We start from the raw sequence: 51,928 nt of genomic DNA, 5'->3' as shown, positions 1-51,928 counted from the left end.
CCCCGCCATTGACGTGGTTACCATGGGAGCCGTCACTGTCGCCAGTGGCTACGCTAACATCAAGCAGTCCGGGACCGATTTGCTAACCTCCCTCACCTTTACCCCTCTTGGCGAAGAGAAATATGGAGACTTCTCTTTCCGGGGCCAGCTTGTGTCAGCCGGGACAATCCAAGTCAACGTCACCGACCAAAACGGTGTTAACACCGGCCTCGAACAAGTCAAACAAATCGATTTTTCCCCGCAGGCTGCCCCCATTCCAGAACCTTCCACCTTCATCCTGCTCGCTTTCGGGTTGGCAGGAGTTGGCTTGTTGAGAAAAAGAAGCAATGCCTGATCAACAGCTGACCGACCGACACCTCACCTAGGCCTCCGCAAGGAGGCCTTTTTTTGCCCTCGCTTGGAATTTCCTCAAAAAAAAGGCGGTCCAGGACCGCCTCATGACACTGCCGCCAAAGCCGGTTACTGCTATTTCATCACGAAAGTACCCTCCACGCTGTTGCTGCTACTGCCGTCGGCATAGGTGACGAAGTAGGTAACAATGAACGAGGTGGAGGTGCTCGAGATGAGCGTCAGGGTTTCCGTTATTCCTCCGGGGTACACGCAGGTCAACACGCCATCCTTGATGACCCACTGCCCGGTTAAAGGCATTCCTACGCTCAAGTTCTGGCCGGTGAAGGTCCCGTCGGCGTTGAAGCTGACGGTTCCCGCTGCGCCTGTGGAGAAGGTGTAGTCGAAGCTTTTCCCGCTTACCATCTCTGCAACGAAAAACACCGCCGGAGCGGCGCTCATTTCAGCCGAGCCCCTGGATTCTCCATATTGATTGGCCGCAGTGACAACGAAGTAATAAGTCGTACCGTTCTGCAATCCAGTGACCAGGCAAGGAGAGACGGCGCCGGTTTTTCGCGCGCCCTGGCTCAGCGCCGCGCCACTGGCGGTAGACCAGTAGACGTTATACGAGGTGGCATCGGCGACGGGGTTCCAGGACAGAGTGACTTGACCATTCCCCGGCTGTAGCATGACCTCGGCCGGTGCCCCCGGAATGGCCGCCGCCGGGGGCTGGACTGGGGTGGCGCCGGTGTCTCCCGCGCCTCCACCATTCACGCCTGCAGCGCTGTCACCGGTTCCGCCGACGGGGTTTGCGGTACCGCCGGTGCTACCTCCTGTTCCGCTGTCGGCGCTGTTACTGGCGGTATCGCTATTATTACTGCTGCTGCCGCTGCCGCCGCCTCCTCCGCCACAGCCGAACAGAAGTGACGTGACAAGGAGCGTTACAATCACCATTAATTTTTTCATCTCGTACCTCCATAGTTAAACCCGGTGATGCTTTCACATCAGTCGAAAGCGTCCCAGTCGGGCGCCCCAAAGCTTCAGCACCAGGCGGAAGGCGGCGCGCGGTTGCGATACATCTCCCCAGGCATAGGACCTTCAAATTTAATATTTTTAATCAATTAAATCTAAGCATTATGCATGCCAGTTGGAAAAGACCTATTTACAACAAGTTGCACGCCGGAGCACAGCGGGTGCTGTTCAAGATTTGAGCTTTTCCTGGCGTTTTTCGAACGGGCCTGATAGTGGGAGCAAGGGGATAGGCCGCCGAGAGGCCCGGCGTCTGCCGAGACAGAGAACTGCACCTATATGCTTTAATTATAAAATTTTGTTCTATGGATAAAACCGTGAAAAATCATGAAAAGAAGGGATATTATTTTCAGAATTCCTCTTGCGCTAAAACCATTTTTTATTATCATTGATTTGTCTGTAAGCCGCAGGTTGGTACGAGTGGAGTAACGATGGATAGCTATACGCGGTGCAGCCGGCAGCGAGATGTATCCTGTAAACGAGGCTGGAACAGCGATTGGAGAGGGTTCGACAGGGGGGCAAGATGACTTTACGCCAAAATTCATCGCCGAGAATTCTAGTTCTCGGCATCGGCAATACCATAATGAGCGACGACGGGGTGGGCGCAAAGGTCGTTCGGGAACTGCAGCGGGAGTTCCATTTCCCCAGTGGCGTCGACGTCGTCGACGGGGGGACCATGGGCCTCGACTTGCTGCCGCTTTTGGAAGGGAGAAGCCATGTCATCATGGTAGACGCGGTCGAAACCGGCAAGCGGCCAGGTTCCTGCGTGAGGTTGACCGGCGAGGAACTCCCTTCCGCTTTGGAAGCGAAGCTCTCGCCGCACCAGATCGGGCTGAAGGACCTGCTGGGCGTCGCCCAACTGACCGGGCACGCCCTCCCGGAACTCGTCCTCATCGGCGTACAGCCCAAGTCCATTGCTGTGGGTTCTGAGCTTACCGCAGAGGTCAACCTGCAGGTGGAGACGATGAAAGGGGCGGTCCTAAAAGAGTTGGAGAGGATCGGCGCCCACGTCAAGCCTCTGGCGAAATCCTCTCCCTTCCGATGGGACCAGTAAACGCCAACGCCTCCGGCAAGTCGACTGTTCGCCGGGGCCTTCCCACCTTACCCCCCGCCGTTCCACAAGCCTCCCGCCCGCCAGGGCGAGGGGCTTTTTCTCGCCCAAGGCCCGCGCAATTCCCGCCGATAGCTACCTGAGCCGTGAAGCCCGCAGCATCCTTACCCGGCATGGCTTCGACCCGGGCCGGTTCATTAGCAGCATCTATTCATAATTGCCTATGGCGGCCATGGCAATTTGCTTATAATGTCGCCCAGCTAAGTAACTCCTGCAGTACCCATTTTTTTTTGCGACCATAGCGTACGCCGTTTCCTAGGAGAGCAGCGAATATGGACGAAGGCCGTGACCACCATAGCTTCGCCTTTTTGGAGCAGAAGGTCGAGGAGCGAACCCGTGAGTTGAAACAGGAGATCCAGGAGCGCCTGCGCGCCGAAGGGCAACTGGCAGAGGCGCGGGACCACTACCTGAACATCCTGGCCGAGGCCCCCGCACTGATCTGGCGTGCGGACACGCAGGCCAAGTGCGACTGGTTCAACAACACCTGGCTTTCTTTCACCGGCCGCACCATGGAAGAGGAATACGGCGACGGCTGGGCACAGGGGGTCCACCCCGACGACCTGGAGCGCTGCGTTGCCATCTGGCTTGGGGCGTTTCATCAGAAGGCCCCGTTTGAAATGGAGTACCGGCTGCGACGCCACGACGGCGTATTCCGCTGGATCCTGGACATCGGCCGCCCCTTCTCCGGGCTCGACGGCAGCTTCGCCGGGTATATCGGTTACTGCTTCGACATCACCGACCGCAAGGGTGCGGAGATGGAGCTGGTATTGGCAAGGGAGGCCGCCGAGGCTGCCAGTAAAGCGAAGACCGAGTTCCTGGCCAACATGAGCCACGAGATCCGCACCCCGATGAACAGCATCATCGGGATGACGCAGCTTCTGGCCTACACTGAGCTTTCAGCCGAGCAGAAGGAGTACGTCGACGGAATCCTCACCTCTTCGGAGGGTCTCCTTGCCATCATCAACGACATCCTCGATCTTTCGAAAGTGGAGGCGGGGAAGATCGAACTGGAGTCGCGGAATTTCAGCCTCAGACAGAGCATCAACGAAATCATCAGGACCCAGACGGCGGCGGCCCACGAAAAGGGGCTCCAGCTGAAAGTCAGTATCCCGGAAGAGATCCCCGATGCGGTGGTCGGCGACCGGCTAAGGCTAAAGCAGGTGCTACTCAACATCATCGGCAACTCGATCAAGTTCACCGCAAAGGGCAGCATTGCGGTAACGGTAGCGCTGGCGGGAAAAAAAGAGGAAGCGGCCCGCATCACATTCAGCGTCACCGATACCGGCATCGGGATAGCGCCGGAGTCCCTGGACCGCATCTTCGCACCGTTCGCGCAGGAAGACACCTCCACCACCCGGAGGTACGGCGGCACCGGTCTTGGGCTTTCCATCAGCACGAAGCTGGTCCGGCTCATGGGGGGACGGATCTGGGCGGAAAGCCGCAAGAACGCCGGCAGCACCTTCCACTTTGAGATTCCCTTCCGGCTCTGCGCCAAGAAGCCCCCCCATAAGGCGTTCCTCAATACCGCCACGAAAGCCGTCTGGGACGGGGCCAAGCTCCGCATCCTGCTGGCCGACGACCAGGAGATGAACCGCAACATTATGGAGAAACTCCTGGGGCGACTGGGGCACGATCTGGAAAGTGCGGCGGATGGCGGCGAGGCGCTGGAAAAATGGGAAAAGGGGAACTTCGACCTCATCCTCATGGATGTCGAGATGCCCGGTATCGACGGCACGGAAGCGACCCGCGTGATCCGGGAGACCGAGACCCCGCTGGGAAAGCGGACCCCCATCATCGCCCTCACCGCCCATGTGCTTACGAGCCACCAGGAGATGCTTCTCGGACTAGGCTACGACGGGTACGTACCCAAGCCTGTGGAGATTCCCACGCTGTTGCGGGAGATGAAGCGCTGTCTGCACCTGCCCGACCTTGACACAGCAGGCAACGGCGACGCCGCCGACGGAGTTCCCACGACTCCCGCGGCACACCAGCTTGGCACAGTGGACAGGCAGCAGCTTGCAGATATACTCACTGCAGTCAGCTCGCTGTTGCGGCAAAGAAACATGAAGGTCTTGGACAAGGTAAATGACCTCTCCGTACTGATTCCAGGTTCACCTCTTCTAGAACAGCTGAACCAGCAGATACGGCACTTCGATTGCCAAAGCGCACTTAATACAGTCGGAGAAATCCTCCTGGATTACGACATCCACTCCTGATGCAGTTTCTGTGCATTGCCACAGAGAAATGAGGATACCGTGGTCAAGAAAAAGCTGCTGGTTGTCGACGACACGCCGGAAAACCTGATCATTCTCTACAAGATCTTGCGCAAGGAGTACGAGGTCCTCGGTGCCAACAGCGGCAAGGAAGCGCTGCTGGCCCTGGCCGAGAATCGTCCCGACCTGATCCTGCTCGACGTCATGATGCCCGAAATGGACGGACTGGAGGTCTGCCGTATCCTGAAGGACGATTCCAGATACCGGGACATCCCGGTCATCTTCATAACCGCGCTGAGCGATGAAGTGGACGAATCACGGGGATTCGAAGCCGGCGCGGTAGACTTTCTCTCCAAGCCGGTCAATCCCGTCATCCTGAGCCATCGTGTCGCAGTGCATCTCGAACTGCAGTCGCAAAAAGAAGCCCTCACCCGGAAAAACCAGGAACTGCAGGAAGCGCTCTCCAGGGTCAAGGAGCTCTCCGGGCTGCTCCCCATCTGCATGACCTGCAAAAAGATCCGTGACGACCAGGGATATTGGAACCAGTTGGAGAGCTATATCTCGCTCCACTCGGAGGCCCTTTTCAGCCACGGCTACTGTCCGGAATGCGCCGCTGCCGCGATGAAAAAGATCCTGCCGGTGCCGCACTTGCGATAGCAGCACCCTCCCCCCACACCGCCCGGCGCAGGCCTACCTCGCCAACACGAAGTCGGCTATGGCGTTTGCTATGCGGTCGGCGGGGCAGCGGTCGTTGTTGAAAAGGAGGTCGTAAAGGCCGGGATCGTGGTCGTCCTGGTTCAGGAAATCACGGGTGAAGTGGTCGCGGGCTTTCTGCTGCTTGTGCATCAGCTTTTCCGCCGGCTCGCTTTCCAGCCCGAGCCGGCTAGCGAGGGTCGCCGTTTTGAAGGAGGCTGACCCGAAGAGCCTGAAGTGGTAGGAATTCTCGATGTGCCTGGTGATGATGGCGCCTCCAAGCTCCAGGATGATGACGTTACCCTGCTAGGCCAAGGCGACCACATGCCGGGATAGCGGCAGGAAGTAGTCGTAGCTGCTTTTCCAGCGCGGCGAGAAGGTGGCCAGTATCTCGTCCAGGATGCGGTTCTCGGCCCCCAGCGTCTGCAGGATCTCCTCCGAAAGGTTATGGCGCTTTGCCACCTCTTCAAGCACGGCCTTGTCTATCAGTACCCACTCATCCCCGGTCCTTTGCATCAGCCGCTCCCGGAGCAGTTCCGCCGTGGGGTACCCGGTGCAACCGTATTCACGCGAGATGGTGATACAGGGACGCGGCTTCGCCTTCGCCTGCCGCATGGAGGCCTTCTCCTTCTGCCTGCGGTTGTACTCCTCGAGCGAGCCGATCCTCAAATCGACGGACGGGATAAAGAGATTGTCGGGCACGGTCTACTCCTTTGGCACCAAGGCTCGCTTGCCGCCGCGGCTTCAGCTCTGCTCCTTCAGTTCCCGGATCAGGTCCACTTGCCGCTGAAAGATGAAGCGCGAGATGACCCCCTCCACATGCGGGTCCAATTCGATGGCAAACCGGCACACCTCCCCCTCCTCTTCGCTGCCGACCGCAACCACGGTTGACCTTACCTCTAACGAGGTCCCTCCGCTTTGCAGCAGGTTCGGCACCATGAGCTTCAGTTTTACCTCGTCGCTTTCGCGCAGGTTTGAGGGACATGAGGTCCTGATGGAAACGCCACCCAGGGAGATGTCGAGCACCTTTCCGTCGACGGGGCCGCCATCGCCGACGATCTGGGCGTCGCATGGCGGCTCCAATTTAAGCCTCAAAGACACGCGCTGTTCCGCCAGGATCTCTACGAACCGAAAATTGGAAAGCGACGCCATCATCCTGCGCACGTCGGCGTCCTTGACGTCGGCCAGCATGGGGCGGTCGAAGTAGCTGCACTTTATGAAAGTGGAACCGGTTTGCTCCAACGCCACCGCCTGCTGGGGATGGACGTCCAGTTCCAGGACACAACCGGCCATCTCGACGGGGGTGGCTGGATAGCTGATCGGGAGCCCTTTGAAATAGTTCACCAGCTTGAGCTGAACCCGGAGGTTTCCCTTGATGATGTCGATGAACCCCGCGGCTATCTCGGCACTGTCTTCCTCGAGCGTTTTCCTGATGTTTTCCCGGTAGTAATAAGGTTCCATGCCCATGTCCTTGCCACGCGCGAGGCGCGCGGTTATCAAACCAGCAAACGGTACCTGCGCAATAGCGCCAGCAGGTCGGCACGCACTATAGGCTTTACCAGGTAGTCGGTGCAGTCGCCATCCCACAGGGCCTGCTGCATCTGCTCTGCCGAGGTGAGCGCCGTGGTCATGATGATGACGGCCTTCTGCTTTTCCGTTACCGCATAATCCTTTTCCGCCTGGCGCATCAACTTCAAGGCCTGCTGGCCGTCCAGCTTGGGCATGACCACGTCAAGCAGCACCAAATCGAACCGGTTGCCGCGGGCAAGGGCATTTTGGAAAAGTTCCACTCCCTCCTGCCCGTCCGCCGCCAGTTCTATCTCGGCGTGAGGCGCCAGGAAAAGCCTCAGGGCTTCGCGGGAGAACTCGTTATCCTCGACGATAAGACAGTTCATGCTGCTCCCTCGCCACCTCGCCGGTTGCGCACCGCGGGGGTCACAATACCTTGATCCGCCGGAAACCAAAGCTCCGGCAACAGTAGTCTCTTCGGACGCAGTTAATTAATCTTGAGCTTTTGATCTTTGATTTATGCAGGGGCAATGCAGGGGGGGCGTGGCGATTTTCAGGACGGCTCTTTGGGTGGAGCGCTCTCCTCCTCGAGTGCAATTCTCACCGCGTCGTCGTAACCCGTCAGCTTCAAGGGAATAATTTCTCGAATCTTGTCGTCGTGGCAGACGACCTCGACGCCAAGCCCTTCGATGAGAGGGGCCGAGATGGAGGGTTTTATCGGCGTGACCAGCCAGAGCCAGTAGGAAGAGAGCTTCGGGGTAAGAAAGGGAACCGGCAGGATCTTGATGAACTTCTTCTCTATCTCGGCGAAGCGCTCCATCATCTCCCGGTAGGAGAGGATTTCCGGCCCGCCGATGTCGTAGGTCTTACCCGCGGTCTGCTCGTGCAGCAGGCACCCCACCAGGTAAGCGATTACGTCCCCGACCGCTATGAACTGGCAGCAGGTGGAGACCCAGCGCGGGGTGATCATGACCGGGAGTCTCTCCACCAGGGCACGTATCATCTCGAAGGAGGCCCCGCCGGCGCCGATGATGACGGCGGCGCGCAGGTAGGTGGTCTTGAAGGGACCCCCCTGCAGGATCCGCGCGACCTCCAGCCGGCTGGCCAGGTGCTCGGAAAGGTCGTCCTTCTCATCGCCCAGCCCGCCCAGGTAGATGACCCGCCTGAGCCCCTGCCTCGCGGCGGCGGCGGCGAAATTCTCGGCAGCTTCCCGGTCTCGGCGTTCGAAGCCCGCGCGATCCCCGGACATCGCGTGCACCAGATAGTAGGCGGTCTCGATCCCCTCCAGCGCCCGGTCCAGGGTCTCTCTCTGCAGCAGGTCCCCCTGGACCACCTCCCCGCAGGCGGGAACCGGCGACTGGACGTTGCGCACCAGGCAGCGCACCGGTATCCCCTCTTCGGCTAGGGCGGCTACCAACCTCCTGCCGATGAACCCGGTAGCCCCTGTCACTAGGACCATCGCTTTTTTGCTGTTGGAAGTGCTCATCCCCCCCCCGACTCACATAAAACTCCGTCGTCGACAGGGTTTAGTTTAGGTACCGCGCAGGGTATGTCAACCAGGGCGGGCGCAATAAGGCAGGATGATAAAGGGTTACTGTCTGGATCGCGACAGTAACAGCTTTAACTTTATTTGATACTGCCTTTGGTCTATGATTGCCGCGGAGTTGTCATCCTAAATATGTCGTGACAGGAGAAAAAGAGATGAAAGTTCTGGTAGATCTTTGCGTCGTTCCTCTTGGTGTCGGCGTCTCTGTATCGAGTTACATCGCCGCATGCGAGAAGGTACTTACCGAGGCGGGGCTGAAGATCGCTTTGCATAGCTACGGGACCAACATCGAGGGGGAATGGGACGAGGTGTTCGCGGCTATCAAGCGGTGTCACGAGGTGGTGCACGGCATGGGGGCTCCCCGCATCACCACCACCATCAAGCTCGGGACCCGGACCGACCGGAACCAGAGCATGGAGGACAAGATCAGGAGTGTCCGGGAGAAGCTGTGACTTCGTCCTTGACCGAAAGCATCTCCACCTCGAACAGGATGTCGGCGCCTGCGGGAAGCGGCTCCCGGTAGTCCCGGTTCCCAGGGATGGAGTGGGATACGTCCCCTCCCGCCCCGGGGCCGAAATCGTAGGCGATTCCCGGTGCCCCTCCGGTGCTGAAGGCAAAATGCGATCCCTTGGGGAAGGGGAAGAGCTCCGCCTCCGCGGCCGGGACGCGTACCACGCGATGGTCCCCCTGCTGCATTCCTAAAAGCCCCGCCTCGAGCGACTGCGGAACGCGCCCGGAGCCGACCAGGAACTCCAGGGTGTTCCGCTCGCCGACGAGGTAGACCCTGCCGTCATCCAGTTTGCATTTGTACCTGATGTTGACCCTTTTGCCTGGTTGCGTTTCCATGGGGCACCGCCTGTGTGAGAGCTGGTGGCTTGGTGGGCCCGGCTGTCGGGAGCGGGCTGCGCTGTTTCCGGCTGCCGGGGGCCGGCACGAAGACAAACTATAGCAGCAATTATAAATTCAAACCAATGAGACAGCAGCCGTCGCTCAGGGAGCCGAACCGGTGCCGATCCAGGCCGCGCCGAAAACCCCGGCCGAATCCCCCAGCATGTGCTTCAGGATCGGGGTGCGCAGGTCGTTGTGGAAGGCGTAGTGCCTCACCCGCTCGACGCCTGCGAGGTAAAGTTCGTCGATGTTGGAAAGTCCCCCGCCCAGTACCACCGCATCGGGGTCAAGAATGGAGATGACGCCGCCCAGGCTGCGCCCGAAGTCGTCCAGGAAGGCGTTGAAGGCAGTCGCGCAGCGCGGATCTCCGAGCCTTGCCCCCGTCACTATCTCCTTCATGCTGAGGCTCTCGCCGTAGCGCGCGGCAAATGCGGCCTCTACCCCGGAGCCGCTGATCTTGGTCTCGATGCACCCCCGGTTGCCGCAGTAACAAGGGGGGCCGGAAGGGTCGAGAGAGAAATGCCCCCACTCCCCGCAGATCCGGTGCGGTCCCTCGCGCACCACGCCGTCGACGCAGATCCCCCCGCCGCAACCGGTTCCCATGATGACGCCGAAGACAAGGCCGTAACCCGCTCCCGCCCCCTTGCGGCATTCGGCCAGGGCGAAGCAGTCGGCGTCGTTTCTCACCCCGATCCTCCTCCCCAAAAGCCGCTCCAGATCGGCCTGCAGCGGGCGCCCTATGAGGCAGACCGAGTTGGCGTTGCGCACCATTCCGCTGACGGCATCGACGGAGCCCGGGATGCCGATGCCGACCGTGCAGCTATTAGCCGCCGGCACCCGGCAGGCGCCATCCCGCACCAGGTCGGCCACGCAGTTCAGCACGGCATGGTATCCCTCAACCAGCGGGGTCTTCCTCCTTTCCCTGAAGACAACCCCGTCCTGCGGATCGAGCACCACGACCTCCGTCTTGGTCCCGCCCAGATCCACTCCTATGCGGTACGGCTCCGATGCCGGCATCGCTGCTCCTGTTGCTGCGGGAAAGAGGGCGCTACCTTTCTTCCGGTTCCGGCGCCTTCTTTTCCTTGAGAAAGACCACTACCGCGCCGCTCCCCCCCATGTCGTTGGGGGCCTGGATGAATTCGGAAACCATCCCCTTCCCCTTCCCCTTCTCCCTGAGCCAGCCGGCGACTGCGGACTTGAGAACAGGTTCGCCAGCGGAATTGTTCCCCTTGCCGGTGATCACCAGCACACCTTTCTGCCCTCGGTTATAGGCACCCTTGACGAAGCGGTCCAGGTTCTCCAGGGCCTCGTCCCGGGTCAGGCCGTGCAGGTCGAGCTGCAGGTCGATCCTGATCCCGCCGCGCCTTATCTGCCGCAGCCGATTCACCGGGGCCGGTCGGTCTGGGGATTCCTGCTCCGCGAGCTCGTCCTGAAAACGGACATCGAGCTTCAATTGCTCCAGGGCCTGCAGGAACGCCCGCTGCTCTTCCTCTTCGCGCTCCTTCCTTGCGACGCCATGTGCCTTGGCCTTGGCCGGGGTGACCGCAGCGGCACGCAGGGGGCGCACATCGGCTACGGCGTCGAGGAAAAGGAGCTCGTCGCTCAGGTTCGGAGCGCTTCCCTGCGGCTTATGGGGCGCCCGCGCTTGGGGCCGGGCCTCAGCACTCAAATCCAGTGCGGCGCCCTTCAACGCCTTAAATGGGGAGGCGCTGAAATCCTTCTGCTTTTGTTTCGGCTTCTCTTTCTTCTTCATGCTACGGCCTCTCTATCTATTCACCCCGGCTGCTGTCCTGTCCCCTTTTGGAACGGAGTGCGCCCTGAATCTAATGAACATGGCGATCCAATCGCTCCAACCCTGCGCCGATCGTCTTGCCAAGGGAACTAAGGCGGCAGGCGCCACATTTTTTGCAGCGGCGGCCACCGCCCTTCCGTCGGATAACTATTCAATATACCTGGGTAAAATTCAGCGAACAAACGGCGACTTCTTCAGAGGAGTTAAATTAGCCCACTCCAATCGGCATGGTATACTACCAAGGAATCGGGACCCATGTCAATGAAGAGTGGCTGCGATCGGAACCAATGTAAAGAGAGGGCGATCAGCACGGGCGCAGGAGATGGTGTATGGATAGTCACGGCAACTATAAAAAAGAGGCGGATCGCAAGGAAGGGGTGGATGACTCCGGTCTCGAGATCGCGGCCCTGCTGATGAAGTCGGGTTACCTCGCGGACACCCAGCTCAGTTACGCGCAGCGGGTCAAGGCGAAACTCCTCTCCCCGAGAACCCTGGTCGGGGTGCTGCTGGAGCTCGGCTTCTTCACCCGGGAGCAGCTCAGGGAGACGCTCCGGAGCAACATGGTATCGGTGAAGCTCGGAGCCCTGCTGGTGGAACTCGGCTACCTGAAACCGGGAGAGTTGCAGGCCGCCCTCGGGATACAGCGGGACGGGGAAAACTGCAAGATGCTGGGTGAGATCCTGGTGGAACAGCGCTTTATCGAGGAGTACACCCTGGCGGAGGTGCTCGCCTTCCAGTTGGGGTTTCCCTTCATCGACCTGGACGCCTCCAGCATCGACCGGGCGCTTTTGGGCCGGGTCCCCCAGCACTGGCTTGCGCAGCACAGCTTCGTTCCCGTCAAGGAGGAGGAGGGGAGGGTCCTGGTGGCGATCGCGGACCCCCTGAACCTGGAGGGGAAAAAGACGGCGGAGAAGCTGTTCGGCCAGAACACCACCTCCTTCGCCATCTGCACCATGAAGGCGATCCGCGACGCGCTCAGCCTTTTGAAGCGGGGGATGGTGCAGGGGGACGGCACGGCGACCGACGAGCACACGGTGACCGGCATCGTTAATTCCATCTTCGAGGAGGCCCTGAAGGAGGGGGCGAGCGACATCCATATCGAGCCGATGCGCAGCGCGCTCAGGGTGCGCTTCAGGCGGGACGGGATGCTGGTCCTATACAAGGACTTCGCCAGGGAACTGGCGCTTCCCATCAGCAGCAGGATCAAGGTGATGGCCGAGGCGGACATCGCCGAGAGGAGAAGGCACCAGGACGGCCGGATCTGCTACGAAAGCGCGAAGAGCGGCAACACCCTGGACATGAGGGTCTCCTTCTACATCACCATCCACGGCGAGAAGATCGTGCTCCGCCTTCTAAGCATGAAAGCGGAACTGCTCGATCTCAAGGAGATCGGCATGCCCGGGCGCATGCTGGAGCGCTTCATCGACGACGCGCTGGATACGCCAAGCGGCGTCCTGATCGTCACCGGCCCTACCGGCAGCGGCAAGACCTCCACTCTGTACAGCTGCGTGCACCACCTAAACGACCTCAACACCTCCATCGTCACAGCCGAGGAACCGGTTGAATACGTGATAGAGGGGATCGCCCAGTGCTCCATCAACCAGAAGATCGGGGTGACCTTCGAGGAAACCCTCAGGCACATCGTGCGCCAGGACCCCGACGTGATCGTCCTGGGGGAAATCCGGGACAGCTTCTCCGCCGAAACCGCGATCCAGGCGGCGCTCACCGGGCACAAGGTCCTCACCACCTTTCACACCGAGGACAGCGTCGGGGGGCTTCTGCGCCTGATGAACATGAACATCGAGGCGTTCCTGATCGCCTCCACCGTGGTTTGCGTCCTGGCGCAGCGGCTTTTGCGCCGCATCTGTCCGGAGTGCAGCGAGAGCTACCTTCCCACCCCGACCGAGCTCCGGAGGATAGGCTACAGCAACGCCGACCTGCGGGGGGCCGAGTTCAGGATCGGGCGGGGCTGCGCCAAGTGCAGGTACAGCGGGTACCGCGGCAGGGTCGGCGTATTCGAGATGCTGATACTGAACGAACTGGTGAAGGACGCCATCCTCAGCAAGAAGACCTCCTACGAGATCAGGAAGATCTCCACGGAGAGCACCGGAATGGTTACGCTCCTGGAATCGGGGCTTTGCAAGGCAGCCGCGGGGCTGGTATCGCTGCACGACACGGTGCGGCTCCTCCCCAGGATCGGCAAACCGCGCCCGATTTCGGAGATCAGGCGCCTTTTGGGGGATTGACATGCACAGCAGACCCTTTGTCGAGATAGTAAAGGAACAGCTCGAATCGGAATCGCTCAACCTGCCGGTGTTCCACCCCATCGCCCTCAAGCTGCAGGGGATCCTGGCGGCCACGGACTTCAGCATCGACCAGGTTGTGGCGCTGATCATCAAGGACCAGGCGCTCACCAGCCAGATCCTGAGGCTCGCCAACTCCGCCTTTTTCAGCGGTCTCGCCAAGGTCACCACCATCACCGATGCGGTAATACGGCTGGGGGCGCGGGAGATAGCCAGCGTCGCCATGCTCGCCTCGCAGCAAAGCAGCTACAACAGCTTCACCATCCCCGAGTTGAAGAGCCACTCCCAGCTTTTGTGGAAGCACGCCCTCGGCTGCGCCATCGGGACCAGGTGGCTGTGCGAGAAAAGCGGCTACAAGCAGCTGGCACAAGAGGGGTTCATCGCCGGGCTCCTGCACGACATCGGCTGCCTGTTGATTCTCAGGGTGCTGGAGGGGATCATGCTCGCGGACAGCGGGCAGAAAGGGGTGTCACGGGAGTTGACCAAGGAGATCATGACGGCGATGCACGCCGAAACCGGGTACCAACTGATGCAGAAGTGGAACCTCCCGGAGATTTACTGCACCATCGTCAGGGACCACCACAAGGAGCAAAGTGACACGAGCGACGTGCTCCTCACCCTGGTGCGCCTGGTGGATCACGCCTGCCGCAAACTCGGGCTCGGCTCGCCGCCGGAGCCGAACCTGATGCTCGCCGCGACCTTCGAGGCCCAGGGGATGGGTATCAAGGAGATCATGCTGGCCGAGCTGGAGATCACCATCGAGGACGCCATGGAGATGGTCACCGTCACCTCTGCCGCCTAAGGAATTCCATGAACCCCTCGTCGAAGACCCGCTGCACCTCCCACTTCTCGCCCCGCTGTTTCGCCACCAGGATGGCCCGCGCCTGGCAGCCGAGGAATCCAGCCAGAAGTGCCAGCACGAAGGCCACCTGCAGGCGGCGGCGCCAAACTGAAGGCCCCTCCGGCGGGGGGAGCAGCACCCGCGGTCCATGCTGCGACATCTGGTGCAACTGCTCGGTGGAGATGTAGCCGATCAGCCGGTCCCGATCGGCCTCGTCGATGAAGCGGTACCTGAGCGCCGTGCTGAAACGGACCCGGTCCGGAAGCGCCGTCACCTGGACCACCTCCCCAATCATCTCTATCATTCTGGAGTGCTGCGGCAGGTAGATGCTCAACTCCACCAACTCCCCCTCGGCAAAGCGCTCGGCGATGTTGAGCCTCACCCCCCCGCCGCTTAGGTTGGCGGCCAAAGGGGGCGCCGTCTTGCGCTTTTCCAACCTCGCCCTGATCTCCTCCCTTGCGTCCGCCACTTCCTCGGGCTCGTCCGGATCCGGGTCCTGCGCGGCCAGCTCGATCTCCCGGCGCGAGTGCTCCCAGCGCAGCCGGACCTCCTCGGCAACCTGGCTCAAGGTGCGCCGGTAGATAAGGGGAAGGTAGACGTCCTGACGGAAGTATTCCCTCGGCTCATACGGGACCACGTCCTCCACCAGCCGCAGCACCAGCCGGTGCTCCGCTGCATGGTCGGCGACCAGCACGCCGCGGCAGGCAAGGGGTCCCTGCTTTCCGTCGAGCGCCAGATCCAGGGTCCGCCCCAGCTCCAGGCGCGCCTGCTCGGGAAGCGAGTCCCTGGAGAGGTAGAGCTGCAGGAGGTCGTCGTCCAGCGAGGCCACTATCCCCCATTCAGAGAAGGCACCCCCCCCTTTTAGCGGCACCCCTATCCTGACCCGCCCACCTTCCTGGAAATGCGCTTGGTACTGCTCCAACTGCTCGGTCATGATCGCCTCTCCGGAAACGCCTTAGGTTATCGGGAACCTGCCCAGCCTAATCGCTGGCCACTCCGCTCCCTTATCTAGTGCGCCTCGCTCCAATTAAGCCCGAAATTGAGGTCCACCTTGAGCGGCACCGACAGTGGCAGGGCTCCCTCCATCTCGGTCCGCACCAGCTCCTCCATGAGATCGCGCTCCGCTTCCGGAACCTCGAAGACCAGTTCGTCGTGGACCTGCATGATGAGCCGGCTCGCCACCCGCTCCTGCTGCATGCGGCGGATCACCCTCAGCATGGCTGCCTTGATGATGTCGGCGGCCGATCCCTGGATCGGGTAGTTGACCGCATTTCTCTGGGCGAAGGCGCGCACGTTGCCGTTTTTGCTGGCTATCTCGGGGATGCAGAGCCGTCTCCCCATGATGGTGGTGACGAAGCCGCAGACCTCCGCCTCCCTGATGCAGCTGTCCAGAAAGCTCCGCGCGCCGCTGTGGCGCTCGAAGTAGCTGTCGATGAAAGCCTTTGCCTGCTTAGGGGTCACCCCCAGCTCCTTGGCGAGGCTGAAGGCCCCCTGGCCGTAGATCACGCCGAAGTTGATCACCTTGGCCTGGCGCCTCATCTCGGAGGTCACCAGCTCCGGGAACATGCCGAACACCTCGCTCGCGGTGCGGCGATGGATGTCCTCGCCGGCGGCGAAGGCCTCGCAGAGGACACGGTCGCCGGAGAGGTGCGCCAGCACCCTGAGCTCGATCTGGGAGTAGTCGGCGGAAAGCATGAGGCTCCCCGGCTCCGCGATGAAGGCGCGCCTGATGCCGCGCCCCTCTTCGCCCCGGATCGGTATGTTCTGGAGGTTGGGGTCGCTGGAGGAGAGCCTGCCGGTGCTGGTCACCGCCTGGTTATAGGAGGTGTGCACCCGGCCGGTGGCAGGATCGACCAGTTTGGGGAGCGCGTCGGTGTAGGTCGACTTCAGCTTCGAGATGCTTCGGTACTGCAAAAGGAGCCGCGCCACCTCGTGCTCCTCGGCCAGCCGCTCCAGCTCCTCCACGTTGGTGGACCAGCCGGTCTTCCCCTTGGTTTTCTTCCCGACGGCAAGCCCCATGCGCTCGAAGAGCATCTCCCCCAGCTGTTTCGGGGAGTTGATGTTGAAGGGGCCGCCGCAGTGCTCGTGGATCTGCGCCTCCAGCTCGATCAGCTGCTTGCCGAAGCCGGTGGAAAGCTCCTTCATGAGGTCAACGTCCAGCTTCACCCCGTGGAGCTCCATGTCGGCCAGAATCCGCATCAGCGGCATCTCCAGGTCGAAGAGGAGCTCTTCCATCCCCTGCTCCCGCACCTTGGGGAGCAGGATCTCGTGCAAGAGGTAAGTGGCGTCGGCGTCCTCGCAGGAGTAGGGGCCGGCGCGGTCCAGATCCACCTCGGAAAAGTTCAGCTCGCATTTGCCGCTACCCGCCACCTCCGCGTAGGAGATCATGCGGTGGTCCAGGTACTCCAAGGCCAGGGCATCGAGTCCCTGGCTGTTGCGTGCCGGGTTGACGAGATAGGCGGCCAGCATGGTGTCGCACCAGATCCCCTCAATTTCGCCCCCCGATATCCGGAGCACCTGGTAGTCGTACTTCAGGTTCTGGCCGATCTTGCGGCGCGCCGGGTCCTTCAGAAGCGGTCCGAGCACCTCCAGCACCAGGGCCTCGGGAAGCTGCTCCGGCGCCCCGAGATAGCGGTGCCCGACCGGGATGTACCAGGCCTCGTGCGGACGGCAGCTGACGGCGTATCCCACGACGCGCGCCTCCCTTGGGTTGAGGCTCGTGGTCTCCAGGTCGATGGCGAAGGCGGGGGCCGCTTCCAGTTCGGCTGCCACACGGCGCAGTTCCTCCTCGGTAAGGACCAGCGAGTAACGGTCGCAGGAGAGGGTGGGAGAGCTGGTCAGGTCCTTCAACAGGGTCGCGAAGCCGTACTCCCGGAACAGGGCCGCGAGGCGGCGGTTGTCCGGCGGGGTCACGGCGAAATCGTCGATGCTGTACTCGATGGGGACGTTGCAGTCGATGGTGGCAAGGGTGCGGCAAAGGCGCGCCTGGTCGGCGAACTCCACGAGCCTCTCGCCGTTTTTCCCCTTCACCTCGCCGGCGCGGGCCAGAAGCTCGTCCAGAGAGCCGAATTCCTGCAGGAGCTTCTTGGCCGTCACCTCGCCGATGCCGGGGACGCCGGGGATGTTGTCGGAAGCGTCCCCCCAAAGCGCCAGCACGTCCACCACACGCTCCGGCGCCACCCCGAACTTCTCGTACACGTCCGCGATGCCGAAGCTCTTCTCCTTCATGGTGTCGAGCAGGGTGACCCGGTCGGAGACGATCTGCATCAGGTCCTTGTCGCCGGTCACGACGACGCAGGCCATCCCCTGGGCCTCGCACTTCCTGGCGATGGTCCCGATGATGTCGTCCGCCTCGAACCCCGGCAGCTCCAGCGCCGGAATGTTGAAGGCGCGCACCATCTGCTTGATCGGCTCGATCTGCTGGGCGAGATCCTCCGGCATGGCGCTCCTGGTCGCCTTGTAGGCGGGGAAGAGCTCGTTTCTGAAGGTGATCTTGCCGGCGTCGAAGATGACGGCGACGTGGGCCGGAGCCCGGTCCTTCATCACCTTGAGGAGCATCTGGGTGAAGCCGTAGAGCGCGTTGGTGGGAAAACCGTTGGGGGAGGAGAGGTGCCTGATGGCGAAATAGGCGCGGTATATATAGGAAGAGCCGTCCAGAAGGTACAGCGTCTCTGTTTCAGTCGTCACTAGGGCTCCTCGCGTGTGAATACTACAAAGGCCATGGCGGGGCGGCGGCTTGCGTCGCGCATGGCGAACTGCAGGGCGTCGAATTTCCATCCCTTGTGGGTCCATTCGTTCAACGCTTCTTCGATAGTTTCATCGGAAACGTGATTCAGTTCGACCACCTTGTACTGCAGCATAATCACTCCTCTTTGGGGGCAAATTCCCGCCCATATTATCCGATAACCCCTTGTGGTTCAAGGCGAAATGTTCTATTGCAAAAAAGTGTCAAACTGCTATGATTTGGAAAACTAAAAAGGGGGTGCAGCAGGTTCAAGACATTTGGTAATCGACGCCAACACAACCAGGATCAAGGGGAGCCAGCATGGCACGAAACGAAGAGAGAACCATCGACGAATTGGCACAGGAGATGGAAATCAACCTGGCAGTGGATTACGACAGAAAAGACCTCAAAGCACAACGAGAACTGACAAAGCAACACCTCTATGACGGCTCCAAGAAATTGAAACACACAGTTCCCAAAGGTAAGAGAGTCTGAGAGAGAGCGGAATAGGAACAACGGGGAGGGGGCTTGAGGAGACGGCCCCCTCCTCTTAATTTGATATCTACATTTTGGGGCGCCCAGGCGCCGGACGGAGGAACGCGATGGCGATCGTCAGGTACAACCCGTTGAGCGAGCTTAGAAGCATGCAGGACAAGATGAACCGGCTCTTGGACATGGCGTGGACCAGGGAGGTCGGCGAAGAGATCAGGGAGGGTGTCTGGCATCCCCCGGCCGACGTCTATGAAGACGCCTCGGCGGTCACCATCAAGGTCGAAGTTCCGGACATGGAGCAAAAGGACATCGAGATCAAGGTCGAGGAACAGACCCTCACCGTGAAGGGGGAGCGCAGGCACTCCGAGGAGATCAGGAAGGAGAATTTCCACAGGATCGAGCGCTACTTCGGCCCCTTTCAGAGGAGCTTCGCGCTTCCCGCGGATCTGAACACCGATGCCGTCAGCGCCAGCTGCGACTACGGCGTCCTCACCATAGTCATACCCAAAACCGGCGTCATGCAGGCCACAGTCGAAGTGAAATAGGGCGCCGGGCGCCCTACCCCTCGTTCATGCTCCCGGTACGATACCCCTGCAGGTCCAGCGACACGTAAGTGAATCCGGCGGTGCGGAAAAACTCCAGGGTCCTCCCCCTCAGGGAGGGCTCCAGCATGCGCGGCAGTTCAGCCTCGCTCAATTCGATACGCGCACTCTCCAAGTGAAACCTCACCCGGTACACGGTGAACCCCTCCCCCTTCAAGAACTCCTCGCAGCGCTCCACCTGGTTCAGCCTCTGCTCGGTTATCTCGGTGCCATAGGGGAAACGGCTGGCCAGGCAGGCATAGGCCTGCTTGTCCCAGGTGGGGAGCCCGAGCGCGCGGCTCAACTCGCGGATTTCTCCCTTGGAGAGGCCGGCCTCCAGAAGCGGCGAACTCACCTTCAGTTCACAGGCAGCGGTGCGGCCGGGGCGGTAGTCACCCAGATCGTCGGTGTTGCTCCCGTCGGCGACGAAGGCAAACCCCTTTTCGCGCGCCTTCTCCGTACAGATCCGGAACAACTCGCTTTTGCAGTGGTAGCAGCGGTCCTTGGGGTTGTGGCTGAAGCCGGGGATCTCCAGTTCGTTGGATACTACGAGCTCCTGGCGGGCCCCGATCCGGGTTGCCAGCAGCTTCGCCTCGGCGAGTTCCGATTCGGGATAGGTCGGGGAGGTGGCGGTAACCGCCAGCACCCGTTCGCCACCTAAGGTGTCGAAGGCGGCCTTGAGAAGGAAGGTAGAGTCGACGCCGCCCGAGAAGGCGACCAAGAGCGACCCCATTTCGCGCAAAATTTCCTGCAGCTTCAAGTACTTGTCCTGGGCAGTTTGCATAGTTCTTTGCGGGCAGGGCCGGCGGCGCCGCGGCAGCATCTCTTTTGCCGACAGTTCCCCTTTCCGCCCAGCCCCTAGATGAAGTACATGAAGCGGTGGTCCTGCTCCCGCTTGATGCCGAGCGTCTCGCCGCGGTCGCACAAGGTCTTCAGCGTGACCGACTCGAAGAACTCGTTCAACCTGTTGTTGGACTCTTCCCACACGGTCTGGGTGACGCAGCTGCCGTCGAAGTTGCACTCCCCTTTTTTCCGGCCGGCACAGTCGACGATGAGGGTATCCCCTTCGGTCGCCTCGATGACGGCGCGCACCGTGATTTCCTCAGGGCTCTTGGCGAGGCAGTACCCCCCTTGCGGTCCGCGCTTGCTCTTCAAAATCCCGTGTTTCTTCAGTCCCTGAAAAATTTGCTCCAGGTAGCGCGGCGAGATGTCCTGCCGGCGGGATATATCCTGGATCTGCGCCGGCTGGCTCCCGGCGTTATAGGCGATGTCAAAAAGAGCTCGCAGCCCGTAACGGCTCTTGGTCGATAATCTCATGGTAGTATCTCCCCTGGATTTGTGGATAAGAGAAGATACAATACCACATTTGCCATGTCAACAATTTAAACCGGGACAGACCTGACATTGCCGACCGGCGCAAAGGGGCATAACTACCAGTATCTCTGTGGGGGCTCGACCCTTCCCACGTGGACGATAGCCGAGTCGATGATCTCGAAAACGTCGCCATAGGCGTTAGTCCATTTGTCCCCTTCCTCCATCGGGATGGGGACCTCGCGGCTCCCCAGGAAGACCTCGGCGTCGCCTATGTAGGCGTACCATTCGAGATTGCCGTTCATCCATATCCTGTTTTTCAGCTCCATGAAGCCTCCGAGTTAATTTTTCACCGATCTTACTTAAAAGGTGCCCCAACGGTCAAGCTACTCCGGTTTTTTCTTGTTGGACCCAGCCGATTTTGCTATTAGAGAATGATATTTTTCCGGGCGGGGGGTCTATCCTTATGAAATTCACAAAGATGCAGGGTGCAGGCAACGACTACGTGTATGTCAACTGTTTCGAAGAGGCGGTGCACGACCCTGCCGCGGTGGCGATAAAGGTCTCCAACCGCAACTTCGGCATCGGATCGGACGGGCTGATCCTGATCATGCCGAGCGAGGTGGCCGACGTAAGGATGCGGATGTTCAACTCGGATGGGTCGGAAAGCGAGATGTGCGGCAACGGCATCCGCTGCGTGGCGAAGTATGCCTACGACCACGGCATCATGTCGAAAAAGGAGATAACTGCGGAAACCGGCGCCGGGATCCTGACCCTGCAGCTTTTCACCGGCGCCGGCGGGAAGGTGGAAAAGGTGCGGGTGAACATGGGGCCGCCGAGGCTGACCAGGAAGGAAATCCCCATGCTGGGGGAACCGGAGGAGCGGGTGGTCAACGTGCCGCTCAACGTGCTCCACTCCAGCTTCAACATCACCTGCGCCTCCATGGGGAACCCCCACTGCGTCATCTTCGTGGATGACGTGGACACGTTCCAGGTCGAGAAGTACGGTCCGCTGATCGAGAATCACGAGCTGTTCCCGCGCCGCACCAACGTGGAATTCGTTCAAATCGTCTCCCGCACCGAGGTGCGCCAGCGCACCTGGGAACGCGGCGCCGGCGAAACCCTTGCCTGCGGCACCGGTTCCAGCGCCGTCACCGCCGCCTGCGTCCTGAACGGGCTGACCGAGAAGCGCATCCTGAACCACTTGACCGGCGGCGATCTCGAGATGGAGTGGGGTGAGGACGGCAACATATACATGACCGGCCCGGCGGTTGAAGTGTTCACCGGAGAAATCGACGTGTAAACGTAACCCCAATTGACAATCTTAAACCAATTGACAATTGCCTTCGTCTTTAGTTGTCAATTGTCAATTATCAATTGTCAATTGCTTTTAAGAGGTTTTATGAACTGCCCAATCTGCAGCAAATGGCAGGACGATCCGGACCAGAGGGTGGTCGAACTGAAGCACACCCTGGTCTCCTTGAACCGGGACCAGTTCTTTGCCGGATACTGCTTCGTCTATACCAGGAACCACGTCACCGAATTGTTCCACCTGAGCGAGCAGGTCAGAAACGGGGTGATGGCCGAGGTAACCGCCGTGGCCCAGGCGTTGCACAGCGTCTTCAACCCGGACAAGATCAACTACGAGCTGCTGGGTAACATGGCGCCGCACATGCACTGGCATATCGTGCCGCGCCGCTCCAAGGACCCGCTTTGGCCCCGTCCGCAGTGGAGCGAGCCGCACCAGGAAGTGGTGCTCAAACCCGAGGAGTACCGGGAGCGGGCCGCGCTGATCAAGGCACAGTTGAAGAACATCCTGGGCTAGCGCCCGCAACACGTCTCTCCCCCTTCACCGAAGGGGCCACAAGCCAAAAGGAAAACCATGGACCTGCTGGGCGCACACGTCTCCATCGCCGGAGGCATCCATAACGCCGTGGACCGCGGGGTAAGCTCCGGCTGCGGCGTGATCCAGATCTTCACCCAGAACTCGAACCAGTGGAAGGGAAAGGCGGTCTCCGCAGCCGACGCCCAGCTCTTCCGGGACAAACTGGCCGCCTCCGGGCTCTCTCACGTCGTCAGCCACGACATCTACCTGATCAACCTGGCGGCCGCCCCCGGCGAGGTGAAGGACAAAAGCCTCATCGCCTTCAAGGAGGAGATGCAGCGCTGCGCAGCACTCGGCATCGACAAGATCGTCATGCATCCCGGTTCCCACACAGGCGACGGCGAGGAGACCGGCATCCGGCGCATCTGCGAGGCGTTCGACCAGCTCTTCGCCGAGGTGCCGGAGTTCACCGGGAAGGTGCTGCTGGAAAACACCGCCGGCCAGGGGACGAACCTCGGCTACCGCTTCGATCACCTGAAGTCGATCATGGAGGGTAGTTCCTATCCCACCCGCTTCGGCGTCTGCTTCGACACCTGCCACGCCTTCGCCTCGGGGTACCCGATCGCCGAGCGGGACGGCTATCGCCGGACCTTCGACGAGTTCGACGGCGCCCTGGGAATCGACAAGCTGATGGCCTTCCACCTGAACGACTCCAAGAAGGGGCTCGGCTGCAAGGTAGACCGCCACGAGCACATAGGCGCGGGGGCGCTCGGGCTGGAGCCGTTCCGCTTCATCCTGAACGACCCGCACTTCAAGCTGGTGCCGAAGTTCATCGAGACGCCCAAGGGGGATGCCGACGAGATGGACGCGGTGAACCTGAAACTCTTGAGGAGCCTGGTCGAAGGGTGACCGGGCCGGGGGTGCCTTCATGAGCGCTGTGAAGCTAAGTGAAAGGGTCGAGATTGTCCGCGGGGACATAACGAAGCTCGCTGTCGACGCCATCGTCAACGCCGCCAACGGCACACTTCTGGGGGGAGGAGGCGTGGACGGCGCCATCCACCGCGCCGCAGGCCCCGAGCTTCTGGCCGAGTGCAGAACATTGTCGGGGTGCGCCACCGGCGAGGCCAAGATCACCGCCGGCTACAGGCTCCCCGCGCGCCAGGTGATACACACGGTGGGCCCGGTCTGGCACGGCGGGAGCCGCGGCGAGCCTGAACTCCTTCGCTCCTGCTACCGCAACGCCTGCCGCCTGGCCCACGAAAATGGGCTCTCCAGCATCGCCTTCCCGGCCATAAGCACCGGGGTCTACGGCTACCCGATGCGCCCCGCCTGCAGGATCGCGCTGGAAGAGGCAAAGGCCGCGCTGGAGCGCTATCCGGACCTGAAAAAGGTGGTCGTCGTCCCCTTTTCGCCCGAGGCGGAACAGATTTATCGAGAGCTTTTGCAGGAGGTTTTTTCGTGAAGGCAGTAATCCAGCGGGTGAAAGAGGCGAAGGTCTCGGTTGAGGGGAGGGTGGTCGGCGAGATCGGACAAGGCGTCCTGGTGCTCTTGGGGGTCGAGATCGGCGACGGCTGCGCCCAGGCGGACTGGATGGCGGAAAAGATCGTCAATCTGAGGATTTTCGCGGACAACGAAGGGAAGATGAACCTGGCGCTGCCCGAGGTGAAGGGGGAGATGCTCGCCGTTTCCCAGTTCACCCTGGCCGGCAACTGCTCCAAGGGGCGCCGCCCTTCCTTCGACACCGCCGCAGCCCCCGAGGAGGCGAATCGCCTTTACAGCTACTTCATGGGACAGGTATGGGAGCGGGGGGTGCCGGTGCAAAGCGGGATCTTCCAGGCCGATATGGAGGTTTCCCTGGTGAACGACGGCCCGGTGACCTTCATCCTGGAGACCCCGCCCAAGCGTTAGTCACATCAGGGGGCGCACCTCTTCCACCTTGAAGTAGGCCACCCGGGTCACTGCCGCGCTCGCCTGAGGGCTCGCCACCTGCGCCGTCTTCTCCTTGATGCTCTCCAGCATCTCCCCCTCGCCGGCTTCCTCCTTCATGGTCAAGGTCAGCCTCCAGCCGTTGTATCCCCTGGAGGGTGCGAGGTAAAGGTAGCTTGCGTGCGGGTTCTCCCTCAAGTTGGCGATCGTGCGCCCCTCGCTGAAGCCCCAGGCCAGCGTCTGCTCGTCCACTACATGAGGTATGGCGAAGACCGCCTGGTTGACCACGCCTGCCGCGTCGGCGGTGGCGATGATGCCTCGTCCCCCCTCCGGAAAGAGTTCTGCAAGTCTCATGTGTTGCGCCCCCTTTTTCCTTTAAGCTGATTTAGCACTATGATAACTTAGCAGGTTCAAAAGGATTGTCCATAACAGGTGGGAGCGCTGTGCCAATGAGAAGCTCGCTGGATCTTAAAACCGTACTCGATTCACTTTACGCCGCGCGTTCGCAGGAGCACCTCGCCAACGACCCCCTCTCGTTCTGCCACCGCTACACAGACCCGCGGGACCAGGAGATAGCCGGCCTCATCGCCTCCTCGTTCGCCTACGGCAACGTGAAGATCATCAAGAAGAACCTCGCCTGGATCTTCGACCGGATGGGGGATTCCCCGCGCCGCTTCGTCGAGGGGTTCGAGCCGGAGCAAGGCTTTCGCCTCTTCGCCGGTTTCAAGCACCGCTTCAACGACGCCCGTGACCTCTGCGCGCTCCTTTTCGCCTGCCGCACCATGCTGGAGCAGGCGGGGTCCGTGGAGGGGTGGCTGCTCCAGTTCCACGGCCAGGGGGAGGAGGACCTGACCGGAACCCTCTCCGGGTTCAGCGAGGCGGTGAAGTCCCTCGATTTCGCCCCCGTCTTCGGCGCCGCCTCCCCCCCGGACGACTCCTACTTCCCCTTCTTCTTCCCCTCCCCCGCCTCGGGGAGCGCCTGCAAGAGGCTCTGCATGTATCTCAGGTGGATGGTGCGCCCAGCCGACGGCATCGACCTCGGGATCTGGAAGGGGATCAGGCCGGACCAGTTGGTCATCCCCGTGGACGCGCACATCCAGCGCATCTGCAGGCTTCTGGGGTTCACCGCCCGCAAGCAGGCGGACTGGCGCATGGCGCGCGAGATCACCGCGGCGCTGCGCGAGCTCGACCCGGCTGACCCGGTGAAATACGACTTCTCCATCTGCCACCTGGGGATCTCCGAGGGTTGCGACGGCAAGGACCACTTGAAGTGCGTCGCCTGCCCCATCGCCGGGCTCTGCCCGGTTGGATCGCCTTGACCGCCGTTTCCCCCGCATACCTGCATGGCTACAGCTTCTGCGCGCCGGCGGGCGAGATCTGCGCCGTCACGCTCGAGCAGGTCGTCCCCGCGCTTAAGTCCCTGGAACGCCAGGTGGCCTCGGGGCTGCACGCGGCAGGGTTTGTGAGTTACGAGGCAGCCGGCGCCTTTAACGGCGACCTCACCACCTGTGCGCCGGGAAAGCTGCCGCTACTTTGGTTCGGCCTCTACCAAAACCGCTCCCAGGCCCCCTTCCCGCCCCATGAAAGCCCTTTCTACTGCGGCGACTGGCGCCCATCGCTGGACGCGGCGGCGTTCGACCGGGGGGGTGCGGCCATGCCGAGGCGCTCTTTCTGATAAACTCGGTGCGCAAGTGGCGCCCGGCGGCGCTGATTTCGAAGAGATAGCAGTCGATAAATCTATTTCCCAAGGAGAAGAAGATGGAACAATACGGATTTTTAGGATTGGGGATCATGGGAAGCGCGATGGCCAAAAACCTGCTCAAGGCGGGTTTCAAGGTGACGGTCTGGAACCGTTCGCAGGAAAAGTGCGCCGAGTTCGCGGCGCTAGGCGCCTCGGTCGCCGCCACCCCCGCCGAGGTCACCGCCTCCTGCAGCGTCACCATCGCCATGCTGGCCGACCCGGCGGCGGCACATGCGGTCTGCTTCGGCCCTAAAGGCGCCCTGGAAGGGATCGGCGCCGGGAGGGGGTACGTCGACATGTCCACGGTCGATGCCGCGACGGCACAGGAGATCGGCGCGGCCGTCACCGGCAAGGGGGGGAGGTTCCTGGAAGCTCCTGTTTCCGGCAGCAAGAAGCCGGCCGAGGACGGCACCCTCATCATCCTCGCCGCAGGCGACCGGGGGCTCTTCGACCAGGCGCTCCCGCTCTTCGAGAAGATGGGGAAGAAAAGCCTTTACCTGGGCGAGGTGGGGCGCGGCGCGCAGATGAAGCTCATCGTCAACATGGTCATGGGAGGGATGATGACCATCTTCTGCGAGGGGCTCGCGCTCGCTGACAAGGCGGGGCTCGAAGGCCCCGACCTGTTGGAGGTCATCGACGCCGGCGCCATGGCGAACCCGATGTTCAAGCTGAAGGGGGCGCAGATCTGCCAGGAAAACTTCGCCGCCGCCTTTCCCCTCAAGCACATGCAAAAGGACATGCGCCTCGCCGTGGCGCTCGGGGATCAGCTGGGGCAGCCGCTTTTTTCCGCCTCCGCCGCCAATGAAAGCTTCAAGAGGGCGAGGTCGCAAGGGTTCTCGGAAGAGGACTTCAGCGCCGTCTTCAAGGCGATCGCCTCGTGAAAAAGCTCCTCTCCCTGGCCGCCGTAACGCTCCTCACCAGCGCGTTCCTCGATCCCCTGATCTACTCCGGGCTGGACAAGCCCATACCGTGGGGGCGCGACGCGCTGATGCTTGTGGCGGGGGTGGTCTGCCTTTACCTGCTGGTGAAATACCGCCACGACTTGTAAACCGCCGGAGAAGTTTGCCGTTGACAAATATAAACGGCTCCCTTATCCTGCAGCGACAATTGAATAAAAAGACCTGCTTATCTAGAGTGGTGGAGGGAAAGGCCCTGCGAAGCCACAGCAACCGGCCCGGAAACGGGCGACAGGTGCTAAATCCTGCCGAAAGGCGAAGATGAGAAAGGCGCTTTAGCTCCATCACCACAAAAGCCCCTTCTCTCATACCGAGACGGGGCTTTTTTTAATGCCTGCTGCATGCGGCGCATCATTTAAGAGAGAAACATGTCCTACGGCATAGTGACAGAACAGATCGCCCCCTTCGATACGGAACTGCGGCTGGAAAGCGGGCGTATCCTGGGGCCGATCGACATAGCCTACGAGACCTACGGCACCCTCAACGAGTCGCGCTCGAACGCCATCCTGGTGACCCATGCCTGGACCGGCAGCGCGCACCTGGCCGGGCGCTACAGCGAAGACGAGAAGCGCGCGGGCTGGTGGGACGAAATCGTCGGCCCCGGCGCCCTTTTGGACACCGACCGCTACTTCGTGATCTGCTCCAACGTGATCGGCTCCTGCTTCGGCTCCACCGGCCCCACCTCCGTCAACCCGAAGACCGGCAAGCGCTACAACCTGGCCTTCCCGGTGATCACGGTGCGCGACATGGTGAAGGCCCAGGCCCTGCTCATGGACCGGCTGGGGATCGAGAAGCTTTTCTGCGTGCTGGGGGGGAGCATGGGGGGAATGCAGGCCCTGGAGTGGGCGACCCAGTTCCCGGATCGGGTCGGCTCGGCCGTGGTGCTCGCCACGACGCCGCGCCCTTCGGCGCAGGCCATCTCGCTGAACGCGGTGGCGCGCTGGGCCATCTTCAACGACCCTAACTGGAAAAAAGGGGAATACCGGAAGAACCCCAAGGACGGCCTGGCTTTAGCCCGCGGCATCGGGCACATCACCTTCCTCTCGGACGAATCGATGACGGCCAAGTTCGACCGCCGCTTCTCCGCCCGCGACGGGCAGTTCGACTTCTTCGGGCAGTTCGAGGTGGAACGCTACTTGACCTACAACGGCTACAACTTCGTGGACCGCTTCGACGCCAACTCCTTCCTCTACCTCGCCAAGGCGCTCGACCTCTACGATGTCGCCTCGGGGTGCGAATCGCTGGAGGAAGCCTTCGCGCCGGTTACCGCCCCGATCCAGTTCTTCGCCTTCACCTCCGACTGGCTCTACCCGCCGGCCCAGACCGAGGAGATGGTCACGTCGCTCAAGACGCTGGGGAAACAGGTCGAGTACCACCTGATCACTTCGGCCTACGGCCACGACGCCTTCCTTTTGGAGCACCAGACCTTCACCCCGCTGGTCGAGTCGTTCCTGGACCGGGTCAAGGTCTAGGCGGCACCCGCCTCGCGCACCGGCCACCCCATGATGGCGGCCACGTCTTCGTTGAGCATCATCTCCTCGCCGCTGGGGAGGGCGAACACCTTGACCTTGGAGCTGTCGGCGCTGATCAGCATCTCCCGCTCGCCCCGCAGGGCCTCCTCGTCCCGCTTCAGGTCCACCTCGATGCCGAAATGCTCCATTCCCTTTAGCGCCATACCCCGGACCGGCCAGTCCTCCCACCCTTCTCCGTAGGTGAATACGATGGCGTCGGGCTTGCCGATCACGGCGATGTAGGCCCCTATGTACTTGCGCAGGCGGTAGGACTCCATGTCGAGAGCCAGCTGGCAGCGGGGGTCTCCCACCACCGCCTCGTCCACCACCGTCCTGCGGCTCACCCGGCGCCCCACGATCCCCGCGAGCCCGCTCTTCTGGTTCAGGAAAAGATCCATCTCCGCCGCCGAAATGCCCGCCTCGTTGATCATGAACGGGACGATCCCCGCGTCTATGTCGCCGCAGCGGGTCCCCATCATCACCCCTTCGAGCGGGGTGAGCCCCATGCTGGTATCCACCGAGACCCCGTTTTTCAGCGCGCAGAGCGACACGCCGTTGCCGGTGTGCACCGTCACCAGGTTGCAGCGCTCCAGGGGAACGCCGGCGAGCGCCGCCCCCCTCCTGGCGGCATGGAGGTGGGACTGCCCGTGGAAGCCGTAGCGCCTGATGCCGTGCTGCTTGTACCAGTCGTAGGGAAGGGGGTAGATGTAGGCTTTTTCCGGCATGGTCTGGTGGAAGGCGGTGTCGAAGATGGCGACCTGCGGCACGCTGGGCAAGAGCTCCTGCGCCGCCCGGATGCCCGCCAAATTCGGGGTGTTATGCAGCGGGGCGAGGTTTGCGGTCTCCTTGATGGCCGCGACGACGTCGTCATCGATCAGCACCGACCTGGTGAACCTCTCTCCCCCATGCACCACGCGGTGCCCGATGGCGCGGATGCTTGCTACATCAGGGAGCACCCCGTCCTTCGCGTCGGTCAGCGTGTCCAACACGAATTGCAGCGCCTGGGTGTGATCGGCGCAATCGGCGTCGACCTGTCTGGGCTCCTTGCCGGGGACCTTGTGGATGAGGAAGGTATCCCCGATGACGATCCGCTCGACGTTCCCGCTGGCCAGGGTGCGGTTTTGCCCCCAGTCGAAAAGTTGATACTGCAGGGAAAAGGTCCGGCAGTTGAGGGTGAGGATGAGCATGCTGAAAGACTCCAGTCCGGGCGCTCGTGCTTGGCCCGATCGCTTGTTCGTTAGACCGACCATAACTAGCATGCTCGGTTGAAAAGTGCAATTACAAGTGGGGGAACTCCACGGCAACTACGGGGAATTCTTTAGTAAAAAATCGGCTATCACGGGCCGGTGGTCCGACGCCCTGCCGGTCCCGACCCGGCAGCGGGAAGCGGTGAGCCAGGAGTTGGTCATGACGTGGTCGATGCGCATCCAGGAAACACGCAGCCACGGGATCCTGTTTTTCAAAAGGAAATGCCCGTAGGTGTAGCCGTACCCCTTTCCGGCCGCGGCGAAGGCGTCCGCGAGCCCCGCTTCCCTGAGCGTGCGGCAGACAAGGGAAGGGTCGGGTGAATTCAGGTCCCCCGCCACCAGCACCGGCCCCGTCTCGCGAGAGAGGTATCCGGCGACCGTCCTGGCCTGGATGAGCCGCAGCGTCACGTTGTCCTCGAACCTTTCCACCGCCCCCGGTATATACCAGGGACCGTGCTTCGCTTTCCTGAAAGCGTTCAGGCTTCGGCGCGGGGTCTTGAAGTGGACGTCGTAGAGGGATATCTCCGAGGAACCGACCCGCATTTTGCAGCGCAGGAAGTACTCCTTCCTCCGCCCCGAATAGGGGAGCTCGAAAACCTCGGCCGCCGAGAGTGGATACCTGCTGGCAATCAGGTACTGCCCCTGGCTGAGCAGGTGCCAGTCCCTGAAGTACCACGCCAATGGACCAGCCCCGGCGCGCACCGCGTCCTGGAAAAGGACGACGTCCGGGCGGCTGCGCTCCAGTTCCTCCACCAGCGGCATGAGGTCATGCTTTCCGTACTTGATGTTCCAGGTCATCACCCTGAGCGGGGTCCCCGACACGTCCCCCTTCTCCCGGTTCAGGGGCCAGTTGTACCCCATCGCCGGGCCGATGACCCACAAAAGCGCACAAAGGGGGAGCCAAACCCAGGGACGTTCCGCTTTCCAGGTAACCGGCAGCAGGATGATGCCGGGCAGAGCCCACATAACCTGAGGGAGGTAGAGGTTCAAGGCGCCGGGCCAGAAGCGGTCGGCGCCTATCCGGTGGGAAAGGGCGATGGCTGCGATGACAGCCGCGTAGAGGAGGTTCAACCACAAAACGGGCCTCATGCGCCACCTCCGGGGACCGGGTCAGGTCCGCCCCTGTCGCCCACAGGCGCTGGCGCAAAAGGGGCGCCCACGTTACCGGAAGGCGACACGTTCGGTCCAGAATGAGGCGATTTCATGAGGGAGGAGATGACAGTACTCACCTTGGTACTCGCTCCTTATGTGCTCCAAAAGCTCCCGGTAGAGTTCGCAGCGATACTCGTCGAACTGCCGGCTGCCGCCGAAGCTCATGTAATCGGGGTGAGTGATCAAGAGGGCCATGCCGCCGTGCTCCGCGATCCAGCGCAGCTTCTCTTTCCAGATCCCGATCCCCTTTTCCCTGAACAGGATGAACATGGTGAAGTCCTGCGGCAGGGTATAGGGGAGCACGACGTATTCCCGCCCCGGGACCGCGGTCTGGTGCACCGGGAAGATGGTCCTCAGGCCGTCGGACTGCGGCTCGAACGGATCCGTGTCGAAGGCGGACGCCTCGTAGCTGATGTCCAGCTGGTGCAGCCATTCGAAGTTATGGTAGACACAGGGCGAGCGGAAGCCGACTGCGCCCCACTCCTTCAGGTACCCGTTGATCAGCGCCGCCTGCCGGGCGAAGGTGTCCGACGACTCGTACAGCTTTCTGTTGTGCTCCAGGCCGTGCACCCCCACCTCGAACCCCTGCTCCACCAGCTTCCTGCGCAGCTCCGGAGGGAGCACGTAATCGTGGGCCACGAAGTTGAACGAGGAGCGAAATCCCATCTCCTTTTCCAGTTCCATCAGCTCCTCGCAGCGCTTGAGGCCTCGCGCTGTATCGACGTCGTGGGTGAGGACCACGGAGAAGCGGTTCCCATTGGGCCAGCCCGGAAAGCCCGCGGGTTTGCCGCCTGCACTGGGATCGATGGGCCAGGTGGAGCGGTGCAGCGTCCTTTTGCGCCTTGCCACCACGCCGCGCAGGAGAATCTGCAGCCTGCGTGACATCAGAGGCTTCACCCAGTAGTACGCGCGTGCCAGCATCTCTTCCGTGATCAGCTTCATGCGGCTCTCCTTTTACCTCTCTCACACTCTCCCATTAGAAAGAGGAGTCGCCCGAGCCGGCCCCGAAGCCCGCCAGCCAAGGCCGCAGGGTTGACGGAACCGCTCCTTAACAGCGCTCGCCAAGTCATTAATTAGCAAACACAAAGACAAAATATAGCCAAACAAAATGACAACGCAAGCCGCATCAGAAAAGGGGACAGGCTACTTTATTTTTTGAAAAAGTAGCCTGTCCCCTTTTTAGAGACAGCCAAGTGACGATGTGCTATCTTTCCGTCTTCCTTTGCAGCCGCCCGGGGGCTGGAAAGGGGCGCTGAATCGCAGAGACGAGGGAGTGGGAAATGCCGCTGAAGATATATACCAGCAACCGCATGGAACGCCTGGTGGACGAGCTGGAAAGGGTGGCCCGCGCCCCCCGTCCCGCCCCCTGCACCACCTTCGACAAGGAACTGGTCGTGGTGCAGAACAAGGGGATGCAGCGTTGGCTCTCCATGGAGCTTGCCTCCCGCATCGGTGTCTGGGCCAACGGCGACTTCCTCTTTCCCAACAAGTTCGTGGAGGAGGTCTTCGCCCATGTGCTCCCGGAAAGCCCCACCGACGCTCCGCTTTTCGCCCCGGAGGTGATGACCTGGAGGATCCTGGGGCTGCTGCAGCAGTCCGCCGGAAGAGCCGGCTTCGAGGAGGTCGCCGGGTACCTTGCCGACGACGGCGACGGCCTCAAGCGGATGCAGCTGGCCCGGCGCATTTCCGACACCTTCGACCGGTACACAATCTACCGTCCCAAAGAACTGCTCCGCTGGGAGCAGGGGGAAGAGGAGCACTGGCAGGCGCAGCTCTGGCGGGCTCTTAACGACGGCGCCGGCCAGAAGCACCGCGCCCGGCTGCTGCACGACTTCCTCGCTTCCCGCAAAAACGACCGTTCCTGGCGGCGCCGCGTCTCGGTGATCGGCATTCCCTCGCTTCCCCCCTTCCACCTCGACGTCCTCGCCAAGGTGGCGGAGCACGCCGAGGTCAACCTGTTCCTCTTGAACCCCTGCCGCCAGTACTGGGGCGAGATCGTCTCCGAGCGGGAGCTGGCCCGGCTGGAGAAGCACGGCCAGGGGGAGGAGCAGTGGTACGAGACCGGGAACCCGCTCCTTGCCTCGTGGGGGAAGCTCGGCCGCGACTTCTTCAAGGCGATCATCGACGACTGCGGCGACCATGAAAGGGAGGACAGCTTCTACGAGCTTCCGCAGGGGGTGCTGCTGCACGAGGTCCAGGCGGACATCGTGGAACTGCGGGGAGCCGAGGCGGGGCCGCGCCAGGTGCAGGCGGGCGACCTCTCCCTCAAGGTCCATTCCTGCCACTCCCCGATGCGCGAGGTGGAGGTCCTCTACGACACGCTTCTCTCCCTCTTCGACGCCGAGCCCCTGCTGTCCCCCCGCGACGTGCTGGTGATGACGCCCGATATCGAAGCTTACGCCCCCTACATCTCCGCCGTCTTCGACAACCCGGAAGAAGATCGCAAACGCATCCCCTATTCCATCGCGGACAGAAGCCTGAAGAACGAGGGGGAAGCGGCCCGTGCCCTTGTCGCCATCCTCGGCCTTTGCGGCGGCCGCTACGGCGTGGCGACCGTGCTGGACATCCTGGAGTCCCCCCCGGTGGCGCGCCGGTTCGGGCTCTCCGGCGACGACCTGGAAAACGTGCGGGACTGGCTCAGGGGAGCCAACATCAGGTGGGGCATCGACGCCTCCCAGCGCGCGGAACACGGCGTCCCCCCCTTCAGCGAAAACTCCTGGTCCGCCGGGCTCGACCGGCTGCTTTTGGGCTACGCCATGAACGGCGACGGGCGCTCGTTTTATGACGGCATACTCCCCTACGACGACATGGAGGGTGGCGTGGCGCTCTCCTTCGGGCGCTTCCTCACCTTCTGCGAAAAGCTTTTCGCCCAGACCGGTGCGCTTTCCCGCCCGCGCGTGCCGTCCGAGTGGGTGCCGGCGCTGCGCCAGATCCTGGACGACTTCATCCTCCCGGACCAGGAAGGGGAGCGCGAGTTCCTCCTCCTGATAGAGATGGCGAAGAAGCTGGGGGAGTCTCCCGCTGCGGCCGGTTTCGAGGAAGAGATCGGCATCGAGGTGGTGCGCTACTGGGTCGAGCAGCAGTTGGGGGCCTCGAAAAGGGACCTCGGCTTTCTCACCGGCGACGTCACCTTCTGCGCCATGCTCCCGATGCGGAGCATCCCCTTTCCGGTGGTCGCCTTGTTGGGGATGAACGAGGGGGAATTCCCGCGCCGCAACCCGCCCCAGGGGTTCGACCTGATGACCAGGGAGCCCCGCTCCGGCGACTCGTCCCCGCGGGACGAGGACCGCTACCTCTTCCTGGAGGCCCTCCTCTCCGCCCGCAAGAGGCTGCATATAAGCTACGTGGGGCAGAGCATCAAGGACAACGCCGAACTCCCCCCGAGCGTGCTGGTGAGCGAACTTCTGGACTACCTGGAACGCGCTTTCATCACGCCTGAGGGTAAGCCCGCAGCAGAAGTAGCGCGCCACCCGCTGCAGCCTTTCAGTCCCAAATACTTCAACCGGGACTCCGCCCTTTTCAGCTACTCGGAGCAAAACTGCGAGGGGGCGAAAGCCAAGCTCTCCCCCCCCGCTCCACGGGAGCCGTTTCTGGATGCGCCCCTTCCCGCCTGGGAGGAAGAAGGGACCGTCACGCTCAAGGCGCTCATCGATTTCCTCTGCAACCCCGCCAAGGAACTGTTGCGGCGCCGGCTCGGCATCCGCATAGAACAGGGGGTGGAACCGCTAGAGGAATCGGAGCCCTTCGCGCTGGATACCCTCGCCAAGTACCAGCTGGAGCAGGAGATGGTCACGGCCCTCCTGCGCGGAGAGGAGCTCGACACCCCTTACGCCGTCGCCTGCGCGCGCGGCGACCTCCCTCCCGGAGTCTGCGGCTCGGCCCTTTTCCGCAAGCTCGGCGAACCCGCTCAGGAGTTCGCCGCCAAGGTGGTCGAGGCGTCGGACGGTGAGCCGCTCCCTCCCCTGGACATCGACCTGGTACTTCCCGGCGGGAGGATCATCGGGCGCATCGAAAACCTACGCACCGACCGGATGGTGCGCTACCGCTACACCAAGCTGAAGGCGAAAGATCAGCTGCGGCTCTGGGTCGAGCACCTGGCGCTCAACTGCGCGAAGGCCGAAGGGTATCCGCAGGAGAGCAGCTTCGTCGCCTCGGACAGCACCATCCACCTCCCCCCCGTCGAGGCATGCACGGAGCACCTGGACCGGCTCCTGGAGCTGTACCGACTGGGTATGACCTGCCCGCTCAAGTTCTTCCCGGAGAGCTCCCTGGAGTACGCCAAAAAGTCGCGCGACCCGAAGAAGGCGGCGAAGGCGCTCGCCGATGCCATGGGCAAGTGGCACGGCAGCGAATTTTACGAGGGCGAGGGAAAGGACGAGCACTGCCGCCGCTGCTTCGGCGACGACGCGCCGCTGGACGAGGAGTTCGCGGCCCTGGCGCTCCAGGTCTGGGAGCCGCTCCTGGATCACCAGGGGGCCAAGGGTAAAGGCAAATGAAACGATTCGACCTCATCCATACCCCGCTTGCCGGGCGCAATCTGATCGAGGCGAGCGCCGGCACTGGCAAGACCTTCACCATCGCCGGGGTCTACCTGCGCCTGGTGCTGGAACAGAAATTCGACGTCTCGCGCATCCTGGTGGTCACCTTCACCGAGGCAGCGACGAAGGAGCTCAAGGAGCGGATCAGGAACAAACTGAAGGAAGCGGAAAACGGCTTCCTGACCGGCACCACGAACGACTTCCTGATCGAGGGGCTGCTCAAGTCGACGCCGGACCACTCCGAGGCGCGGCGGCTTCTGTCGAGCGCCATACGGAGCTTCGACGAGGCCGCCATCTTCACCATCCACGGTTTCTGCCAGAGGATGCTGCAGGACAACCCCTTCGAAAGCGGCTCCCTGTGCGACACCGAGCTTGTCACCGACCAGGGGAAGATCCTGATGGAGATCGCCCAGGACTACTGGCGCATAAACTGCTACGGCCAGCCTGAGGAGAGGATCGCCGCGGCCGGCGCCGCCAAGGTTTCCCCGGAGTCCCTGCTGAAGCTGGTGCAAAGGGTCTGCGGAGACCCGAACGCCGCAGTGATCCCGGACCCGCCCGCCGACGCCAACGAGCTGGATGATTGGCTCCAGGGGCTCAAGCGCGGCTTCTTCGACTACCTGCGCGCCGAGCTCCCGAAACGGAAGCGGCTGAAGAACCTGCGTTCCTTCGACGATCTCCTCCTCGACCTGCACGCGGCGCTGCTGCGCCCCGCATCGACGCTGCCGCGGCTGATCCGCGAGCGCTACCAGGCGGCCCTCATCGACGAATTCCAGGACACGGATCCCCTGCAGTTCGCCATCTTCGACGCCATCTACCCGGTGGGACACGAGGCCCCCTTCTTCCTGATCGGCGACCCGAAGCAGGCCATCTACAGCTTCCGCGGCGCCGACATCTTCGCCTACATGGGGGCGGCCCAGGCGACCAAAGAGCGCCACACCCTGCTGCAGAACTTCCGCTCCGAAGCGGGGCTTATCGACGCCGTCAACGCCCTCTTCGCGTCGCGCGAGCTCCCCTTCCTCTACCCGCAGATAGGCTTCAACAAGGTGGAAGCGGCTCCGAAGGAAAAGAGCAGGCTCGTGGAAGCGGGACAGAGGACGGCGCCGCTGAAGCTCTGGCTCGCCCCGCGCAAGGACCTCGGCAAGCCGATCAACAAGGGGGACGCCTGGGAGCAGCTTCCGGAAACGGTGGCAGCGGAAATCTCCCGGCTTCTGCGCGACGGCGCGGCGGGGAAGCTGACGATTGAAGAGCTCCGCAAGGACGCGGAGGATGGGTCCGAGAAGTGGGTGCAGCGCGCGGTCGAGCCTAGGGATATCGCCGTCCTTGTGCGCGCGAACCGGCAGGCGAAGCTGATGCAGCGGGCGCTCACCCGCAGGGGGATACCGAGCGTCCTTTGTAGCGCGGGTAACCTCTTCGAGTCCGACGAGGCGGCGGAACTGCTCCGACTCCTCTCGGCGGTGGCGCAACCGGGGCACGAGTCGCTTCTGCGCGGGGCGCTGGCCACCGACCTGGTCGGGGTGAGCGGGACGGAACTGGCCCGGCTCATGGACGACGAGAAGGGTTGGGAGGAGATCCTGGAGGAATTCCGGGGCTACCATGACACCTGGAACAGCGGCAGCTGCATGTCCATGGCGCTGCAGTTCATGGAAAAACGCGAGGTGAGGAAACGGCTGCTCGCTGAACCGATGGGGGAGCGGCGCCTCACCAACCTCCTGCACGCCATCGAGACCATTCATCAGGCGCAGGTCAACGAACGGCTGGGGATGGAAGCGGTCATCTCCTGGCTCGCCTGCCGCATCACTGAAGAGCCCAAGAAGGATGAGTACGAGATCCGGCTGGAGACCGACGAAGCCGCGGTGCAACTGGTCACCATCCACAAGAGCAAGGGGCTCGAGTACCCCATCGTGTTCCTCCCTTTCTGCTGGGCCGAGTACGCCGGCAAGGACGAGGGGGCGCTCTTCCACGACGAGGACGGCCGGGTGGTGCTGGACATAGGCTCCGAGCAGATGGGAGAGCACAAGGCGCAGGCCGCGCGGGAGGCCCTGGCCGAAAGCCTGCGGCTTCTCTACGTAGCCCTCACCCGCGGCAAGCACCGGACCTACCTCACCTGGGGCGCCTTCAAGGATGCCGGCGACAGCGCGCTGCACTACCTGCTGCACCCAGGCGAGACGCCGGTCAAGGGGCAGGTGAGCTTAAGCGATGCCGACATCCGCAAAAGACTCGACACGCTGGCGGCCTCCTCCGCCGGGAGAATCGAGGTCCTGGATCTCCCTGCGGCTGACCTGGCGCCGTACCGGGCGCACGACAAGAAGGCGCCCGACTTGGCTCCGCTTCCCTTTACCGGTGCCATCTCCCGGGACTGGCGTGTGGCGAGTTTCACCTCGCTCTCAAGCCACAAGCACCACACAGCCGAGCTTCCCGACCGCGACGAGGGTGGGGCGGTCGAGGAGCGCCCCGTGCAGGATGTCGAGCCGACCGGGATTTTCGCCTTTCCCAAGGGGGCCAAGGCCGGCATCTTCCTGCACAAGATCTTCGAGGACCTCGATTTCACAAGGATGGGCGAGCAGCTTTCGCCCCTGGTGAAGGAGCAGTTGGACAAGCACGGCTTCGCCCCCGACTGGAGCCAGGCCGTGCGCGACATGGTGCAAAACGTGTTGCAGGCACCGCTGGGGGATGGGGCAATCGCGCTGGCGCAGGTTGGGCTGGAGCGGCGTCTCACCGAAATGGAATTCTTCTTCCCGCTTTCGCACGTTACCTCCGACCGCCTGAAGGAAGCCGCCGCCCGCTTCACGGCCGGACACGGCGCAGCGGGAGCCCCGCAGTTCCCGGTCGATCTGGCCGATCTTTTCAGCCGCCTGTCCTTCGCGCCGGTGCAGGGGATGCTGCTCGGCTTCATCGACCTTGTCTTCGAGCACGGTGGGCGCTACTACATCGTGGACTGGAAGTCCAATCACCTGGGTAACACCCCCGGCGACTACGGACAGGCGACGCTGAAAAAAGAGATGGAAGAAAACTTCTATCCGCTGCAGTACCTCCTCTACACGGTGGCGCTCGACAACTACCTGAGGCTCAGGGTCCCCGGGTACGATTACGACCGGCACTTCGGCGGCGTCTTCTACCTTTTCCTGCGCGGCGTCGACGGCACGGGGAACGGGGTCTACGCCGACCGGCCGCCCAGGGAACTCATCGCCCATCTGGCAGAGGTGCTGCTCCCGGAGAGCGCGAGACCTTCCCGGATTGATGAACCAATCCCCTCACCCCTGCCCTCTCCCGCCGGGCGAGGGGGAGTTGGGAAGAAGCCGAGAAAGACGGAGATAGAAGGGCAGCTCAGCCTGGATCTCTTCGATTAAAGTCATCAGGAAACCAAATGGCCGCTGAAACATTCCAGTTCAACGACATAGACCGGCAGTTCGCCTCATTCATCTGCCGGCAGGCGGCAAGCCGTGACGCACACCTTGAGGCTGCGGCGGCGCTCTTGAGCCGCGGGGTGACGGCGGGGGACGTCTGCCTCGACCTGGAGAGCGCTCTGGAAGACGCGCGCGCTACGGGGTACCGCATCGAATCGATAGCCGCCTGGCGCAAAAAGCTCGCCACCCACCAGGTAGTCGGCGAGCCCGGCGAGTTCAAGCCGCTCATCCTGGACCACGCCGACCGCCTCTACCTGCAGCGCTACTGGCGCTATGAGTATGAGCTCGCCGAGGCGATCATGAAGCGCGGCGAGACGGTGCAGTTCGACCGGGAGCTGCTGCAAAAGGGGCTCGCGCGACTTTTCCCTCCCACGCCGGGAGAAACGGACTGGCAGCGGGTCGCGGCGCTCGCCGCCGTCACCAGGCGCTTTTGCGTCATCTCCGGAGGGCCCGGAACCGGCAAGACCTCGACCGTGGTTAAGGTGCTCTCGCTCCTCCTGGAGCAGGCGGAGGAGGCTGGAACCGGCGCCGGCCTCAGGATCGCGCTGGCTGCCCCCACCGGCAAGGCGGCCGCGAGGCTTAAGGAATCGATCAGCGACGGAGCCCGCTTTGCGGAAGAGGGGGTACGCGGACTAATCCCGGAAGACGTCTTCACCCTGCACCGCCTGCTCGGTTACCTGAAGGGGTCCAGCGGCTTCCGCCACAACGCCGACAACCCGCTCCCCTACGGCGTAGTCATCGTGGACGAGGCCTCCATGGTCTCGCTTCCCCTCATGGCCAAGCTGGTCTGCGCCCTGCGGCAGGACACCCGCCTCATCCTTTTGGGCGACCGGGACCAGCTCGCCTCGGTGGAAGCCGGCGCTGTCCTGGGCGACATCTGCGACACCGGCGGCGTGCACGGCTTCTCCCCCGCTTTCGCCGCCCTGGCAGCCGACGTCGCCGGCGACGCAGTTACCTCCAGCTCCGGCATGTCCCCGCTCGGCGACGCCGTCGTGCAGTTGCAGAAGAGCTACCGTTTCTCCTCCGCCGGAGGCATCGGCAAGGTAGGCTCGCTGGTCAACGCGGGGGACGCTCCCGGCGCTTTGTCGGCCTGCCTCGACTCCGCCGTAGCCGGCGTCACGCTGGCGCCGCTCCCCACCGCAGCCGCCCTGGCCGACGCACTCGCCAAAAGGATTACCGAAGGCTACGGCGCCTATCTGCGGGAGGAGAGCCCGGAAGCAGCCTTCGCTGAGTTCAGCCGGTTCCGTATCCTTTGCGCCATGCGCAGCGGCCCGTTCGGAGTCGAGGCGATCAACCTGCTGGTGCGTCAGCGGCTGGCCCAGGCGGGAATGATCCACCCCCGCGGCCGCTGGTACGCCGGCGAGCCGGTCATGATCACCAGGAACGACTACAACCTGGGGCTCTTCAACGGCGATGTGGGGCTGATATTGCCCGACGCCGAAACGGGAGGAGAGCTGCGCGCCTTCTTCCCCTCCGGCACCGGCGGCATGAGGAAAGTCTTGCCGCTCAGGCTTCCGGAATACGAGTGCGCCTTCGCCATGACCGTGCACAAGAGTCAGGGTTCCGAGTTCGACCGCGTGCTGCTGGTTCTGCCCGACCGCGACGCGCCGGTCCTGACACGGGAGCTTTTGTACACCGCCATAACCCGGGCGAAAACGTCGGTCGACATCCTGGCGAACCAGGAACTCTTCCTGGCCACGGTGCAGCGCAGAGTTGTCAGACGGTCGGGACTGAGAGACAAAACGTGGAAACCCAATTGACAATTGACAATTGACGATTGACAACGAAAAACGTGGAGAGGCAATTAAGGCTAAAACCCAATTGATAATTGACAATTGATAATTGACAATTGATAATTGACGATTACAACCTTTCGGATGGAAACCAATGCGGTCAAAGATAAGTCTTTCGCATTCGCATTGAGAATTATCAAGTTGTACCAGTATCTCTGCGAGCGAAAGGAGTTCGTGATCAGCAAGCAGTTGCTGAGGTCCGGCACCGCTGTCGGTGCACTGGTGCGCGAAGCCGAACAGGCGGAAAGTAGAGCCGACTTTGTCCACAAATTGGCAATAGCCCTGAAAGAAGCCAACGAAACAGAGTACTGGCTAGAACTCCTCCACCAGTCCAATTATCTTGAAGAAAAGTATTATCAATCTATATCTGCGGACTCAAAATGCCTACTAAGATTGCTAACATCCATAATTAAAACAACGAAGATGCACAACAAAAAATAAACCATTGTCAATTGTCAATCGTCAATTGGTTCAAAGGGTTTTTATGCTACTCCAAATCAACAACACAAAGATCGCCTACGACGACCAGGGAAACGGCCCGGCCGTCTTGCTCATCCACGGCTTCCCGCTGAACCGCCAGATGTGGCAGCCGCAATTAAAACCGTTGGCTGACGCCGGCTATCGCGCCATCGCGCCGGACCTGCGCGGCTTCGGCGCCAGCGACGCTCCCGCCACCGGCTACAGCATGGACCGCTTCGCCGACGACCTGGTGGCGCTGCTCGATGCGCTGCAGATCGACAAGGCGGTGGTGGGCGGGATGTCCATGGGGGGATACATCCTCATGAACCTCCTGGAGCGCCACCCCGACCGGGTCCGCGCCGCAGCCTTCATCGCCACCAGGAGCAACGCCGACGACGAAGCTGCACGCCAGCGCAGAAGTGAAATGGCCGCCCAAGCCGAAAGACTGGGGGCAAACCCGATTACAAAGATCTTCGCCGAACTTCTTTTCGCCGCCGACACCACCGTGTCACGCCCGGAACTTATCGCTCAGGTCACCTCCTGGATGCGCGCCACCACGCCCAATGGACTCGCCGGGGGACTCCTCGCCATGAAGGACAGGAAGGAATACACCCAACTTCTCGCCTCCTTCGGCAAGCCCTCGCTCGTCATCGCCGGAACCGAGGATCGGGCCGCGCCGCTTGAAGTCGCCCGGGTGCTCATCGACGCTCTCCCCGGCTGCCGGAGCAAAATCATCGAGAAGGCGGGGCACATGGTGAACATGGAACAGCCGGAACTCTTCAACAAGACGCTGGTCGAGTTCCTCGATTCGCTTCCTGATTAGCGGGATTACACATGACGCCTGACCTCTTTCAATTGATCATCCTGCTGCTTAGCGCCGCCACCTTCTTGGTCGCGTTCCTTTGCTACCTGCATCTCAAACGTGCGCACGTTGCCGAAGCGCGCTTCGACCAACTGGAAAAGGGGCTGGAGCGGCTGGAGCGCACCCTGCAGGCGGAACTGGGGCGAAACCGCGAGGAGCTGGGGGGGAACCTCAGGCAGTTCGGGGAAGCGGTGCAAAAGCGGATGGTGGATATCGCCTCGCTGCAAAAGGGACAGCTTGAAGGGTTCACTCAGCAGCTTGGCAGCCTCACCGCCAGCAACGAGCAGCGCCTGGACAAGCTGCGCGAAACGGTGGAGCTGCGCCTCAAGTGGCTGCAGGACGACAACTCGAAGAAGCTGGAGCAGATGCGCGCCACGGTCGACGAAAAGCTGCACGAGACCCTGGAAAAGCGGCTGGGGGAGTCGTTCAAGCAGGTAAGCGGCCAACTGGAGCAGGTCCACAAGGGGCTCGGGGAGATGCAGTCGCTCGCCTCCGGGGTCGGCGACCTGAAGAAGGTCCTCTCCAACATCAAGACCCGCGGGACGCTCGGCGAGGTGCAGCTGCACAACCTGCTTGAACAGATACTCACCCCCGACCAGTACGGCGCCAACGTGGCCACGAAGCCCGGGAGCGACGCGCGGGTCGAGTTCGCCATACGCCTTCCCGGCAAGGACGACAAGCCGCTCTGGCTCCCGGTCGACGCCAAGTTCCCGCAGGAGGACTACCTGCGGCTGGTCGAGGCCCAGGAGCAGGGGAACCAGGCCGCGGTACAGGAGGCGACCAGGCAGTTCGACAAGACCGTCGCCGCCATGGCGAAGCTCATCTGCGAGAAGTACTTAGCCCCTCCCGACACCACCGATTTCGCCGTCATGTTCCTGGCCAACGAGGCGAGCTACGCCCAGGTGTTAAGCCGCCCCGGGCTCTTCGACGCCATCTTGCGCGAGCACAAGGTCATCGTCGCAGGCCCCACCACCATCGCCGCCCTCCTTTCGTCGCTCAGCCTCGGCTTCAAGACGCTCACCATCGAGAAAAGGAGCAGCGACGTCTGGCGGTTATTGGGCGCGATAAAGACCGAGTTCATGACCTTCGGGACCCTGCTGGAAAAAACCAGGAAGAAGCTGGACGAGGCCTCCTCCAGCATCGACACCGCCGCGACCCGCACCCGCCGCATCCAGCGGAAGATGCAAGGGATCGAGCAGTTGCCGGAGCATGAAGCGAAGGGATTGCTGGGCGGGGAGTTTGGCGCCGCGACGGAGCCGGAGAGCGAAGTTATTTTGCTCGATGAAGCGTAAGGCAGGATCGCTTCCTTCATCTTCCTCCATCTTCCCCCCTCCCAACCTCCCCCCTCCGGGGGGAGAGGCTAGAGGCAAAACAAAACCGCCGGCGATCGATCCATGGAACCGATGCCGGCGGTTATATGTAAGCAATCAAAAGACTGCTTATTTGATCTGTCCGCGGATCTCGCCGTCCGGGTACTTGTCGGTGTGGACGTTAACGTAGGTATCGCCAGACCTCATGAGTTTAACGAGCTCGTCGAATTTCCCTTTGTAGTCGCCCATAAGGTCGTTGCCGCTAACCTTGCCCTCGGAAAGAACGCCGCTGAATTTCCCTTTTTTGCCGCCGCTGAAAAGTCCTACGATCGGAGGACCGTTTTCACCCTTTTTGCCGACGTGAATGTGGGCGGCGCTTGCATCTACGACATTCTTAACGTGGAGCTTATAGGTCAGTTCCTTGCCGTCTTTGCTGAGTTTGAACTCAGCCTTGCCGGAGGACTTCGCGTCAGGCTTGCCGACTTCCTCCTTCGGGCTCAATTTTGCTTTAAAGCTGTGCTCAGCGGCATAGCCAGTAGATACGGCAAAGAATGCGGCCAGCACTACCAACAGTAACAGCCTTACCCTTTTCATCTCCTGCCTCCTTTACTGCCTTCGTAGTACCACTGCCCCGATTATACCCTTTACATTCAAAAAGCACTATATTTTTGAAGGGTAAGGTTCATTAGGCAAATTCGGCAATTGCCTGTCCAGGCTGCACCGCTTCGCCCACGGAAACCAGAATCTTTTCCACCTTCCCGGACATGTGCGCCGTGATGTTGGTCTCCATCTTCATGGCCTCGAGAACGACCAGCAGGTCGTTCACCTCCAGATGTTGACCCACCTGTGCCACGATCTTGAAAACCACCCCCGCGATGGGACTGCGGCAGATCTTTTCCGAACCGGAGGCCGGGGTCGGCGCGGCCAGCGGCGGGGTCGCGGTTGGATGCGCCAAATACACCGGGTACGCCTGCATGGTCGCGGTGGGAGGGAAGGCCCCTTCCGTACGCACCTCTTCCCCTTCCTCGACTTCTACGTCCACCCGGTACTTCTTTCCGTCAATGGTCATGGTCAGTTGCACGGTAATCTCCTATTTAAGTAATGCTGTGGCCGCGTGTGGTTCCGGCGCCCCTCCCTCTAGTTGCCCCCTGTAGCCATTGCCCCCTCTCCGTCCATGCTCCCTCTCCCTCTGGGAGAGGGCCGGGGTGAGGGAAGGGGTTATCTCCAGGTGACGGAGGCGTTTATCTCCTCAAGTTGTGCGACGCCTGCAGCACCACGCGGCTCGACTGTCCCCAGGCGTTGATCAGATTCGGGTCGACGAACCTGGCCCGCCTTATCCTCACGGTCTTGCCCAGATACGCTGCTATCGCGGCGGACATCACCATCAGCAGTTCGGGGGTGATGTCCGGGTCGTGTTCCTGCTCCATCTCTTCGTCCACGGCTTCCCCCTTACAGCGGAATGAGGCCATGCTTCTTCATGGGCCTGAATTCGCGCTTGGTGCTCAGGATGTCCAGCGTCATGGCGAGGTGGCGCCTCGTATCGGCGGGCTCGATGATGTCGTCCACATCGCGGCGTGCCGCGGCCGAATAGGGAGTGGCGAAGGTTCCCTGGTAAGAAGCGATCAGCTCGTCGCGCTTTTTCTTGGGATCTTCCGCCTGGGCGATCTCGTTTCGGAAGATGACATTGACCGCTCCCTGCGGCCCCATGACCGCGATCTCGGCGCTGGGCCAGGCGAAAACCCGATCGGTCTCCAACTCCTTGCCGCACATGGCGAGGAAGGCGCCGCCGTACGCCTTGCGCATGATGACGGTGATCTTCGGGACGGTAGCCGCGGAGTAGGCGAAGAGCATCTTGGCGCCGTGGCGGATGATCCCCCCCTTCTCCTGCTGTACCCCGGGGAGAAAACCTGGAACGTCCACCAGGGTCACCAGCGGGATGTTGAAGGCGTTGCAAAACCGGACGAACCTGGCCCCTTTGTCCGAGGCGTTGATGTCCAAAGCCCCCGCCAGGACCGATGGCTGGTTGGCGACGATGCCGACGCTCCGCCCGAGAATCCTGCCGAACCCAACCACGATGTTGCCAGCGAACAGAGGCTGCACCTCCAGGAAGTCGCCGCCGTCGATCAGGCGCGCGATCACGTTCCTCACGTCGTAGGCCTTCTTCTGCTCCGACGGCACGATGCTGTTCAGCGTCTTGTCCGGGACGATGACGTCGTCGCTTTCCAACTGCGGCGGGTCCTCGATGTTGTTGGAGGGGAGGTAGGAAAGGAGCTTCTTGCAGATGCGAAGCGCCACCAGGTCGTTCTCCGCCACGAAATGCGCCACGCCGCTGTGGTTCATCTGCGACAGCGGCCCTCCCAGCTCCTCGGCGCTGATCTCTTCGCCGGTCGCCTCCTTGATCACGGAAGGGCCGGTGATGAACATACGCGCCTTGGCGGTCTGGATGATGAAATCGGTGAGCGCCGGGCTGTAGGCCGCCCCCCCGGCACAGGGGCCGCAGATGAGCGAGATCTGCGGCACTACCCCGCTAAGCATGACGTTGTGGTAGAAGACCTTGCCGTAGCCGGCCAGCGAGTCGATCCCTTCCTGGATCCTGGCGCCGCCGGAATCGTTCATGAAGACGAAGGGAGTTCCGGTCTTCAGCGACCCCAGCATCGCCTGCACGATCTTGTCGCTGTGCACCTCGCCCGCCGATCCCCCGGCGACGGTGAAATCCTGGCTCGCCAGGTGCACCATCCTCCCGCCCACGCTCCCGGCGCCGGTGACCACCCCTTCAGCCGGCAGTTCCTTCCCGGCCATGCCGAAATTGGTGCAACGGTGCCTGGCGAAGATGCCGATTTCCTGGAAGCTGTCCTTGTCCACCAGCGTCTCTATCCGCTCCCGGGCGGTCAGGCTTCCCTGGGCGTGCTGCTGGTCGATCTTCGAGCGCCCGCCGCCCAGCTTCAGCTTGCTCTTCTTGTCGTTCAGCCCTTTTATCTTCTCTTCTATGGACATGAGCTCGCTCCTTGGTCGGTGCGGCGCCTATTCCTGGCCGTAGGGTGCAACCGTCACCTTGTGCGGCTGTCCGCTCAAGGTGACCGTGTATGTGACGGGGCCGGTGATCTTCCCCGGATGCCCTTCGGGAATGCTGGTTTCCGAAGCTCCGGTGACCGGATCGCGCCCGAGATTTCGAGGTCCTTCACTCCTGGTGGCGAAGAACTTCGGCGCCACCTGCGGAAAGAGGGCGTAAGTGAGCACGTCCTCGTCGCTGCCGTCGCAACCCTCCAAGGGGAGCGCCGCCGCCCGCAGCTTGCCCCATTCCGGCTCCAATAGATCTGCGGGGCGGCACTCTATCGGCTCCTTATTCGCGTGGCGGCGCGCCTGCTCCACCACCTCCGGGTTCCGCTCTCCCGGCGTGAGGCCGTAGTAGCCGAGCATCAGGTCGGCGAACTCCCCGGTCAGCACCTTGTAGCGCCCCATCAATACGTTCAGCACCGCCTGGGTCCCGACGATCTGGCTGGTCGGGGTCACCAGCGGGACGTATCCCGTGTCCTTTCTCACCAGCGGTATCTCTTCCAGCACGTCGCGCATCCGGTCCCCGGCCCCCTGCTGCTTCAACTGGCTCTCCATGTTGGAAAGCATCCCGCCTGGAATCTGGCTCCTGAAGATCTCCGTCTCCGCGCCGGTGATGGTGGAGAGGAATTCTGAGTACCTGGGGAGCACCTTGGCGAAGTGCTCCTTCACCTTGTTCACCCGGGCCAGGTCGATGCGCGTGGTGTAGCCCGTACTTTCCAGCATCTCCGCAAAACTCTCCGTCGGGTTGTGTCCCGGCCCGAGGCTCATGGAACTCACCGCCGTGTCCACGCCGTCAACGCCCGCCTCCACCGCTTTCATGTAGCTCACCATGGTCACGCCGCTGGTGGCGTGCGCATGCAGCTGTATCCGGATCCGGTCGCCGCAGGCCTCCTTGATCCCTCTCACCAGGTCGTATGTCGCGTGCGGCTTGATCAGCGCCGCCATGTCCTTGATGCATATGGAGTCGCACCCCATGTCGACCAGGCGCTTCGCCTGCTCCACGAATTTCGCCGTGGTGTGAATGGGACTGATGGTATAGGAGATGGCGACCTGCGCGTGCTTTCCGCACTGCTTCACCGCCTGGACCGACCGCTCCAGGTTCCTCAGATCGTTCAGTGCATCGAAGATCCGGAACACGTCGATGCCGTTCTCGGCGCTCTTCTGGACGAACCGGTCCACCACCTCGTCCTGGTAATGCCGGTATCCCAAAAGGTTCTGCCCCCGCAAAAGCATCTGCAGCGGGGTTTTCGGCATCAGCTCCTTGAAGGTCCTGAGCCTCACCCACGGATCTTCGTTGAGAAAGCGGATGCAGGCGTCATAGGTGGCCCCGCCCCAGCACTCGATGGACCAGTAGCCCGCCTGGTCCAGGTCCTCGCACACCGGAACCATGTCGTCTATCCCGAGCCTCGTAGCGATAAGGCTCTGGTGCGCGTCGCGCAGAGCCAGTTCGGTTATGTCGATAATGCGGTCCATGTCTCCCTCCTTAGTCACGAAGGGATATTCTACGGACTGCAAGCTCATTGACAAGAGCTAATACTCTTTTTTTTAAAAATGGATTGGCACCATCTTTCGCCCCGATGACTGTTCCACTTTGCTCTTTGACAAAGGTTCCGGGGGAACTGAAGCAGATTCGTCCACGAAGCGCTGCAAGAGAGTTCGCGTTCCCCCTTTTGAGAAGGGGGACAGGGGGGATTTGTCTCTGGTGCACCAGCAGGAAATCCCCTTAGTCTCGTTGCTTCAAAGGGGAGTTTCGCTATGACGGTGCTAAGAGACGGCGGGAGTTGGTTGGCTGACAGAACTCGAACAAGGAGTCGAGAAGTGAGAGAGGATCAGTTTTTTTGCAGTATGTCGCGGTAGAGAGTGAGGTAGGAGGCAGCTTCTTTGTCGGGCGAGTAAAGGGCGCGAACCAGCGCTCTGCCATTGTAGCCGAGCTTCTCCCGCAACCTGGCGTTTGCCGCAAGCTGCCCGGCTTTGGCCACGAGATCCCCGGCGTCGCGATACAAAAGACCGGTGACGTTCTCTTTGACCACGGAGCGGTTACCTTCTATGTCCGCAACGAGAAGCGGCTTGGCATAAGCCATCGCCTCCAGGACGGTGTTGGCCATCCCCCCCTCGCTTAGCGAGCTGTTCAGCACCGCGTCGACCCGGCGGTACAACTCGCCCATGCGGTCGTGTCCCACCACGCCAAGATACCTGGCGAAGGGATAGCGTTCGAAGGCCTCCATCACCTGCGCGGCGTAATCCTTGTCGAGCACGGGGCCGGCGAGGAGCAGGCGCACCTGGGGATGATCGGCATAAAGCTCAGCCAAAGGCTCCAGCGGGAAGAGAACGTTTTTCACCGGGCGCAGCCCCGCGGGGAGCAAGAAGGTGAAAGCCTGTTCCTCTGCTGGTGGAAGCGGGCTGCAGTCGTCGGGGAGATCGACCCCCTGGGGAATGATGGCGGTCCGCTCCTGCAGGGTCGGCATGTGCTCAGCCAGCCGGTGGCGGATGCAGCCATGGAAGGCGACCAGCCGGGACGCCCCCCTCAGGGCGGCATGCAGCTCCATATTGCGCTGGTCGCAGAGCGCCTTGTAGATGTCGGTGCCGGTGAAGGTCACCAGGTACGGAACCCCCAGCGCCTTGGCTAGTGCGCAGGCCACCCTGCCGCCGTGGTAGGCGTGAAAGGCGTGCAGGATGTCGGGGGCGTATTCCTTAACCGCCGCCTGCAGTTGTTCCCCCGCCACGCGGTCCGTCGCGAAGACCTTGACTTCGCACCCGAGCGATCTCAGGTGCCGTTCGATGCGCCTCACTGTCACGGCGTTGCCGGTTTCCTCGGCGAAGTAGTTTGGGGATATTATGCCGACGCGCATGAGAACCTCTGCTTGAATTTTCGCTCAAAAACGACCGCCAGGGGAGGCCGGCCAGCGTGTGATAATAGCCGCAAAACCCGCGCAAGGCAAGGGATAAACCCCTTGCTTCACTGGCTCATTCCATGTTACCTTACCCAGCATTCCGAGGGGCGACACATGAAGATTACCATCCTCGGCTCTGGCACCTCGACGGGTGTTCCCATGGTCGGCTGCCACTGCCAGGTCTGCGGTTCCACTGACCCGCGCGACAAAAGAACACGTGCCTCGATCCTGGTCGAGTCCTGCGGACAGCGCATCCTGGTAGACACCTCGACCGATCTCAGGGCGCAGGCGCTGCGTGAGGGGATTCCGCATGTCGATGCGGTTCTCTTCACCCATACCCACGCCGACCATATTCACGGCATCGACGACCTCCGCGGTTTCTATTTCATCCACCGCCGGATCATCCCCTGCTACGGCAGCCCGGGAACGATGCAGTCGGCAACCGACAAGTTCGCCTATATCTTCGACGGGCTCACCTCCGAAGGATATTCGCCGTTACTTGAGCCCTTCCCCGTCGAAGACCCTTTCAAGCTGTTCGGATGCCGGGTGGTGCCGGTGCCGATCAAGCACGGTTCCTTCGATGCCACCGGTTACCGGTTCGACAACGCTGCCTACCTGACCGACTGCAGCGAGATCCCCGAGGGGTCCCTGGCCCTCTTAGAGGGGCTCGAACTTCTCATTATCGACGCCCTGCGTTTTTCCCCGCACCCGAATCATTTCAACATCGAGGGGGCGCTGCAGATGGCGCAAAAACTGCGGCCGCGCCGTACGCTCTTCACGCACTTAACCCACGAGGTGCGCCACAGCGACGGCAGCCGTCTCCCCGCAGGGGTCGAATTCGCCTACGACGGCATGACAGTCGAACTTTGAAGAGATAGAAGTTATCCAGAAACGGACGGAACCGATGTTTAAAGACATTCGACTGCACGGCTATGCAAACGACCAGATCGAGTTTTACGCCATCACGGCAGGAACCGAGGCGTACAGCCGTTACTTCTTCAACACCGACCCCTCCGACCCCGACGAGATCCGTTTCTTCTCCCCCGGCAACGAGTTCGTCATCGGCCGCAAAGGGATCACCCACCGCGGCAACGGCGGCTCCTTCTGCGAATACATGTTCGGTGTGGACCAGCCTATCGCCGACCTCGCCAAGGAAGAGGTCTCCAACCGGCTCATCGTCTACGGCACCCATTACGACAACCGGACCGGCACCCTCAAATTCAGCGACCGCACCGAAGGCTATCACAGCTACGACAAGATCTTCTTCGACGGCAACGCCATCTTCAACTATTTCTTCGCCCTGACCGGCTCCACCTTCACCGGCGCCATGCACGAGCAGCAGGAGCGCATCGTCAAGGTGCTGGGGAAGGCGCTCAAGCGCTCCGACGCCGTCGGAGAAGAGCAGGACAACCTCATCATCGACGAGATCCTGAACATCGTCGACGACCCGGGCGCCCATCTTTTCCTCTTCAAGCTCATCAACGTAAGGCACCGGGAATACGGCGACCACTTCAAGACGCTTTACTTCAACAACAAGAAGATCACCGATTCGGACTTCCAGGCGCTGGCAGGTTTGGCCGAGCGCTACGGCATCGACCGTTACCAGCAGGAACGGATCCGGATCGACGTCATGTACAAGCACCCCGACAACCGCCGCATCGTCGACGAGTACCGGAACATCCTCATCGCCTGCAACCGCAAAGGGGAGATCAACAAGCTCGAAAACGCGAGGCTCACCCGCCTGAAGACCCTCTCGGTACGCAACAAGATCCCCGGCGCGCTCTTCTACACCCTCGACGAGATGCTGAAGAAGGACAAAAAGCTGGTCGACCTGGAAGAGAGCAACTACATCTCCGAGACCAGGCAGATCCTGGAAGGGATGTTCCTATCCGAGCGGCACATCGAGAGCACCATCGAGCCCGAGGACATGCTGAAGCTCCTCTTCGCCAAGAAGCAGGCGGCGGAAAACCGCGACCACGCCTTCGAGGAGATGCTTCTGGACGCGAGCAAAGCCTGCGACGAGAAGATCCGCGACGGCGCCGACATCTCGATCCTCGAAGGGTACTCCTACATCATCACCTACTTCGACCGCTACGACGCCACCTCGTCCGCCATCAACCAGCTGGCCTTCATGGAGAACGTGAAGATATCAGAAGATATGATCCGGAGCCTTCTGGGGAACAAGAGCGCCTTCGACATGCTGGCCCCGGATCTTTTCACCAAGCTCTTCCTCTCCGGCATCTTCGAGGACAAGTACCTGGGGATCTACGGCCGCAAGAAGGTCACCAACCTGGCTGCGGGTCTTAAGCTGATCGAGGAGAACCGCCTGACCACGACCGGGCTCCTGGAGAAGTTGGTGCGCATAGACAGCGACGAGCGCCTTTACCTCACCCTCCTGGACCACGTAAAAGACCGCATCCGCAATTTCTATTCGAAATACGCCACCAAGGGCGACCAGGACGCCCTGAAGAAAGAACTCGCCGAAGAGTTGGTCCACAAGAAGATCCTCTCAGGCGAGATCCCCGACCGGCTGTTCCAGGAGGCGATCCTCACCATCAAGAAAGAGGCGGTCTACATCCACAACCTGCTTCCCCAGATCATCAACGAGAAAAACTGCCTGCTGCGCGAGGATTTCCTGGAGAACTCAGGCCTCGACCGCTTCTACGTCGAGGAGCTGGAGCGCGAATTCTTCGAACTTAACGGGCTGAACCTCGAAGACCTCTACCAGATCCGCAAAGGGTTCAACTAGTTCAGCGCCCCTTCTTCCTTGGGCCACCTCCCTCCCCCCCCGCCCCTCTCCCACAGGGCGAGGGGCGGGGGGGGAGTCGAGCGGAGCCGGCACAGAACCACCTCCCCAGTGTTCCCAGTGTTCCCAGTGTTCCCAGTGTTCCCAGTGTTC

Annotated in this window: 50 protein-coding genes, 1 pseudogene and 1 riboswitch; of the genes and pseudogenes, 27 read left to right on the top strand and 24 right to left on the bottom strand. The window is 61.8% G+C overall.

Annotated features, from left to right (window positions below; translation table 11 throughout):
• Nucleotides 1–334 (top strand): PEP-CTERM sorting domain-containing protein (locus tag K419_RS0115165; protein WP_026842334.1); only part of this gene is annotated, 334 nt, incomplete at its 5' end.
• Between the two features lie 131 nt (nucleotides 335–465).
• Here the strand turns inward: K419_RS0115165 and K419_RS0115160 are convergent.
• The gene (locus K419_RS0115160; protein WP_026842333.1) at nucleotides 466–1,293 is read right to left on the bottom strand and encodes a fibronectin type III domain-containing protein; all 828 of its coding nucleotides are present in this window, start codon (nucleotides 1,291–1,293) and stop codon (nucleotides 466–468) included.
• A 586-nt stretch (nucleotides 1,294–1,879) separates the two neighbouring features.
• Between K419_RS0115160 and K419_RS0115155 the strand changes: the two genes are divergently transcribed.
• The 3 genes from K419_RS0115155 (at nucleotide 1,880) to K419_RS0115145 (ending at nucleotide 5,337) form a co-directional block, all read left to right on the top strand.
• Nucleotides 1,880–2,410: a HyaD/HybD family hydrogenase maturation endopeptidase gene (locus K419_RS0115155; RefSeq protein ID WP_026842332.1), complete on the top strand. Its 531-nt coding sequence runs from the start codon at nucleotides 1,880–1,882 to the stop codon at nucleotides 2,408–2,410.
• A 329-nt stretch (nucleotides 2,411–2,739) separates the two neighbouring features.
• Nucleotides 2,740–4,683: a PAS domain-containing hybrid sensor histidine kinase/response regulator gene (locus tag K419_RS0115150; protein ID WP_026842331.1), complete on the top strand. Its 1,944-nt coding sequence runs from the start codon at nucleotides 2,740–2,742 to the stop codon at nucleotides 4,681–4,683.
• A 39-nt stretch (nucleotides 4,684–4,722) separates the two neighbouring features.
• Nucleotides 4,723–5,337, top strand: a complete 615-nt coding sequence (locus K419_RS0115145; protein WP_026842330.1) for a response regulator — start codon at nucleotides 4,723–4,725, stop codon at nucleotides 5,335–5,337.
• Between the two features lie 33 nt (nucleotides 5,338–5,370).
• On the opposite strand, the pseudogene K419_RS22160 reads toward K419_RS0115145, so the two are convergent.
• The 4 genes and pseudogenes from K419_RS22160 to K419_RS0115125 all read right to left on the bottom strand — a co-directional run bounded on the left by K419_RS22160 (nucleotide 5,371) and on the right by K419_RS0115125 (nucleotide 8,368).
• Nucleotides 5,371–5,988: pseudogene (locus tag K419_RS22160) on the bottom strand (cytidylate kinase-like family protein).
• A gap of 129 nt (nucleotides 5,989–6,117) precedes the next feature.
• On the bottom strand, nucleotides 6,118–6,834 hold the full coding sequence (locus K419_RS0115135; RefSeq protein WP_026842329.1) for a PilZ domain-containing protein: 717 nt from the start codon (nucleotides 6,832–6,834) through the stop codon (nucleotides 6,118–6,120).
• Nucleotides 6,835–6,869: 35 nt separating this feature from the next.
• Nucleotides 6,870–7,268 (bottom strand): response regulator, encoded by a 399-nt coding sequence (locus K419_RS0115130; RefSeq protein ID WP_012528812.1) that lies wholly within the window; start codon nucleotides 7,266–7,268, stop codon nucleotides 6,870–6,872.
• A gap of 167 nt (nucleotides 7,269–7,435) precedes the next feature.
• The gene (locus K419_RS0115125) at nucleotides 7,436–8,368 is read right to left on the bottom strand and encodes an NAD(P)H-binding protein (protein WP_026842328.1); all 933 of its coding nucleotides are present in this window, start codon (nucleotides 8,366–8,368) and stop codon (nucleotides 7,436–7,438) included.
• 215 nt (nucleotides 8,369–8,583) lie between these two features.
• Between K419_RS0115125 and K419_RS0115120 the strand changes: the two genes are divergently transcribed.
• Complete coding sequence (locus tag K419_RS0115120; protein WP_012528810.1) at nucleotides 8,584–8,880, top strand: MTH1187 family thiamine-binding protein; 297 nt, start codon at nucleotides 8,584–8,586, stop codon at nucleotides 8,878–8,880.
• On the opposite strand, the gene K419_RS0115115 is transcribed toward K419_RS0115120, so the two are convergent.
• The 3 genes from K419_RS0115115 to K419_RS0115105 form a co-directional block, all read right to left on the bottom strand.
• Entirely contained in the window at nucleotides 8,855–9,274 is a 420-nt protein-coding gene (locus K419_RS0115115; protein ID WP_026842327.1) for an FKBP-type peptidyl-prolyl cis-trans isomerase, read from the bottom strand. The two genes, K419_RS0115120 and K419_RS0115115, sit on opposite strands and share 26 nt — an antisense overlap.
• 144 nt (nucleotides 9,275–9,418) lie before the next feature.
• A complete protein-coding gene (locus K419_RS0115110; protein WP_026842326.1) occupies nucleotides 9,419–10,333 on the bottom strand; it encodes an ROK family protein in 915 nt (304 codons plus the stop codon).
• Nucleotides 10,334–10,364: 31 nt separating this feature from the next.
• On the bottom strand, nucleotides 10,365–11,069 hold the full coding sequence (locus tag K419_RS0115105; RefSeq protein WP_026842325.1) for a Smr/MutS family protein: 705 nt from the start codon (nucleotides 11,067–11,069) through the stop codon (nucleotides 10,365–10,367).
• A 368-nt stretch (nucleotides 11,070–11,437) separates the two neighbouring features.
• Between K419_RS0115105 and K419_RS0115100 the strand changes: the two genes are divergently transcribed.
• Nucleotides 11,438–13,354 (top strand): GspE/PulE family protein, encoded by a 1,917-nt coding sequence (locus tag K419_RS0115100; RefSeq protein WP_026842324.1) that lies wholly within the window; start codon nucleotides 11,438–11,440, stop codon nucleotides 13,352–13,354.
• A gap of 1 nt (nucleotide 13,355) precedes the next feature.
• The gene (locus K419_RS0115095) at nucleotides 13,356–14,213 is read left to right on the top strand and encodes an HDOD domain-containing protein (RefSeq protein ID WP_026842323.1); all 858 of its coding nucleotides are present in this window, start codon (nucleotides 13,356–13,358) and stop codon (nucleotides 14,211–14,213) included.
• On the opposite strand, the gene K419_RS0115090 is transcribed toward K419_RS0115095, so the two are convergent.
• The 3 genes from K419_RS0115090 to K419_RS23195 all read right to left on the bottom strand — a co-directional run bounded on the left by K419_RS0115090 (nucleotide 14,197) and on the right by K419_RS23195 (nucleotide 18,112).
• The gene (locus K419_RS0115090) at nucleotides 14,197–15,186 is read right to left on the bottom strand and encodes a PilZ-like domain-containing protein (RefSeq protein WP_026842322.1); all 990 of its coding nucleotides are present in this window, start codon (nucleotides 15,184–15,186) and stop codon (nucleotides 14,197–14,199) included. The genes K419_RS0115095 and K419_RS0115090 overlap by 17 nt on opposite strands.
• A gap of 74 nt (nucleotides 15,187–15,260) precedes the next feature.
• Nucleotides 15,261–17,939 carry a DNA polymerase I gene (polA, locus tag K419_RS0115085; protein ID WP_026842321.1) on the bottom strand — a complete coding sequence of 893 codons (2,679 nt, stop codon included), beginning with the start codon at nucleotides 17,937–17,939 and terminating at the stop codon, nucleotides 15,261–15,263.
• Nucleotides 17,939–18,112, bottom strand: coding sequence for a DUF4177 domain-containing protein (locus tag K419_RS23195; protein ID WP_084154250.1), 174 nt, complete (start codon nucleotides 18,110–18,112; stop codon nucleotides 17,939–17,941). The genes polA and K419_RS23195 overlap by 1 nt, the downstream gene beginning before the upstream one ends.
• Before the next feature lie 185 nt (nucleotides 18,113–18,297).
• On the opposite strand from K419_RS23195, the gene K419_RS23880 reads away from it, so the two are divergent.
• Both K419_RS23880 and K419_RS0115070 read left to right on the top strand, forming a co-directional pair.
• Nucleotides 18,298–18,471, top strand: coding sequence for a hypothetical protein (locus K419_RS23880; RefSeq protein WP_012528801.1), 174 nt, complete (start codon nucleotides 18,298–18,300; stop codon nucleotides 18,469–18,471).
• A gap of 107 nt (nucleotides 18,472–18,578) precedes the next feature.
• Nucleotides 18,579–19,013, top strand: coding sequence for an Hsp20/alpha crystallin family protein (locus K419_RS0115070; protein ID WP_026842320.1), 435 nt, complete (start codon nucleotides 18,579–18,581; stop codon nucleotides 19,011–19,013).
• A 13-nt stretch (nucleotides 19,014–19,026) separates the two neighbouring features.
• Here the strand turns inward: K419_RS0115070 and larE are convergent, their stop codons facing one another.
• The 3 genes from larE to K419_RS0115055 all read right to left on the bottom strand — a co-directional run bounded on the left by larE (nucleotide 19,027) and on the right by K419_RS0115055 (nucleotide 20,689).
• A complete protein-coding gene (gene larE, locus K419_RS0115065) occupies nucleotides 19,027–19,833 on the bottom strand; it encodes an ATP-dependent sacrificial sulfur transferase LarE (RefSeq protein ID WP_026842319.1) in 807 nt (268 codons plus the stop codon).
• 74 nt (nucleotides 19,834–19,907) lie between these two features.
• Nucleotides 19,908–20,366 (bottom strand): RrF2 family transcriptional regulator, encoded by a 459-nt coding sequence (locus K419_RS0115060; RefSeq protein ID WP_026842318.1) that lies wholly within the window; start codon nucleotides 20,364–20,366, stop codon nucleotides 19,908–19,910.
• A gap of 113 nt (nucleotides 20,367–20,479) precedes the next feature.
• A complete protein-coding gene (locus K419_RS0115055; protein ID WP_026842317.1) occupies nucleotides 20,480–20,689 on the bottom strand; it encodes a hypothetical protein in 210 nt (69 codons plus the stop codon).
• A gap of 137 nt (nucleotides 20,690–20,826) precedes the next feature.
• On the opposite strand from K419_RS0115055, the gene dapF reads away from it, so the two are divergent.
• The 5 genes from dapF (at nucleotide 20,827) to dtd (ending at nucleotide 24,093) form a co-directional block, all read left to right on the top strand.
• Nucleotides 20,827–21,663, top strand: a complete 837-nt coding sequence (gene dapF / locus K419_RS0115050) for a diaminopimelate epimerase (RefSeq protein WP_026842316.1) — start codon at nucleotides 20,827–20,829, stop codon at nucleotides 21,661–21,663.
• 99 nt (nucleotides 21,664–21,762) lie between these two features.
• Nucleotides 21,763–22,185 (top strand): HIT family protein, encoded by a 423-nt coding sequence (locus K419_RS0115045; RefSeq protein WP_026842315.1) that lies wholly within the window; start codon nucleotides 21,763–21,765, stop codon nucleotides 22,183–22,185.
• Nucleotides 22,186–22,242: 57 nt separating this feature from the next.
• Nucleotides 22,243–23,094 carry a deoxyribonuclease IV gene (locus K419_RS0115040; RefSeq protein ID WP_026842314.1) on the top strand — a complete coding sequence of 284 codons (852 nt, stop codon included), beginning with the start codon at nucleotides 22,243–22,245 and terminating at the stop codon, nucleotides 23,092–23,094.
• A gap of 19 nt (nucleotides 23,095–23,113) precedes the next feature.
• Entirely contained in the window at nucleotides 23,114–23,647 is a 534-nt protein-coding gene (locus K419_RS0115035) for an O-acetyl-ADP-ribose deacetylase (RefSeq protein ID WP_026842313.1), read from the top strand.
• Nucleotides 23,644–24,093, top strand: a complete 450-nt coding sequence (gene dtd / locus K419_RS0115030; RefSeq protein ID WP_026842312.1) for a D-aminoacyl-tRNA deacylase — start codon at nucleotides 23,644–23,646, stop codon at nucleotides 24,091–24,093. Before K419_RS0115035 ends, dtd begins: the two co-directional genes overlap by 4 nt.
• Here the strand turns inward: dtd and K419_RS0115025 are convergent, their stop codons facing one another.
• Complete coding sequence (locus K419_RS0115025; protein WP_026842311.1) at nucleotides 24,094–24,465, bottom strand: pyridoxamine 5'-phosphate oxidase family protein; 372 nt, start codon at nucleotides 24,463–24,465, stop codon at nucleotides 24,094–24,096.
• Nucleotides 24,466–24,560: 95 nt separating this feature from the next.
• Between K419_RS0115025 and K419_RS0115020 the strand changes: the two genes are divergently transcribed.
• The 5 genes from K419_RS0115020 (at nucleotide 24,561) to metX (ending at nucleotide 28,280) form a co-directional block, all read left to right on the top strand.
• Nucleotides 24,561–25,430 (top strand): TIGR02757 family protein, encoded by an 870-nt coding sequence (locus K419_RS0115020; protein WP_084154248.1) that lies wholly within the window; start codon nucleotides 24,561–24,563, stop codon nucleotides 25,428–25,430.
• Nucleotides 25,427–25,786, top strand: a complete 360-nt coding sequence (locus K419_RS0115015; protein ID WP_026842309.1) for a hypothetical protein — start codon at nucleotides 25,427–25,429, stop codon at nucleotides 25,784–25,786. The genes K419_RS0115020 and K419_RS0115015 overlap by 4 nt, the downstream gene beginning before the upstream one ends.
• A gap of 83 nt (nucleotides 25,787–25,869) precedes the next feature.
• Nucleotides 25,870–26,733: an NAD(P)-dependent oxidoreductase gene (locus K419_RS0115010; protein WP_026842308.1), complete on the top strand. Its 864-nt coding sequence runs from the start codon at nucleotides 25,870–25,872 to the stop codon at nucleotides 26,731–26,733.
• The gene (locus K419_RS23875; protein ID WP_198013120.1) at nucleotides 26,730–26,900 is read left to right on the top strand and encodes a hypothetical protein; all 171 of its coding nucleotides are present in this window, start codon (nucleotides 26,730–26,732) and stop codon (nucleotides 26,898–26,900) included. The genes K419_RS0115010 and K419_RS23875 overlap by 4 nt, the downstream gene beginning before the upstream one ends.
• A gap of 74 nt (nucleotides 26,901–26,974) precedes the next feature.
• Nucleotides 26,975–27,076: riboswitch (SAM riboswitch) on the top strand.
• Nucleotides 27,077–27,176: 100 nt separating this feature from the next.
• Complete coding sequence (gene metX, locus K419_RS0115000) at nucleotides 27,177–28,280, top strand: homoserine O-acetyltransferase MetX (RefSeq protein ID WP_026842307.1); 1,104 nt, start codon at nucleotides 27,177–27,179, stop codon at nucleotides 28,278–28,280.
• Here metX and K419_RS0114995 read toward each other — a convergent pair.
• From K419_RS0114995 to K419_RS0114985, 3 genes are all read right to left on the bottom strand, one after another.
• Complete coding sequence (locus K419_RS0114995; RefSeq protein WP_026842306.1) at nucleotides 28,277–29,506, bottom strand: acetate kinase; 1,230 nt, start codon at nucleotides 29,504–29,506, stop codon at nucleotides 28,277–28,279. The two genes, metX and K419_RS0114995, sit on opposite strands and share 4 nt — an antisense overlap.
• 117 nt (nucleotides 29,507–29,623) lie before the next feature.
• Entirely contained in the window at nucleotides 29,624–30,655 is a 1,032-nt protein-coding gene (locus tag K419_RS0114990) for an endonuclease/exonuclease/phosphatase family protein (RefSeq protein ID WP_026842305.1), read from the bottom strand.
• Nucleotides 30,656–30,727: 72 nt separating this feature from the next.
• Nucleotides 30,728–31,660, bottom strand: coding sequence for a polysaccharide deacetylase family protein (locus K419_RS0114985; RefSeq protein ID WP_026842304.1), 933 nt, complete (start codon nucleotides 31,658–31,660; stop codon nucleotides 30,728–30,730).
• Between the two features lie 338 nt (nucleotides 31,661–31,998).
• Here K419_RS0114985 and recC point away from each other — a divergent pair, with 338 nt between their 5' ends.
• The 6 genes from recC (at nucleotide 31,999) to rmuC (ending at nucleotide 43,066) form a co-directional block, all read left to right on the top strand.
• Entirely contained in the window at nucleotides 31,999–35,214 is a 3,216-nt protein-coding gene (gene recC / locus K419_RS0114980) for an exodeoxyribonuclease V subunit gamma (protein WP_026842303.1), read from the top strand.
• Nucleotides 35,211–38,603, top strand: a complete 3,393-nt coding sequence (recB, locus tag K419_RS0114975; protein WP_026842302.1) for an exodeoxyribonuclease V subunit beta — start codon at nucleotides 35,211–35,213, stop codon at nucleotides 38,601–38,603. The genes recC and recB overlap by 4 nt, the downstream gene beginning before the upstream one ends.
• Before the next feature lie 17 nt (nucleotides 38,604–38,620).
• A complete protein-coding gene (recD, locus tag K419_RS0114970) occupies nucleotides 38,621–40,420 on the top strand; it encodes an exodeoxyribonuclease V subunit alpha (RefSeq protein WP_026842301.1) in 1,800 nt (599 codons plus the stop codon).
• A 117-nt stretch (nucleotides 40,421–40,537) separates the two neighbouring features.
• Nucleotides 40,538–40,894 carry a four helix bundle protein gene (locus tag K419_RS0114965; RefSeq protein ID WP_026842300.1) on the top strand — a complete coding sequence of 119 codons (357 nt, stop codon included), beginning with the start codon at nucleotides 40,538–40,540 and terminating at the stop codon, nucleotides 40,892–40,894.
• Nucleotides 40,895–40,937: 43 nt separating this feature from the next.
• Entirely contained in the window at nucleotides 40,938–41,735 is a 798-nt protein-coding gene (locus tag K419_RS0114960) for an alpha/beta fold hydrolase (RefSeq protein WP_026842299.1), read from the top strand.
• Nucleotides 41,736–41,746: 11 nt separating this feature from the next.
• The gene (rmuC, locus tag K419_RS0114955; protein ID WP_026842298.1) at nucleotides 41,747–43,066 is read left to right on the top strand and encodes a DNA recombination protein RmuC; all 1,320 of its coding nucleotides are present in this window, start codon (nucleotides 41,747–41,749) and stop codon (nucleotides 43,064–43,066) included.
• Nucleotides 43,067–43,213: 147 nt separating this feature from the next.
• Here the strand turns inward: rmuC and K419_RS0114950 are convergent, their stop codons facing one another.
• The 6 genes from K419_RS0114950 to K419_RS0114925 form a co-directional block, all read right to left on the bottom strand.
• Nucleotides 43,214–43,678, bottom strand: coding sequence for a CHRD domain-containing protein (locus tag K419_RS0114950; protein ID WP_051293059.1), 465 nt, complete (start codon nucleotides 43,676–43,678; stop codon nucleotides 43,214–43,216).
• 91 nt (nucleotides 43,679–43,769) lie between these two features.
• A complete protein-coding gene (locus K419_RS0114945; RefSeq protein WP_026842296.1) occupies nucleotides 43,770–44,165 on the bottom strand; it encodes an acetyl-CoA carboxylase biotin carboxyl carrier protein subunit in 396 nt (131 codons plus the stop codon).
• A gap of 160 nt (nucleotides 44,166–44,325) precedes the next feature.
• Nucleotides 44,326–44,523: a hypothetical protein gene (locus K419_RS0114940; RefSeq protein ID WP_226377707.1), complete on the bottom strand. Its 198-nt coding sequence runs from the start codon at nucleotides 44,521–44,523 to the stop codon at nucleotides 44,326–44,328.
• Between the two features lie 10 nt (nucleotides 44,524–44,533).
• A complete protein-coding gene (locus K419_RS0114935; RefSeq protein ID WP_026842294.1) occupies nucleotides 44,534–46,078 on the bottom strand; it encodes an acyl-CoA carboxylase subunit beta in 1,545 nt (514 codons plus the stop codon).
• Between the two features lie 27 nt (nucleotides 46,079–46,105).
• The gene (locus K419_RS0114930; RefSeq protein WP_026842293.1) at nucleotides 46,106–47,611 is read right to left on the bottom strand and encodes a methylmalonyl-CoA carboxytransferase subunit 5S; all 1,506 of its coding nucleotides are present in this window, start codon (nucleotides 47,609–47,611) and stop codon (nucleotides 46,106–46,108) included.
• 356 nt (nucleotides 47,612–47,967) lie between these two features.
• Complete coding sequence (locus tag K419_RS0114925; RefSeq protein WP_026842292.1) at nucleotides 47,968–48,987, bottom strand: GPMC system family 4 glycosyltransferase; 1,020 nt, start codon at nucleotides 48,985–48,987, stop codon at nucleotides 47,968–47,970.
• A gap of 156 nt (nucleotides 48,988–49,143) precedes the next feature.
• On the opposite strand from K419_RS0114925, the gene K419_RS0114920 reads away from it, so the two are divergent.
• Entirely contained in the window at nucleotides 49,144–49,899 is a 756-nt protein-coding gene (locus K419_RS0114920; protein ID WP_026842291.1) for a GPMC system MBL fold metallohydrolase, read from the top strand.
• 34 nt (nucleotides 49,900–49,933) lie between these two features.
• Nucleotides 49,934–51,778 (top strand): TIGR04442 family protein, encoded by a 1,845-nt coding sequence (locus K419_RS0114915; protein WP_026842290.1) that lies wholly within the window; start codon nucleotides 49,934–49,936, stop codon nucleotides 51,776–51,778.
• Nucleotides 51,779–51,928: the final 150 nt, after the last annotated feature.

The sequence above is a fragment of the Citrifermentans bremense R1 genome (assembly GCF_000426865.1).
GTDB lineage: Bacteria > Desulfobacterota > Desulfuromonadia > Geobacterales > Geobacteraceae > Geomonas > Geomonas bremensis.
This window is presented reverse-complemented; position numbering and strand designations above follow the sequence as displayed.

Bases quoted from the DNA above. Each gene is read 5' to 3' on its own strand.
- K419_RS0115160 (WP_026842333.1), bottom strand. From the start codon at position 1,293: ATGAAAAAATTAATGGTGATTGTAACGCTCCTTGTCACGTCACTTCTG.
- K419_RS0115155 (WP_026842332.1), top strand. From the start codon at position 1,880: ATGACTTTACGCCAAAATTCATCGCCGAGAATTCTAGTTCTCGGCATC.
- K419_RS0115150 (WP_026842331.1), top strand. From the start codon at position 2,740: ATGGACGAAGGCCGTGACCACCATAGCTTCGCCTTTTTGGAGCAGAAG.
- K419_RS0115135 (WP_026842329.1), bottom strand. From the start codon at position 6,834: ATGGAACCTTATTACTACCGGGAAAACATCAGGAAAACGCTCGAGGAA.
- K419_RS0115130 (WP_012528812.1), bottom strand. From the start codon at position 7,268: ATGAACTGTCTTATCGTCGAGGATAACGAGTTCTCCCGCGAAGCCCTG.
- K419_RS0115125 (WP_026842328.1), bottom strand. From the start codon at position 8,368: ATGAGCACTTCCAACAGCAAAAAAGCGATGGTCCTAGTGACAGGGGCT.
- K419_RS0115120 (WP_012528810.1), top strand. From the start codon at position 8,584: ATGAAAGTTCTGGTAGATCTTTGCGTCGTTCCTCTTGGTGTCGGCGTC.
- K419_RS0115115 (WP_026842327.1), bottom strand. From the start codon at position 9,274: ATGGAAACGCAACCAGGCAAAAGGGTCAACATCAGGTACAAATGCAAA.
- K419_RS0115110 (WP_026842326.1), bottom strand. From the start codon at position 10,333: ATGCCGGCATCGGAGCCGTACCGCATAGGAGTGGATCTGGGCGGGACC.
- K419_RS0115105 (WP_026842325.1), bottom strand. From the start codon at position 11,069: ATGAAGAAGAAAGAGAAGCCGAAACAAAAGCAGAAGGATTTCAGCGCC.
- K419_RS0115100 (WP_026842324.1), top strand. From the start codon at position 11,438: ATGGATAGTCACGGCAACTATAAAAAAGAGGCGGATCGCAAGGAAGGG.
- K419_RS0115095 (WP_026842323.1), top strand. From the start codon at position 13,356: ATGCACAGCAGACCCTTTGTCGAGATAGTAAAGGAACAGCTCGAATCG.
- K419_RS0115090 (WP_026842322.1), bottom strand. From the start codon at position 15,186: ATGACCGAGCAGTTGGAGCAGTACCAAGCGCATTTCCAGGAAGGTGGG.
- K419_RS23195 (WP_084154250.1), bottom strand. From the start codon at position 18,112: ATGCTGCAGTACAAGGTGGTCGAACTGAATCACGTTTCCGATGAAACT.
- K419_RS23880 (WP_012528801.1), top strand. From the start codon at position 18,298: ATGGCACGAAACGAAGAGAGAACCATCGACGAATTGGCACAGGAGATG.
- K419_RS0115070 (WP_026842320.1), top strand. From the start codon at position 18,579: ATGGCGATCGTCAGGTACAACCCGTTGAGCGAGCTTAGAAGCATGCAG.
- larE (WP_026842319.1), bottom strand. From the start codon at position 19,833: ATGCAAACTGCCCAGGACAAGTACTTGAAGCTGCAGGAAATTTTGCGC.
- K419_RS0115060 (WP_026842318.1), bottom strand. From the start codon at position 20,366: ATGAGATTATCGACCAAGAGCCGTTACGGGCTGCGAGCTCTTTTTGAC.
- K419_RS0115055 (WP_026842317.1), bottom strand. From the start codon at position 20,689: ATGGAGCTGAAAAACAGGATATGGATGAACGGCAATCTCGAATGGTAC.
- dapF (WP_026842316.1), top strand. From the start codon at position 20,827: ATGAAATTCACAAAGATGCAGGGTGCAGGCAACGACTACGTGTATGTC.
- K419_RS0115045 (WP_026842315.1), top strand. From the start codon at position 21,763: ATGAACTGCCCAATCTGCAGCAAATGGCAGGACGATCCGGACCAGAGG.
- K419_RS0115040 (WP_026842314.1), top strand. From the start codon at position 22,243: ATGGACCTGCTGGGCGCACACGTCTCCATCGCCGGAGGCATCCATAAC.
- K419_RS0115035 (WP_026842313.1), top strand. From the start codon at position 23,114: ATGAGCGCTGTGAAGCTAAGTGAAAGGGTCGAGATTGTCCGCGGGGAC.
- K419_RS0115025 (WP_026842311.1), bottom strand. From the start codon at position 24,465: ATGAGACTTGCAGAACTCTTTCCGGAGGGGGGACGAGGCATCATCGCC.
- K419_RS0115020 (WP_084154248.1), top strand. From the start codon at position 24,561: ATGAGAAGCTCGCTGGATCTTAAAACCGTACTCGATTCACTTTACGCC.
- K419_RS0115010 (WP_026842308.1), top strand. From the start codon at position 25,870: ATGGAACAATACGGATTTTTAGGATTGGGGATCATGGGAAGCGCGATG.
- metX (WP_026842307.1), top strand. From the start codon at position 27,177: ATGTCCTACGGCATAGTGACAGAACAGATCGCCCCCTTCGATACGGAA.
- K419_RS0114995 (WP_026842306.1), bottom strand. From the start codon at position 29,506: ATGCTCATCCTCACCCTCAACTGCCGGACCTTTTCCCTGCAGTATCAA.
- K419_RS0114990 (WP_026842305.1), bottom strand. From the start codon at position 30,655: ATGAGGCCCGTTTTGTGGTTGAACCTCCTCTACGCGGCTGTCATCGCA.
- K419_RS0114985 (WP_026842304.1), bottom strand. From the start codon at position 31,660: ATGAAGCTGATCACGGAAGAGATGCTGGCACGCGCGTACTACTGGGTG.
- recC (WP_026842303.1), top strand. From the start codon at position 31,999: ATGCCGCTGAAGATATATACCAGCAACCGCATGGAACGCCTGGTGGAC.
- recB (WP_026842302.1), top strand. From the start codon at position 35,211: ATGAAACGATTCGACCTCATCCATACCCCGCTTGCCGGGCGCAATCTG.
- recD (WP_026842301.1), top strand. From the start codon at position 38,621: ATGGCCGCTGAAACATTCCAGTTCAACGACATAGACCGGCAGTTCGCC.
- K419_RS0114965 (WP_026842300.1), top strand. From the start codon at position 40,538: ATGGAAACCAATGCGGTCAAAGATAAGTCTTTCGCATTCGCATTGAGA.
- K419_RS0114960 (WP_026842299.1), top strand. From the start codon at position 40,938: ATGCTACTCCAAATCAACAACACAAAGATCGCCTACGACGACCAGGGA.
- rmuC (WP_026842298.1), top strand. From the start codon at position 41,747: ATGACGCCTGACCTCTTTCAATTGATCATCCTGCTGCTTAGCGCCGCC.
- K419_RS0114950 (WP_051293059.1), bottom strand. From the start codon at position 43,678: ATGAAAAGGGTAAGGCTGTTACTGTTGGTAGTGCTGGCCGCATTCTTT.
- K419_RS0114935 (WP_026842294.1), bottom strand. From the start codon at position 46,078: ATGTCCATAGAAGAGAAGATAAAAGGGCTGAACGACAAGAAGAGCAAG.
- K419_RS0114930 (WP_026842293.1), bottom strand. From the start codon at position 47,611: ATGGACCGCATTATCGACATAACCGAACTGGCTCTGCGCGACGCGCAC.
- K419_RS0114925 (WP_026842292.1), bottom strand. From the start codon at position 48,987: ATGCGCGTCGGCATAATATCCCCAAACTACTTCGCCGAGGAAACCGGC.
- K419_RS0114920 (WP_026842291.1), top strand. From the start codon at position 49,144: ATGAAGATTACCATCCTCGGCTCTGGCACCTCGACGGGTGTTCCCATG.
- K419_RS0114915 (WP_026842290.1), top strand. From the start codon at position 49,934: ATGTTTAAAGACATTCGACTGCACGGCTATGCAAACGACCAGATCGAG.